The organism is Streptomyces sp. NPDC041968 (assembly GCF_055589025.1).
In genome coordinates this window covers 1-47045 of record NZ_JBVJCB010000021.1, presented here as the reverse complement: position 1 = coordinate 47045, position 47045 = coordinate 1, and the positions used below count along the sequence as shown (strand labels likewise).

General features: G+C 75.2%; 9 protein-coding genes. All 9 read left to right on the top strand.

What is annotated here, in order from left to right; all coding sequences use genetic code 11:
- Positions 1-13 precede the first annotated feature (13 nt).
- Positions 14-16714, top strand: a complete 16701-nt coding sequence (locus ACZ6EG_RS33725) for a type I polyketide synthase (protein ID WP_469610394.1) — start codon at positions 14-16, stop codon at positions 16712-16714.
- Between the two features lie 118 nt (positions 16715-16832).
- Positions 16833-17372: a sugar 3,4-ketoisomerase gene (locus tag ACZ6EG_RS33720; RefSeq protein ID WP_366768824.1), complete on the top strand. Its 540-nt coding sequence runs from the start codon at positions 16833-16835 to the stop codon at positions 17370-17372.
- Entirely contained in the window at positions 17369-18103 is a 735-nt protein-coding gene (locus ACZ6EG_RS33715; RefSeq protein WP_391972970.1) for a class I SAM-dependent methyltransferase, read from the top strand. Before ACZ6EG_RS33720 ends, ACZ6EG_RS33715 begins: the two co-directional genes overlap by 4 nt.
- Positions 18104-18256: 153 nt before the next feature.
- Entirely contained in the window at positions 18257-19159 is a 903-nt protein-coding gene (locus ACZ6EG_RS33710) for an ABC transporter ATP-binding protein (RefSeq protein ID WP_391972969.1), read from the top strand.
- A complete protein-coding gene (locus ACZ6EG_RS33705) occupies positions 19156-19941 on the top strand; it encodes an ABC transporter permease (RefSeq protein WP_391972968.1) in 786 nt (261 codons plus the stop codon). Before ACZ6EG_RS33710 ends, ACZ6EG_RS33705 begins: the two co-directional genes overlap by 4 nt.
- 26 nt (positions 19942-19967) lie before the next feature.
- Complete coding sequence (locus ACZ6EG_RS33700; RefSeq protein WP_391972967.1) at positions 19968-21266, top strand: sensor histidine kinase; 1299 nt, start codon at positions 19968-19970, stop codon at positions 21264-21266.
- Complete coding sequence (locus ACZ6EG_RS33695) at positions 21256-21909, top strand: response regulator transcription factor (RefSeq protein WP_356612458.1); 654 nt, start codon at positions 21256-21258, stop codon at positions 21907-21909. The genes ACZ6EG_RS33700 and ACZ6EG_RS33695 overlap by 11 nt, the downstream gene beginning before the upstream one ends.
- A 231-nt stretch (positions 21910-22140) precedes the next feature.
- Positions 22141-39351, top strand: a complete 17211-nt coding sequence (locus ACZ6EG_RS33690; RefSeq protein WP_469610387.1) for a type I polyketide synthase — start codon at positions 22141-22143, stop codon at positions 39349-39351.
- Positions 39352-39372: 21 nt separating this feature from the next.
- Positions 39373-47045 (top strand): SDR family NAD(P)-dependent oxidoreductase (locus ACZ6EG_RS33685; protein ID WP_469610397.1); only part of this gene is annotated, 7673 nt, incomplete at its 3' end.

Genomic DNA, 47045 nt, shown 5'->3' with positions numbered 1-47045 from the left:
TGAGGCGGGTGCGGTGGAGGGGTTGCTGGCGCACTGCGAGGTGGAGGGGATCAGGGCGCGGCGGGTTCCGGTGGACTACGCGTCGCACTGTGCGCAGGTGGAGGGGATCCGTGAGCGGCTGCTGGAGGATCTGGGCCCGGTCGCTCCGGTGTCCTCCGCGGTGCCGTTCTATTCGACGGTGACCGGTGTGCGGGTGGACACGGCTGGGCTGGATGCGGAGTACTGGTACGGCAATCTGCGCAGCACCGTGCGGTTCGAGGAGGTCACGCGTGCCCTGCTGACCGAAGGACGCACCCTGTTCCTGGAGATCAGCCCGCACCCCGGCCTCAGCCTGGGCATCGGCGAGAGCGTCGAGGCCCTCGGGCTGCGCGCCTCCGTACTGTGCACCCTGCGCCGAGGCGAGGGCGGGGTCCGGCGCTGGCTCACCGCGGTCTCCGAGGCCCACGTGCACGGCGTACGCGTCGACTGGGCCGCGGTGTACGCCGGCCACGGCGGCACCCGCGTCGAACTGCCCACCTACGCCTTCCAGCGTCGCCGCTACTGGCTGGACACCGTCGAACTCGAAGCGCCCGCCGCGGACCGCCCGCAGGACTGGTTCTGGTCCGCCGTCGAGCAGGAGGACCTGCCCGCCCTCCAGCGCATGCTCGACGTGAGTGGCCGGACCCCGCTCGAAGAGGCGCTGACCGCTCTCTCCGCATGGCACCGGCGAGACCGCGAACGCAGCCGGACCGAAAGCTGGCGCTACCGGACCGCCTGGACACCCGCCGCGCTCCCCGCCGGGCGGCTCGACGGCCGCTGGGTCGTGGCCGTACCGCCGGACCACCCCGCACACCCGCTGGTCACCGCCGTCTCCGCGGCCCTGGCGGAGGCCGGCGCCGCCCCCGAACCCCTGCCCGTCTCCCCCCACGACGAGCGCGGCGCCCTCGCCGAGCGGCTGCGTGGCGCGAGCGGCGTGCTGTCGCTGCTCTTCCTCACCGAGGGCCCCGTCCCCGAACACCCCGCCACCCCGGCCGCCTTCGCCGCCGCCCTCACCCTGCTGCACGCCGTGCACGACACGGGTGAACCGCTCCGCCTGTGGTGCGCCACCTCCGGCGCCGTCGCCGCCGCGCCGGGGGACACGGTCACTCACCCGGACCACGCTCTGGTATGGGGGCTCGGCCGGGTCGCCGCCCACGAGTACACCCAGTGGGGCGGCCTCGTCGACCTGCCCGCCGAACCCGAACCGCGCGCCCTCGCCCGGCTCGCCACCGTCCTCGCCGGCACCGACGAGGACCAGGCGGCGATACGCGCCACCGGGATCTTCGTACCCCGTCTGCGCCGCGCCGAGCCCGCCCCGCCCCGCCAGGTGTGGCAGCCGTCCGGCACCGTGCTCGTCACCGGCGGCACCGGTGGCATCGGCGCACACGTCGCCCGGTGGCTCGCGGCCTCCGGCGCGGAGCACCTGCTGCTGCTCAGCCGGCGCGGTCCCGAGGCCCCCGGCGCGACGGAACTCGTCGCCGAGCTGCGGGAGTCGGGCACCGACGTCACCGTGGCCGCGGTGGACGCGGCCGACCACGACGCGCTGGCCGCCGTCCTCGCGGACCTGCCCGCCGCCCAACCGCTGACCGCCGTCTTCCACGCCGCCGGGATCGTCGACTCGAGCATCCTGGACTCGCTCACCCCGGACCGCGTCGAGACGGTGCTGCGGGCCAAGGTCGCCGGCGCCCTCACCCTGCACCGGGCCACCGCGCACCTGGATCTGTCGGCCTTCGTCCTCTTCTCGTCGCTCGCCGGCGTCTTCGGTTCGGCCGGCGAGGGCAACTACGCCCCCGGCAACGCCTTCCTGGACGCCTTCGCGCAGTACCGGCGTTCCCAGGGCCTGGTCGCGACCTCGGTCGCCTGGGGCTCGTGGGCGGGCGCCGGTATGGCGGAGGGCGACTTCGGCGACGTCCTGGAGCGCCACGGCATCCACCGGATGGAGCCCGAGCACGCCCTGGCGGCGCTGCGTACCGCGCTGGAGGGCGACGAGACCACGCTCGCCCTCGCCGACATCCGCTGGGAGGTCTTCTCCTGGTTCTTCACCGCCACACACCCCAGCCGCCTGCTCGACGAACTCCCGGACGTGCGCAAGCTCCGGCAGACCGCACAGCAGGACCCTGCCCGGGGCAGCGCCACCGACCAGGAGAGCCTCTCGCCGGCCCAGCGGCTGGCGGGGGCCTCGGAGGCGGAGCGCAACCGGTTCCTGCTCGACCTGGTCCGGGACCAGGTGGCGCTGGTACTCGGCTACGAGTCGGGGTCGGAGGTGGAGCCGGGCCGGGCGCTCGGTGAACTCGGCCTCACCTCGGCGGGCGCCGTCGAGCTGCGCAACCGCCTCACCTTCACCACCGGACTGCGCATCTCCGCGACGGTCGTCTTCGACCACCCCAGCCCGCTGGCCCTCGCCCGCTTCCTGGCCACCGAGATCACCGGCGGGAGCGAGGACGGTGTCGCCGAGGCCGCCGCCGCGGCGGTGTCCGGGCGCGACGGCACCCCCGTCGTGGACGACCCGATCGTCATCGTCGGCATGGCCTGCCGCTTCCCCGGCGGCGTCCGCTCCCCGGAAGACCTGTGGAGGCTGGTCGAGTCCGGCACCGACGCGATGGGGCCCTTCCCGGCCGATCGCGGCTGGGACCTCGACGCGCTCGGCGGCGACTACCCGCGGACGGGCGGTTTCCTCCCCGACGCGACCGACTTCGACGCCGAGCTGTTCGGCATCTCGCCGCGCGAGGCGCTGGCCATGGACCCGCAGCAGCGACTGCTCCTCGAAGCCTCCTGGGAGGCGCTGGAGCACGCGGGCATCCACCCCCGGTCGCTGGCCGGTTCACGCACGGCGGTGTACGCCGGCACCGGCGGCCAGGACTACCTGGCCGTGCTGGCGGGCGACCCCGTGGCCGGCGAAGGCTACCTGGTCACCGGCGGTTCCCCCAGCGTCCTGTCCGGACGGGTCGCCTACGCCTTCGGGCTGGAGGGCCCGGCGGTCACCGTGGACACCGCCTGCTCGTCGTCCCTGGTCGCTCTGCACCTGGCCTGCCAGTCGCTGCGGCACCAGGAGAGCGACCTCGCCCTGGTCGGCGGAGTCAACGTGATCTCCCTGCCGTCCGTCTTCGCCGAGTTCAGCAAGCAGCGCGGCCAGGCCGCCGACGGCCGCTGCAAGGCCTTCGCCGCCTCCGCGGACGGCGCCGGATGGGGAGAGGGCGTCGGCGTACTGCTGGTCGAGCGGCTCTCGGACGCCCGCCGGCGCGGACACGAGGTGCTGGCCGTGGTCCGGGGCAGCGCCGTCAACTCCGACGGCGCCTCGAACGGCCTGACGGCGCCGAACGGGCCCGCGCAGCAGCGGGTGATCCGCGCGGCGCTGGCCTCCGCCGGACTGGAGGCGACCGACGTCGATCTGGTGGAGGCGCACGGTACGGGTACACGGCTCGGTGATCCGATCGAGGCGGAGGCACTGCTGGCGACGTACGGCAGGGACCGCTCGGAACCCCTCTACCTGGGGTCCGTGAAGTCCAACATCGGGCACACCCAGGCCGCCGCCGGCGTCGTGGGCGTGATCAAGGCCGTCATGGCGTTGCGGCACGGGGTCCTGCCGGCGACGCTGCACGTGGACGAGCCGACCCCGGAGGTGGACTGGTCGTCCGGCACGGTGGAACTGCTCACCGAGAACCGCACCTGGCCGGAGGCGGGCCGTCCGCGCCGGGCCGGGGTCTCCTCGTTCGGGATCAGCGGCACCAACGCCCACACCATCCTGGAAGAGGCGCCGGAAACGCGCCGGGGACCCGTCGACGGGCGCGGCGAACGTCCCGACCTCCCGTTGCCCGTCGCGCTGTCCGGCGCCACGCCGGACGCACTCGCCCGGCAAGCCGCCCTGCTCGCCGGGCTGGACGCGGACACCGCCGACGTGGCGCACTCCCTGGCCACCACGCGGGCCGAACTGGCGCACCGCGCCGTGGTCCTCGGCTCCCACACGTCCGCCCTGACGGCCCTCGCCACGGGCGAGCACACCCAGGACGCGGTGAGGGACAAGGTCGTGCACGGCGGCCTGGCGCTGCTGTTCTCGGGTCAGGGTTCGCAGCGGTTGGGGATGGGCCGGGAGCTGTACGAGGCGTTCCCGGTGTTCGCGGATGCCTTCGACGCGGTGTGTGCGCGGGTGGATCTCGAACGTCCGTTGCGTGAGGTGGTGTTCGGCGAGGACGCGGGGCTGCTGGAGCGGACGGTCTACGCGCAGGCGGGGCTGTTCGCGCTGGAAGTGGCGTTGTTCCGGTTGCTGGAGTCGTGGGGTGTGACCCCGGATGTGCTGGTGGGGCACTCGATCGGCGAGTTGGCCGCCGCGCAGGTGGCCGGGGTGTTGTCGCTGGACGATGCCTGCGTGTTGGTGTCGGCGCGGGGGCGGTTGATGGACGCGTTGCCGGGCGGTGGGGCGATGCTGGCCGTGGAGGTGGCGGAGTCCGAGTTGCCGTTGCCGGACGGGGTGGACTTGGCGGCGGTCAACGGGCCGACGTCGGTGACGGTGTCCGGTGAGGTGGCAGCGATCGCGGAACTGGAGGAGCGACTCCGGGCGCGGGAGATCCGCGTCAAGCGCCTCGCGGTCTCGCACGCGTTCCACTCCCGCCTGATGGAGCCGATGCTGGCCGACTTCGCGGCCGTGGCGCGGTCGTTGACCTACCAGGCCCCGCAGATCCCGGTCCTCACCACCGCCCCCGGTGACCTGGCCACCCCCGAGTACTGGGTGGGCCAGGTGCGCGAGCCGGTCCGCTTCGCCGACGCGCTCGGCCGGCTCACCGGGGTGCGGACGGCGCTGGAGCTGGGCCCCGCCGGGGTGCTCTCCGCCCTGGTGCAGGAGCAGGACGACACCCTGGTCCCCGTTCCCGCGCTGCGCCCGGACCGTCCCGAGGCCGCCACCCTCGTCCGCGCCGTCGCCCGCCTGTACACCCGGGGCGTCCCCGTGGACTGGTCCAGCTACCTCGCCCCCTTCGAGGGCGCCCGCATCGCGCTGCCCACCTACCCCTTCGCCCGTCAGCGGTACTGGCCCGAACCGGTGGCCGCCCCCCGCCCCGTCGCCGGGGAGAACCCGGCCGAGCGCGACTTCTGGGCGGCCGTGGACTCGACCGACGCCGATGCCGTCGCCGGTGCGCTCTGCCTGGACGACGAGCAGCGCGACGGCCTCGGCGCCGTCCTGCCCGCGCTCGCCGCCTGGCGGGAGCAGAGCCGCCACAAGGCCACCACCGACGCCTGGCGCTACCGCGTCGGCTGGAGCCCGGTCACCGACCGCCAGGCACGGCTGACCGGCACCTGGCTCCTGGTCACTGGGGGCGAGGTGCCCGGCGGGCTCGTCGACGGCCTGCGTGGCGCGGGTGCCGACCTCGTCGAGCTGACGGAACCCGGCACCGACCGTGCGGAGTGCGCGGAGGCGCTGGCCCGTGTGGCCTCGGCCGCCGCCGAGCGCGGCCGTCCCGTCGCCGGGCTGCTCGCCCGCGTGGACACCGCCGCCGACCTGCTGCGGCTCGTCCAGGCCCAGGGCGACGCCGGACTCGCCGCACCACTGTGGTGCCTCACCTCCGGCGCGGTCGCGGTCGCACCCGGTGACGTGTGCGACCCGTCAGCCGCCCAGCTGTGGGGCCTCGGCCGCGTCGCCGCACTCGAACACCCCGACCGCTGGGGCGGCCTGGTCGACGTACCGGCCCACCTCGACCGGCGAGCGGCCGACCGGCTGGTCCAGCTGCTGGCCGGAGAGTCGGGCGAGGACCAGGCGGCCGTCCGGCCGACGGGCCTGCACGCCCGCCGTCTGCGGCGCGCCCCCACCGGCGCGCCCGGGCAGCCGCGGCCCGCCGAGTGGCACGCCGACGGTCCGGTCCTGCTCACCGGGGGCACCGGTGCGCTCGGCGCCAAGGTCGCCCGGCTGCTGGCCGAGCGCGGCGCCACCCGCGTGGTCGTGGCGAGCCGGCGCGGCCCCGCCGCACCCGGCGCGTCCGACCTCGTCGCGGACCTCGCGGAGCGTGGCTGCGACGCCGTCGTCGTCCCCTGCGACCTGAGTGACCGCGGCGCGGTGGCCGAGTTGCTGGAGCGCCACCCCGTGACCGCGGTCGTCCACGCCGCGGGGATCGTCGACGACGGTGTGCTCGACGCGCTGACCCCGGAGCGGCTCGCCGCCGTACTCGACGCCAAGGCCCACTCCGCCGACGCACTGGACGAGCTCACCGGCGAACTGACCGACTTCGTCGTCTTCTCCTCGGTCGCGGGCGTCATCGGCAGCGCCGGACAGGGCCCCTACGCGGCCGCCAACGCGCACCTCGACGCCCTGGTGGAACGCCGCCGCGCCCGGGGTCTGCCCGGCACCGCCCTCGCCTGGGGCGCCTGGGCCGGGGCCGGCATGGCCGCCGACCCGGCCGCCGCCGCCCGCCTGGCGCGCGGCGGACTGCCCGGCATGGAGGAGAGCCGGGCCCTGGAGGCCCTGGCCACCGCCCTCACCGAGAGGGACGGCGCGCTGGTCGTCGCCGACATCGACTGGGAACGCTTCGTGCCGGGCTTCACCGCGGTACGGCGGAGCAGGCTGTTCGCCGAACTCCCCGAGGCCGTCCCGGTCGTCCGCGGAGTCCAGGCCACCGTCCCGGTCACCCCCACCGCGCCGGGCGCGGACGCCGCCGAGCAGGCCCGCCACGTGGAACACCTCGTCCTGGAGGCCGTCGCGGGCGTCCTCGGTCACGGTTCGCCGGCCGACGTCGACCGCGAACGCGCCTTCCACGACATGGGCTTCGACTCCCTCACCGCCCTGGAGCTGCGCAACCTCCTGGCGGCCCGGACCGGACTCACCCTGCACGCCGGCCTCGTCTTCGACTTCCCGACCCCCGGAGCCCTCGCCGAACACCTGCTCACCTCGCTGTCCGGCGGAGCGGCCGCCTCCGACACCCCCCGGGCCGGGGACGAGGGCCGGGCGGCCGCCGACGAACCCATCGCCATCATCGGCATGTCCTGCCGCTTCCCCGGCGGAGTCGACTCGCCCGAGGCGCTGTGGCGCCTGGTGCGGGACGGCGTCGACGCGATGGGTGACTTCCCCGCCGACCGGGGCTGGGACCTCGACACCCTGCTCGGCCACGACGGCCCCTCGCACACCCGCTCGGGCGGCTTCCTCGACGACATCGCCGCCTTCGACGCGGGCCTGTTCGGCATCTCCCCGCACGAGGCGCTCGCCATGGACCCGCAGCAGCGGATGCTGCTGGAGAGCGCCTGGGAGGCGTTCGAACGCGCGGGCATCGACCCCACCTCCGTGCGCCGGAGCGACACCGGAGTGTTCGCGGGCACCAACGGCCAGGACTACCTGGCGCTGCTGCTCGGCTCCGCGGCCGCCACCGAGGGCCACCTGGGCACCGGCAACTCCGCCAGCGTCCTCTCCGGCCGGATCTCGTACACCTTCGGTCTGCGCGGACCCGCCCTCAGCGTGGACACCGCCTGCTCCTCGTCCCTGGTCGCGCTCCACCTCGCCGCCCGGTCCCTGCGGGCGGGGGAGTGCTCGATGGCCCTGGCCGGCGGCGTCACCGCGATGCCGCTGCCCGGCACCTTCATCGAGTTCAGCACCCAGGGCGCGCTCTCCCCCGACGGCCGCTGCAAGGCCTTCTCCGCCGACGCCGACGGCACCGGCTGGGGAGAAGGCGTCGGTCTGCTCCTGCTGGAGCGGCTCTCGGACGCGGAACGCAACGGACACCGCGTGCTGGCGGTGGTGCGGGGCAGCGCGGTCAACCAGGACGGCGCCTCCAACGGTCTGACCGCGCCGAACGGCCCGTCGCAGGAACGGGTGATCCGGGCGGCGCTGGCCGACGCACGGCTGACCGCCGCCGAGGTGGACGCCGTGGAGGCGCACGGTACGGGCACGAAGCTGGGCGATCCGATCGAGGCGCAGGCGCTGCTGGCGACGTACGGGCAGGGGCGCGAAGAGCCCCTGTACCTGGGGTCGGTGAAGTCGAACATCGGGCACACGCAGGCGGCCGCCGGTGTCGCGGGCGTCATCAAGATGGTGGAGGCGCTGCGGCACGGCATGCTGCCCGCCACTCTGCACGCGCGGGAGCCCTCCGCACAGGTGGACTGGTCGGCGGGGGCCGTGGAACTGCTGACCGAGGCGCGGCGGTGGCCGGAGACGGACCGGCCGCGCCGGGCGGGTGTGTCCTCGTTCGGGATGAGCGGCACCAACGCGCACGTGATCCTGGAGAGCGCGCCACAGGCCCACGACGCGACCGGCGCCGTGGCCGAGGAGAATCCGTCGGCCGCCGGCGCGGTGGTGCCGTGGCTGCTGTCGGCGCGGAGCGGGGAAGCGCTGCGCGCGCAGGCGGAGCGGATGCTGACCGCCGGTGAAACCGATCCCGCGGACGTGGCCTGGTCGTTGGCCACCGGGCGCGCGGTGCTGGATCAGCGTGCCGTGCTGCTGGGCCCCGACCACGCGACCCAGCTGCGGGCACTGGTGGCCGCCGAGGAGACGGCCGGAGTGGTGCGCGGCGGCGCGGTCCGGGGCGGCACGGTGTTCGTGTTCCCGGGACAGGGATCCCAGTGGGCGGGCATGGCGGCCGGACTGCTCGACGCGGAGCCGGTGTTCGCCGCGCGGATGGAGCAGTGCCGGCGGGCGCTGGAGCCCTTCACCGACTTCTGCCTGCTGGAAGTGGTCAGGGGCGAGGGGGCCGCCCTGGAGCGGGTCGAGGTCGTGCAACCGGTGCTGTGGGCGGTGATGGTGTCGCTGGCCGAGCTGTGGGCTTCGGCGGGTGTCGCCCCGTCCGCGGTGGTGGGGCATTCGCAAGGAGAGATCGCGGCCGCGGTGGTGGCGGGAGCGCTGTCGGTGGACGACGGGGCGCGGGTGGTGGCGCTGCGGGCGCGTGCCATCGCCGACGAGCTGGCCGGGTTCGGCGGGATGGTGTCGCTGGCCGTCTCGCGCGAGGTGGCACAGGAGTTGACCGACCGCTGGGAGGGACTCTCGGTCGCGGCGGTCAACGGCCCCGGTTCGACGGTCGTCTCGGGGAACGTGGCGGGGCTGGAGGCACTGGTCGCCCACTGCGCCGCCGCCGGGATCCGCGCCCGCCGCCTGCCGGTGGACTACGCGTCGCACTCCGCGCACGTCGAGCGGCTGAGGACCCGTCTCCTGGCCGACCTCCGCGACGTGGACCCGGCGCCCTCCTCCGTGCCCTTCTACTCGGCACTCACCGGCGGACGGATCGACACGTCCACGCTGGGCGCCGAGTACTGGTACGACAACCTGCGCGCCACCGTCCGCTTCGAGGACGCCACCCGCGCCCTGCTGGACGACGGGAACCGGCTGCTGATCGAGGTCAGCCCCCACCCCGTGCTCACCGTGGGCCTGCGGGAGACCCTGGACGACACGGACCTCCCCGGCGCCGTCCTGAGCACCCTGCGACGCGGCGAGGGCGGCCGCGAACGCTGGCTCACCGCGCTCGCCGAGGCCCACGTACGCGGAGTCGGGATCGACTGGCAGCGCCTCCTCCCCGAGGGACGGCCGGTCGATCTGCCCACCTACGCCTTCGACCGCGACCGCTACTGGCCCGACCCCGTCGAGCACTCCGCCGGCGGGCCGGCCGGCTCGCCTCCCGGAGGAACGGACCAGGCGGAGCAGGCGTTCTGGAACGACGTCGAACGCGGCGACACCACCGCTGTCGCCAGGACCCTTGGCCTCGACGCACCGGGCCTCGACCAGGTGCTGCCCGCCCTCGCCTCCTGGCGGCGGGCCCGCCGCCAGGAGGCGTCCGTGGACTCCCGGCGCTACGAGGTGACCTGGCGCCCTCTGGTCGGCCTGCCGACCACCACGCCGACAGGACGATGGCTGCTCGCCCTCCCGCCGGCCGGCGCCGAGGCGGAGACGGAGACCGTACGCACCGCCCTGGCCCACGCCGAGGTCACCGAGGTCCGCGTCCCCGCCGACACCGAACGGAGCGAACTGGCGCGGACACTGAGCCAGTTGTTCGCACCGGGCGACTTCACGGGGGTCGTCTCCCTGCTGGCGCTCGCCGACCGGCCGCTCCCCGGGGACGAGGTCCTCGCCCCCGGAACCGGCGACACCGTCACCCTGCTTCAGGCGCTGGGCGACACCGGGATCGGCGCACCCCTGTGGTGCCTCACCCGCGGCGCGGTCGCCGTGGGCCGCTTCGACACGGCGGCCGACCGCGACCGGGCCATGCTGTGGGGCCTGGGCCGGGTGGCCGCGCTGGAGCACCCCGAGCGCTGGGGCGGACTCATCGACCTGTGCGAGACCGCGGACGCCCGCTCCGCCGCCCGGCTCGGCACACTCCTGGCGGGTGCCGCCGAGGACGAGGATCAGCTGGCGGTACGACCCTCCGGGGTGTTCTCCCGCCGGGTACGGCGTGCCGCGCCGGAACCCGTCACGGCCCCGTGGACCCCCGGCGGCCCGGTCCTGGTCACCGGCGGGACCGGGGCGCTCGGCCGCGAGGTCGCCCGCTGGCTCGCCCGACGCGGCGTCACCGAGCTGCTCCTCGTCAGCCGGAGGGGACCGGAGGCCCCCGGTACCGGCGAACTGGTCGCCGAACTGGCCGGGATCGGAGCCACCGCGGTCGTCGCCGCCTGCGACGTCAGCGACCGGGCGGCCCTCGCCGCCCTGCTGGAACGCCACCCGGTCACCGGCGTCGTCCACACCGCGGGCATCTCGACCACCGCGCCCCTGGCCACCACCTCACCGGCCGAGATCGCCGACGACGTCCGCGCCAAGGTGCTCGGCGCGGTCCACCTGGACGCCCTGCTGGGCGACCGGGCCGACCTCTTCGTGCTGTTCTCCTCGATCGCCGGTGTCTGGGGCGGGGGAGGGCAGGCCGCGTACGCCGCCGCCAACGCCCACCTCGACGCGCTCGCCGAACACCGCAGGGCCCACGGTCGGGCGGCCACCGCCGTCGCGTGGGGAGCCTGGGACGGCAGCGGCATGGTCGCCGACCGGGACGCCGGCGACTACCTGCGGGAGCGGGGCATCACCCCCATGCCGCCACAGCTGTGCCTGGCCGCCCTGGCCTCCGCCGTCGACTCCGGCCGCGCCACCGGCGTGTTCGCCGACGTCGACTGGGACCGCTTCGTCCCCACGTTCACCGCCCGCCGTCCCAGCCCCCTGGTGAGCGACCTGCCGGAGGCGACCACCGGCCGGGCCGACGCGTCCGGGGCCACGGCCGGGGCCGACGACAGCGCGGAGGGCCGCGCGCTGCGTACGAGGCTCGAGGCGGCCGGCGCCGCCGACCGCCACCGCCTCCTGCTCGACCTGGTGCGCACCGTGGTCGCCACCGTGCTCGGCCACCCCGGCCCCCGGGCCGTCGACCCCGACCGCGTCTTCACCGAACTCGGCATCGACTCGCTCACCGCGCTCCGGGTCCGCGACGGCCTGGCCGGGGCCACCGGTCTCCGGCTCCCGGCCACCCTGGTCTTCGACCACCCCACCGCCCGCGTGGCCGCCACCGAACTGCTCTCCCTGCTGGGCGCCGCGGAGCCGGCCCCCACGCAGGCGCCCGCACGCCCCGCCGAGCGGGCCGAGGCGGACGACCCGGTCGTCATCGTCTCCATGAGCTGCCGCTACCCGGGCGGCGCCGACTCCCCGGAGAACCTCTGGGAGGTGGTCGCGGCCGGGACCGACGCCATGTCGCCGTTCCCCGTGGACCGCGGCTGGGACCTGCCCGACGCGGGCGACTTCACCGCCGAGGGCGGATTCCTGCACGACGCCGCGGAGTTCGACGCCGACCTGTTCGGCATCTCACCCCGCGAGGCCGTCGCCATGGACCCGCACCAGCGGCTGCTCCTGGAGAGCGCCTGGGAACTGCTGGAGCGCGGGGGCATCGCGCCGACCGCCGTTCGGGGCACCCGCACCGGCGTCTTCGTCGGCGCCTCCGCCGGCGGCTACGCCATGGCCGGCGTCCTGCCGGAGGGCTCCGAGAGCCACGCCATGACCGGCGCCTCGGGCAGTGTGCTGTCCGGCCGCGTCTCCTACACCTTCGGCCTGGAGGGCCCCGCGGTCACCGTGGACACGGCCTGCTCGTCGTCCCTGGTGGCCCTGCACCTGGCGGCGCAGTCGCTGCGCAACGGCGAGTGCTCCATGGCGCTCGCGGGCGGCGTCACCGTGATGCACTCGCCGGTCGTGTTCGCCGAGTTCGGCCGCCAGGGCGGCCTCGCCTCCGACGGCCGCTGCCGTTCATTCGCCGCCTCCGCGGACGGCACCGGCTGGGGCGAGGGCGTGGGCCTGGTGCTGCTGGAGCGGCTCTCGGACGCGCGCCGCAACGGGCACCGGGTGCTCGGCGTGGTGCGGGGCAGCGCGGTCAACCAGGACGGTGCCTCCAACGGTCTGACGGCGCCGAACGGCCCCGCGCAGCAGCGGGTCATCCGCGCCGCGCTGGCCGCCGCCGGCCTGGAGGCCGCCGAGGTGGACGCGGTGGAGGCGCACGGTACCGGCACGAAGCTCGGCGACCCGATCGAGGCGCAGGCGCTGCTGGCCACCTACGGCCAGGACCGCGAGGTACCCCTCTACCTGGGGTCGGTGAAGTCCAACATCGGTCACACCCAGGCCGCTTCGGGCATCGCGGGCGTCATCAAGACCGTCGAGGCGATCCGCCGGGGCGTGCTGCCCAGGACACTGCACGTGGACGAGCCGACCCCGGAGGTCGACTGGTCGGCCGGCGCCGTCGAACTCCTCACCGACGACCGGCCCTGGCCGCAGACGGGCCGTGCCCGCAGAGCCGGCGTGTCCTCGTTCGGGATCAGCGGCACCAACGCCCACGTCCTCATCGAGGAGGCTCCGCCGGAGCCCGGGACGGCACCGTCGCCGGTCGGCGGACCGGACACCGCCGTCCCGCTCCTGCTCTGGCCGGTCTCCGGCCGGTCCGAGGCCGCACTGCGGGCCCAGGCCGACCGGCTGCGCTCGCACGTCGACCGCACCGGCGCCACGCTCGACCTGCGCGCCGCCGCCCATCACCTGGCCACCGCCAGGGCCGCCCTGGAACACCGCGCCGTCGTGCTGGCGCCGGACGCCGAAGGGCTCCGTCGCGGACTCGCCGGGCTCGCCGGGGCGGCCGGCACCGCGGCCGGGACCGTCCGTGGCGAGGCCGGGCGCGGGGATCTCGCCTTCGTCTTCTCCGGCCAGGGCGCGCAGCGCGTCGGCATGGGCCGCGAACTGTACGAGACGTACCCGGTGTTCGCCGACGCCTTCGACGCGGTCTGCGCCCACCTCGACCCGCATCTGGACCGCCCGCTGCGCGAGGTCGTCCTGCACGACGCCGACGCGCTGGGCCGCACCGTCTGGACCCAGCTCGGCCTCTTCGCCTTCGAGGTCGCGCTCTTCCGGCTGCTGGAGTCCTGGAGCGTGACCCCCGCTCGGCTGGCCGGGCACTCCGTGGGCGAGGTCGCCGCCGCGCACGCCGCCGGCGTCCTCTCGCTCGCCGACGCCTGCACCCTGGTGGCCGCCAGGGGACGGCTCATGGGGGCGCTGCCCGAGGGGGGCGCGATGATGTCCGTGCGGATGACCGAGGCCGAGGCGCTCGCCGCGCTGAGCGGGTACGGGGCCCGGGCGGCGGTCGCCGCCGTCAACAGCCGGGACGACGTCGTCCTCTCCGGCGACGCCGACGCCCTGGCGGAGCTGGCCGAGGAGGCCGGGCGGACCGGCCGCACCCTGCGTTTCCTGGACGTCTCGCACGCCTTCCACTCCCCGCGCGTGGACCCCGTGCTGGACGACTTCGCCGCCGTGGCCGCTTCCCTGGAGTACCACCCGGCCCGCATCCCGCTGGTCTCGACGGTCACGGGCCTCCCCGACGACGGCGCGATGTCCGCTCCGGAGTACTGGGTCCGCCAGATACGCGCCACCGTTCGCTTCTCCGACGCCGTCGGCACCCTGCTGGACCAGGGCGTGACCCGCTTCGCCGAGATCGGACCCGGTGCCGCGCTCACCGTCCCGCTGGAGCGGAACCTGGAGCGCGCCCGCTCCCTCGACGACACCACCGACACCCTCTGCGTGGCGCTCCAGCGCTCCGGCGGGGAGGAACCCGCCGCGTTGCTCACCGCCGTCGCCCGGCTGCACACGGCCGGCGTCCCCGTCGGCTGGGACGCGCTCCTCGGACCCGTCACCGGGCCCCGCCCCGACCTGCCGACGTACGCCTTCCAGCGACGCCGCTACTGGCCCGAGCCGCACCCCACCGCGGCACCGCCCCCCGCGCGTACCGGCCGCTACCAGGTGGCCTGGCGCCCCCTGCTTGAACCGGAGCGGGTGGTGCCGCACGGCACCTGGCTCGCGGTGACCCCGGGGGACCGGAGCGCCACCGAGCTGCTCTCGCTGCTGCGCGAGCAGGGCATGCGCGTGACCGAGGTCCCCGGTGCCGGCGGCGACCGGGAGGCCCGTGCCGAGGCCCTGCGGCGCGCCTACGACGACGGGCCGGCGGTCACCGGAGTCCTCGGCCTGGTGGCGGAACCCGGTGACCTCCTCGCCCTCGCCCAGGCACTCGGCGACATCGCGGCGGACGCGCCCCTGTGGTGCCTGACCACGGGCGCCGTCGCCACCGGACCGGCCGACCCGCCCGCCGACCCCGCCCGCGCCGCCGTCTGGGGACTGGGCCGCACCCTGGATCTGGAGGCCCCGCACCGCTGGGGCGGCCTGGTGGACCTGCCCGCGCACCCCGACCCGCGGACCGCGGCGCGGCTGGCCGCGCTGCTCGCCGCCGGTGGTGCGGGCGAGGACCAGATCGCGCTGCGCGCCACTCCCATGGCCCGCCGGATCGTCACCGCCCCGCCGGCCGCCACCGCCCCCTGGCAGCCCTCGGGCACCGTGCTGGTCACCGGCGGAACCGGCCGCCGGGGCCGGGCGCTCGCCACGGCACTCGCCGCGAACGGAGTCGCACACCTGGTGCTGCTCGGTCGCCGGGGTGCCGAGGCGCCGGGCGCCCGCGCGTTCGCCGAGAGCCTGCCCGTCGCGGTCACCTTCGCCGCCGCGGACGTCACCGACCGGGCCGCCGTCACCGAGGTGCTGGCGGCGATCCCCGCCGACCGTCCCCTCACCGCCGTGGTCCACGCGGTCGGGGCGGGCCAGGACACCCCCTGGACGGAGCTGAGCCCCGGCGACCTGCGCGCGACGGCCGCGGCCGACGGCGCCCAGGTGCTGCACGACGTGACCCGCGCACTGGCCCCCGAACTGGAGGCCTTCGTCCTGGTCTCCTCGGTGACCGGCGTCTGGGGCGGCACCGGAGCAGCCGTACGGGCCGCCGCGTCAGCCCGGATGGACGCCCTCGCCGCGCACCGGCACTCCCTCGGTCTGCCCGCGACCTCCGTCTCCTGGGGGCCGTGGACGACGGGAGAGGAGAACGCGGCCGCGCGGCGACACGGTCTGCGCCCCCTGGACCCCGGCACCGTCTGGTCCTCCCTGAGCGAGGCCGTGGCAGGCCCGGCACCCTGCGCCGTCGTCGCCGACGTGGACTGGGGACACTTCCACCGCGCCTACACCCTGGCCCGGCACCGCCCGCTCCTCGACGAACTCCCCGAGGTCCGGGCCCTGTCCGCCGCCGTGCGCGACACGGCAACGGAACCGGGCACGGTCCACGGCCTCGCCGGTCCGGACCGGCCCGGGGCGGCGCTCGACCTCGTCCGCGGCACGGCCGCCACGGTGCTCGGGCACACCGACGCCGCATCCGTCGCCCCCGACCGGCAGTTCCTGGAACTCGGCGTCGACTCGCTCGCCGCGCTGGAGATCCGGGGCACCCTGGAGCGGGCGACGGGCCTGTCGCTGCCGGCCACCGTCGTCTTCGACCACCCCACACCCGCCGCCCTCGCCCGCCACCTCGCCGCCGCCACGGCCGCCGACGGCGGGGCCCAGGGCAGCACGGTGCCCGCCGTGACGCTCGGCATCTCGCCCACCGACCGGAACCCGGTCGGCCTGCTGGACTCCCTCTACCGGGAGGCCGTGAGCACCGGGCGCATCACGGAGTTCCTCGAACTGGTCGGCGAGACCGCGAAGTTCCGGCCGATGGCCGACGACGTGACCGAGGCGGGCGGACCGGCGCCGCTCACCACCCTGGCCGACGGCCCGGCATCCGAGCTGCTGGTCTGCGTCAGCGGACTGACGGCCGGGGGCGGTCCCCAGGAGTTCGTCCGACTGGCCGCGCCCCTGCGCGGCGCACGGCGCGTGGCCGCGGTACCCGTCCTCGGCTACGGCCGCGGCGAGTTGCTGCCCGCGACCCCCGACGTCGCCCTCGACTGGCAGGCCCACGGCATCCTCGCCCACGCCCAGGACACGCCGTTCGTACTCTTCGGGCACTCCGGTGGCGCGATCCTCGCCCACCGCCTCGCCGTGCGCCTCGCCGAACTCGGCGCACCTCCGGCCGGGCTGGTGCTGGCGGACGTCTACCGGCTGGACGACCCCCTGATGGCCGACTGGAGCGCCGAACTCTCCGAAGGGGTCTTCGACCGGGCGGAGCAGTTCGTGCCCATGGACGACAGCCGTCTTACTGCGATGACCTGGTACGGCAACCTGTTCTGGGAGAACCCGCGCCCCGACACCCGCGTTCCCACGCTCCTGCTGCGTGCCTCGGAGCCCCTGCGCGAGCCCGCCGACGGCCGCGACTGGCGCAGCTCGTGGAAGGCGGCCCGCGACATCGTCGACGTACCCGGCAACCACTTCACGATGATGGCCGAGCACGCCGGCACCACGGCCCGCGCCGTCCACCGGTGGATCGGGGAGCTGCCCCGATGACCGCGCCGGAGCCACCCCACCGGCACTCCGGCCGGCCTCGCCCCTGGGCCGGCGTCCGGGCCCAGCAGCCCGCCCGGGTGCCCGGACAGCTCACATCCCACACCTGAGGAAGGCCCCCATGGTCACAGACCAGAGCCCCGAGGCGCCCCTGAAGACGGTGCGCGGCTGCCGTCTCGTCACGCTCCCGGACAACACCGACCCGCGAGGCTCCCTCACCGTGATCGAGCGGGGACAGCACGTCGACTTCCCCGTGGAGCGGGTCTTCTTCGTGCACGGAGTACCGCCGCAGGCGGTCAGGGGGCTGCACGTGCACCGGGAACTGCACGAGCTGATCGTGGCCGCCGCCGGATCCTTCGAGGTCGTCGTCGACGACGGCTTCTCGCGCGCCACGGTGCGCCTGGACCGTCCGGACCAGGCGCTCCACGTGGAACCCGGCGTGTGGACCGAGTTCGCCGGCTTCTCGCCCGACGCGCTCTGCCTGGTGCTCGCCTCGGCCCCGTACGAACTGGACGACTACCTCTACGACTACGACGAGTTCGTGCGGACCGCACGCCTTCCCCGTGCCGGAGCCGTCGCCGGCCTGGTGGGGACGGACGGGCCGGGCGACCGGCACCTGGACACACAGACGACCGAACGACCCCTGGGAGCAGACGCGTGACGACCGACCGGCACCAGACCATCTACGAACGCGGCGAGATGTACGAGGCCTTCTACCGGGGCAGGGGCAAGGACTACACGGGCGAGGCCGACCTGGTGACGTCCCTGGTACGGGAACGGCTGCCGGAGGCCGACTCGCTACTGGACGTCGGCTGCGGCTCGGGCGACCACCTCGCGCGCTTCGCCGCCTCCTTCGGCCACGTCGAGGGCCTCGACCTGTCCGAGGACATGGTGCAGCTGGCCCGGAAGAACACCGGGGCCCCCGTCCACCGGGGCGACATGCGCGACTTCACCCTCGACCGCACCTTCGGCGCGGTGGTCAGCCTGTTCAGCGGGGTGGCGTACTGCGCCGACCCCGACGAACTCACCGCCACCCTCCGTAGCTTCGCCCGCCACCTCGTGCCGGGCGGCGTCATCGTCATCGAACCCTTCTGGCTCCCGGAGGACTTCCTGGAGGGCTACGTGGGCACCGACACGGTCGAGTCGGGCGGGCGTACCTACGTCCGCGTGTCCCACTCCGTCCGCGACGGCGGGGTCAGCCACATGGAGGTGCACTACCTGGTGGCGTCCGCGGAGGACGGTGTCACCCACTTCTCCGACGTGCACCGCACCACGCTGTTCACCCGTGAGGAGTACGAGAGCGCCTTCGTCCGCGCGGGGTGCGAGGTCGAGTACGTGAAACGCCCGCTCGCACCGCGTGGCCTGTTCGTCGGGACCGCCCCCGCGGCCTGACCGGCGGCCAAGCCCCCGAGGAACCCCGAGGCGACGTCAGGGTCGTAGGGGTCGTCCCGTAGGGGGCGTAAGGGGGATCAACCGATCGGCTGATCCCCCTGACGAGCGTGATGGGCGATGTGCCGACCGGGCCCGGCCCGGCACGGTGGAGGCATGACACTCATCGAAGTGAGCGACCTGCGCAAGAGCTACGGCGGACGTCCCGTCGTGGACGGCGTCTCCCTCGCGGTGGAGGAGGGTGAGATCTTCGGGGTCCTCGGACCCAACGGCGCCGGCAAGACCACCACCGTCGAGTCCATCCTCGGACTGCGCGTTCCGGACAGCGGCACGATCCGCGTGTGCGGGCTGGACCCGGTCGCCGACCGTGAGAAGACGACCCTCATCGTGGGCGCGCAGCTGCAGGAGAGCGAGCTGCAGGGAAAGCTCACCGTCACCGAGGCACTCCAGCTCTACGCCGGCTGCTACCCCCGCCCCGCCGACTGGCGCACCCTGGCCGCGCGCCTCGGCCTGGAGGAGAAGCTCGACACCCGTTTCGCGCAGCTGTCCGGCGGCCAGAAGCAGCGGCTGGCCATCGCGCTCGCCCTGGTCGGCAGCCCCCGGGTCGTCATCCTGGACGAGCTGACGACCGGCCTGGACCCGGCGGCGCGCCGCGAGGTGTGGTCGCTGATCGAGGAGGTCCGGGCGAGCGGCGTCACCATCCTCCTCGTCACGCACTTCATGGAGGAGGCGCAGCGGCTGTGCGACCGGGTCGCGATCTTCGACCGGGGGCGGGTCGCCGCACTGGACACCCCCTCCGGCCTGGTGGCGCAGTCCGCGAGCGGCACCGTCATCTCCTTCACCCCCTCCCGCCCGCTGGACGAGGACGTCCTCGCGGCCCTGCCGGGCCTCGCCTCCGTCTCCCACCATGAAGGACGGATCACCCTCGCCGGAACCGACGAGACCGTGAACGCGGTGATCACCCTGCTCGCCCGCAACCGGGTCAGCGCCCACCAGCTGCGTGTCACCGACTCCACCCTCGACGACGCCTTCCTCAACCTGACGGGAGCCGACGCATGAGCGCCGCCACCGCACCCCCGGTACCCTCCACCACCGTCACACCCCGCCCCGGGCGGGCCGTGCTCCGCGCCGAACTGCTCCTGTTCTTCCGCGAGCCCGGCTCGGTCTTCTGGGTCATGGCCTTCCCCACGCTGCTGCTGGTGGTCCTCGGCTTCATCCCCTCCATGACGGAGCCCATGGACGAACTCGGCGGTCTCACCACCGTCGAGGCCTACGTGCCCGTCGCCGTGCTCCTCTCCATGATCATGGCCGGTCTGATGGCCATGCCCCCGGTGATCACCGGCTACCGCGAGCGCGGCATCCTGCGCCGGATGTCCACCACCCCGGTGCGCCCCACCGCCGTTCTCGGTGCCCAGGTGGGACTGCACGCCGTCGCCTCGCTGATCTCCGCCGTGCTCACCCTCGCGGTGGGGCGCGTCGTCTCCGACGTCGGCCTGCCGGGCGAGGTCCTGGGCTACGCGCTGACCCTGCTGCTGGCGGTGGTGTGCCTGATGGCGCTCGGCGCGCTGATCTCCGCGCTGTCCCCCACCGCGAAGATCGCCCAGGCGGTCAGCCTGACGGTGTTCTTCCCCGCGATGCTCGCGGCCGGCGTCTACATGCCCGTCCAGCAGATGCCCGACCTGATGGCCTCCATCGTGGAGGCGCTGCCCTTCGGCGCCGCCGCCCAGGCCCTCAACCAGGCCACCGCCGGCGACTGGCCGGACTGGATCCACCTCGGCGTGCTGGCCCTGTGGACGCTGGTGCTGTCCGCGTCCGCCACGCGCTGGTTCCGCTGGGAGTGACGAAGGTGTCACGCGCGCCGGGTGCCATGGCCGACACTGAGGGCGTGGCACCCGACGCGACCCTCCCCGTCCCCGAGCCGCAGGCCGCGCCCCCCGCGCAGCCCCGGCTGCTCCTGCGCTTGAGCCCCCCCGTCCTCCTCGGCGTCGGCCTGGTGCTCGCCGCGGCGACCTCGTCCCTGGTCGGCATGGACGGCACCGAGTGGACGGCGGCCGGGATACTCGCCGCCGCGGCGCTCGCCCTGCAACTGTGGTGGGACCGCGCGGCACGCGGCCGCCCCGGCCCCGGCCCGGCCGGCGCCCTGTACTACGCGCTGCGCTCCGTCCTGGCGTTCGGCCTGGCCTGGATCAACCCGTTCTGCGCCTTCTACGCCGCGGTCGGATGCTTCGACACCGAGCGCCTGGTGCCCCGCCGCTGGGTTCCCCTCGGCCTGCTGGCCACCGCCGCGACGATCGCCGGCGCGCAGATCGGGGGCCTGCCCCCCGACGACACGGCGAGCTGGGTGTTCTACGGCATGCTGGTCGCCGTCAACACGGGCATCTTCCTGACCGTCCAGCAGGACACGGAGAAGGAGGAGGACCGCGCCCGCGAACGGGTGGAGACCATCCGCGAGCTGGAGCACGCCAACATCGCGCTGGAGCGGGCCCTGGTGGAGAACGCCGCCCTGCACGACCAGCTGATGCTCCAGGCGAGGGAGGCAGGGATCGCCGACGAGCGCCGCCGGCTCGCCGCGGAGATCCACGACACCGTCGCCCAGGACCTGACCGGCGTCATCACCCAGCTCCAGGTCGTCACCGACACCCAGGAACAGGGCCCGGCCCGTGTCCACGCCGAACGCGCCCTGCACCTGGCCCGCCACAGCCTCGGCGAGGCACGCCGGGCCGTCGCCAACCTCGCGCCCGTCGCACTGGCCGAGGACGACCTGCCCGAGGCGCTGAAGAAGACCGTCGTCCGCTGGTCCGAACGCACTGGGGTACAGGCCGAGTTCGCCCTCACCGGCTCCGACGAACCGCTGCACGAGGAAGTACAGGGGACGCTGCTGCGCATCGCGGCGGAGGCCCTGTCCAACACGGCACGCCACGCCGAGGCCACCCGGGTCGGCGTGACCCTCTCGTACATGGGCGAGGAGGTCGTGCTCGACGTGCGCGACGACGGCCGGGGCTTCGACCCGTCCGCCCTGCCCGAGCGCGACACCGCGTCCGGGTTCGGTCTCAAGGGCATGCGGGCCCGCGCGGAGCGGTTGGCGGGGGAGCTGACCGTGGAGTCCGAGCCGGGCCTGGGCACCGCCGTGTCCGCACGCGTACCGTCGGTGCCCTATGGACGCTGAGAACAACGGGACGATCACCCTGCTGATCGCCGACGACCACCCGGTGGTGCGCGACGGCCTGCGCGGCATGCTGGAGCCCGCGGACGGCTTCACCGTGCTCGGAGAGGCGTCCGGCGGCACGGAGGCGGTGGAGATGACGCTGCGCATGGACCCGGACGTCGTCCTGATGGACCTGCGCATGCCGGCCGGCAGTGGCGTGGAGGCCATCGCCGAGCTGTCCCGGCGGGGCGCCCGGGCCCGCGTGCTGGTGCTCACCACCTACGACACCGACTCCGACACCCTTCCCGCGATCGAGGCCGGGGCGACGGGATACCTGTTGAAGGACGCGCTGCGCGACGAGCTGTTCGCGGCCATCCGGGCGGCGGCGGAGGGCCGCACCGTGCTGTCCCCGGCGGTCGCCTCACGCCTCGTCACGGCGGTGCGCGGCCCCGCCCGGCGGCCTGTCGACGACACGCTCTCCGCACGGGAACTGCAAGTGCTGGAGCACGTGGCGCGCGGCACGTCCAACAGGGAGATCGCCCGTGAGCTGTTCATCAGCGAGGCGACCGTCAAGACGCACCTGACCCACATCTACGACAAGCTGGACGCGAGGGACCGGGCCGCCGCGGTGGCGGTCGCCTACCGTCGCGGCCTCCTGGGCTGACCACGCCCCGCACCCCCCTGGGCCGGACCGCGCCGCCGCCCCCTAGTCACCTGGTCAGGGGCGGCGCCGCGCAGGCTAGGGGTTGGCCGCTCGTCGGGCCCCTGGCTAGCGTCGGAGTGCTTCAGCCGAGGAAGAGCGGCCGGACCACGGTGGGCGCGTAACCGTCTGCCCTGGCAGCCGGCCGGATTCGGGTCCGGCGATTTCGCGCCGTCAAGTGATTTCGGGGCATTCATGTCGGATACGTACACCGGTGGTTCCGAGGCCTTCGCGATCATCGGGTACGCGTGCAGGCTGCCCGGCGCGCCCGGACCGGCACCGCTGTGGGACCTGCTCGCCACGGGGACCGACGCGATCACCGACATCCCCTCCGACCGCGCGCGCGTTCCCTCGGTCACACGCGGCGGGTTCATCGAACGGGCCGCGGACTTCGACGCCGGCTTCTTCGGCATGTCCCCGCGCGAGGCCGCCGCCACCGACCCGCAGCAGCGCCTCGCCCTCGAACTCGCCTGGGAGGCGCTGGAGGACGCCCGGCACCTCCCCGCCGGCCTGAGCGGCAGCCGCACCGGCGTCTTCCTCGGCGCCATCTGGGACGACTACGCCGCACTCCTGCACCGTGCGGGGGACGCGGGCATCGACCGGCACTCCATGCCGGGACTGCAGCGCGGCCTCATCGCCAACCGCCTGTCCTACACCCTCGGGCTGCACGGCCCCAGCCTCACCGTGGACGCCGGCCAGTCCTCCTCCCTGGTCTCCGTCCACCTCGCCTGCGAGAGCCTGGCGCGCGGCGAGTCCGAGCTGGCCCTCGCCGGTGGTGTCAACCTCGTCCTGGCCCCCGACAGCACCGTCTCCGCGCTGCGCTTCGGCGGACTCTCCCCGGACGGCCGCTGCTTCACCTTCGACGCACGCGCCAACGGGTTCGTACGCGGTGAGGGCGGTGGGGTCGTCGTCCTCAAGCCGCTGGCCCGGGCCCTCACCGACGGCGACCGGATCCACGCGGTCGTCCACGGCAGCGCCGTCAACAACGACGGCGGCGGGCCCAGCCTCACCACCCCCAGCGCCGCCGCCCAGGAGGCCGTCCTGCGCGCAGCACACGCCCGCGCCGGGATCGCCCCGGACGCGATCGGCTACGTCGAACTGCACGGCACCGGCACCCCGGTCGGCGACCCCGTCGAGGCCGCCGCCCTCGGCGCCGCCCTCGGCACCGCACGCACCGCGCCGCTGCCGGTCGGCTCGGTGAAGACCAACATCGGGCACCTCGAGGGCGCGGCCGGCGTCGCGGGCCTGCTGAAGGCCACGCTCGTCGTCGAGCGGGGCGTCGTCCCCCCGAGCCTCAACTTCGCCTCCCCGCCCGCCGGTATCCCGTTGGAACGGCTGAACCTGCGGGTGCAGACCGGGACGAGCCCGTTGGGCGGCGAGGGATTCGTCGGGGTCAGCTCCTTCGGCATGGGAGGGACCAACTGCCACCTGGTGCTGGGCCCCGCACCCGACCCGGTGGCCCGGCCGGCCACCGAGCCGCCGGCTCCAACAGCCGACGGGACCACTCCTCCCGTGCCCGTGCTGGTCTCCGGCCACACCGCGCAGGCGCTGCGCGCCCAGGCCGCCCGGCTGAAGGACGCGGTGGAGGGAGCGGACCTGGCCGTGGCGGACGTGGCGCACTCGCTGGCCACCACCCGCACCCGCTTCGCCCGGCGCGCCGTGCTCCTCGCCGAGGACCGGGAGCAGCTGCTCGCCCAGCTCTCCGCGGTGGCCGCCGGACTGCCGGCGACGGGCGTCAGCGAGGGCGCCGCGCGCACCGGACGGCTGGCCATGATCTTCTCCGGGCAGGGTTCGCAGTGGCCCGCCATGGCCACCGGACTCCTCGACACCGACGAGGTGTTCACCGGTGCGATCCACGCCTGCGCGGAGGCGCTCGCCCCGCACACCGACTTCTCGCTGACGGACGTCCTGCGCGGTGCCGAGGGCGCGCCCACGCTGGAGCGGGTCGACGTCGTGCAGCCCGCGCTCTTCGCCGTGATGGTGGCGCTGGCGGAGACCTGGCGGTCACTGGGTGTCGTCCCCGACGCCGTCGCCGGACACTCCCAGGGCGAGATCGCCGCGGCCTGCGTGGCGGGCGCGCTGTCGCTGCCGGACGCGGCCAAGGTGGTCGCCCTGCGCAGCCGCGCCATCGGCGCCCTGGCCGGACAGGGCGGGATGCTGTCCGTGCAGGCCGGGGCGGCACAGGTCCGCCCGTGGCTGGAGACCGCGCCCGCCCTCTCGATCGCCGCCGACAACGGACCCAGCGCGGCCGTGGTCTCCGGACCGGTCGACGCCCTCGACGACTTCGCGGCACGGTGCGCGACGTACGGCGTCGAGACCAGGCGCGTACCGGTGGACTACGCCTCGCACTCCTCGCACGTCGAGCTGGTCCGGGACGAGCTGCTGACCGCGCTCGCGGACATCGCACCGCGGACCTCCGAGGTGCCGTTCCTCTCCACCGTCACCGGCGAGTGGACCGACACGGCCGGCCTGGACGCCGCCTACTGGTACCGGAACCTGCGGTCCACCGTCGAGTTCGCCACCGCCGTCCGGCGGCTCGCCGACGAGGACTTCCGCTTCATCGTCGAAACCACCCCGCACCCGGTGCTGGTGGCCGCCGTACGCGACACCCTGGCCGAGCTGGACGCGCCCGACACCGCGGTGGTCGGCTCGCTGCGGCGCGGCGACGGGGGGCGCGCGCGGCTGCTCGCCTCCGCCGCCGAACTGCTCGCCCACGGCCGCGACGTCCGGCTGCCCGCCCCGCCGGGCACGGTCGTGGACCTGCCCACGTACGCCTTCCAGCGAGAGCGCCACTGGCGGCCCGGCGAGGCCGCCGCGCTCTGGAACGGCACCGGCGAATCCGTCCGGGACGCCGCCGACCCGGCCACCGGCGCCGATCCGGACACGGCCACCACCCCGGACGACTCACTGCGCGACCGGCTGCGCGCCCTCTCGCCGCAGTCCGCCCGCAGTACGGTGCGCGAGCTGATCCGGTCCCACGCCGCCGTCGTCGGCGGGTTCGCCGCAGCCGGGGACGTGGACCCGGAACAGACCTTCAAGGCCCTCGGGATCGCCTCCCTGACCCTGGTCGAGCTGCGGACGCGGCTCGCCGCGGCCACCGGGCTCACCCTGCCGCCCACCTTCCTCTTCGACCACCCCACCCCGGCCGCGGCCGCCCGCCACCTGTGCGACGCGCTGCGCGGTGAGGACGCCGCCCGCCCCTCCCGCGCCACGCCCGCCCCGCAGCCCGCCGACGCCGACGACCCCGTCGTCATCGTCTCCATGGCCTGCCGCTTCCCCGGCGGCATCGACTCGCCCGCGGCGCTGTGGGATGCGCTGAGCGAGGGCCGCGAGGTACTGACCGGCCTTCCCGAGGACCGGGGCTGGCAGCCTGCCCTGGCCGCCCTGGACACCGCACTTCCCACGGCCGGCGGGTTCCTGGACGACATCGCGGGCTTCGACGCCGGGCTCTTCGGCATCTCGCCGCGCGAGGCCGTCGCCATGGACCCGCAGCAGCGGTTGCTCCTCGAGGTCACGTGGGAGGCGCTGGAGCGGCTCGGCACCGACCCGGCCGACGTGCGCGGCAGCCGCACCGGCGTCTTCGTCGGGGCCACCGCGCAGGACTACGGCCCCCGGATGCACGAGCCCGCCGAGAGTTCCGAGGGCTACCTGCTGACCGGTACGACCGCGAGCGTCGCCTCCGGCCGGATCGCCTACGCCTTCGCGTTCGACGGTCCGGCGGTGACCGTGGACACCGCGTGTTCGTCGTCGCTGGTGGCGCTGCACCTGGCGGCGCAGTCGCTGCGCGCGGGGGAGTGCTCCACGGCCCTGGCGGGTGGCGTCACCCTGATGGCGACGCCCGGTGTCCTCGTCGAGTTCGCGCGGCAGGACGGCCTCTCCCCGGACGGCCGCTGCAAGGCGTTCGGAGCACGGGCCGACGGCACCGGGTGGTCCGAGGGCGCGGGCATGCTCGTCCTGCGCCGCCGGTCCGACGCGCTGGCCGACGGGCAGCAGGTGCTGGCCGTGCTGCGGGGCTCCGCCGTCAACTCCGACGGGGCCTCCAACGGGCTGACCGCACCCAACGGCCTGGCCCAGCGGCGGGTCATCCGGGCGGCCCTCGACGCGGCCGGCCTGGAACCCTCCGACGTCGACGTGGTGGAGGCGCACGGCACCGGGACACGGCTGGGCGACCCGATCGAGGCGCAGGCGCTGCTGGCCACCTACGGGCAGGACCGGGACGCGGAACGCCCGCTGTGGCTGGGGTCGTTGAAGTCCAACATCGGGCACACCCAGTCCGCCGCCGGTGTCGCCGGCGTCATCAAGACGGTCCTGGCGCTGCGGCACGGCGTGCTGCCCCGCACCCTGCACGCCGACGAGCCGACGCCGCACGTGGACTGGTCGGCGGGCGCCGTGCGGCTGCTCACCGAGCACGTGACCCTGCCTCCCGCGGACCGGCCGTACCGGGCGGGTGTCTCCTCGTTCGGCATCAGCGGCACCAACGCTCACGCGGTCATCGAGGCGGCACCCGAACCGGCCGTCCCGGACGAGGAAGAACCCGAGCCCCGCCTCGCGCTGCCCGTACTCCTCTCCGGGCACGGGGCCGCCGCCCTGCGCGCCCAGGCGGCCCGGCTGCGCGCCTTCCTGGACGCCGAACCGTCCGTACCGACGACCGCGATCGCCCGGTCGTTGGCGACCACCCGCTTCCCCCTGGACCACCGCGCGGCCCTCTTCGCGGCCGACCGCGAGGAACTCGCGTCCCGCCTGGACGCGGTGACGGAGGGCCACGACGCGACCGGTGTGCTGCACGGGGTCGCGTCACCCGGGCGCACGGGGTTCCTGTTCACCGGTCAGGGTTCGCAGCGGTTGGGGATGGGCCGGGAGCTGTACGGGGCGTTTCCGGTGTTCGCGGATGCCTTCGACGCGGTCTGTGCGGGCGTCGATCTCGAGCGTCCGTTGCGGGAGGTGGTGTTCGGCGAGGACGCGGGGCTGCTGGAGCGGACGGTTTACGCGCAGGCGGGGCTGTTCGCGCTGGAGGTCGCGTTGTTCCGGCTGGCGGAGTCCTGGGGCGTCGTCCCGGATGTGCTGGTGGGCCATTCGATCGGTGAGCTGGCGGCGGTGCACTGCGCGGGAGTGCTGTCGCTCGACGATGCCTGCGCGTTGGTGTCCGCTCGGGGGCGGTTGATGGACGCGTTGCCCGAGGGCGGGGCGATGCTGGCCGTGGAGGTGGCCGAGAAGGGTCTGGAGCTGCCTGACGGGGTGGACCTGGCGGCGGTCAACGGACCCACGTCGGTGACGGTCTCGGGCGGGGCGGAGGCGATCGCGGAGCTGGAGGAGCGGCTGCGGGCCCAGGAGATACGCGTCAAACGGCTGTCGGTCTCGCACGCCTTCCACTCCCGCCTGATGGAGCCCATGCTGGCCGACTTCGCCGCCGTCGCGGAGTCGCTGACCTACCACGCCCCCCGGATCCCGGTCCGCACCACCGCCCCGGGTGCGATCGACACCCCGGAGTACTGGGTGGGGCAGATACGCGAGCCCGTCCGATTCGCCGACGCACTCGCCTCGCTCCCCGAGGTGCGGACCTTCCTGGAACTCGGCCCCGACGGTGTCCTGTCCGCCCTCGTCCCGGTCCTCCTGGAGGAGGCCGTCGCCGTGCCGCTGCTGCGTCGCGGCCAGGACGGCACCGGGCCCGCCCACGCCGCCGCGGTGCTGTGGACCCGCGGCGTGCCACTGGACTGGGCGGCCGTCGCCGGTGCGGGCGCCTCCCGCGTCGTGGAACTACCCTCCTACGCCTTCCAGCGCACCCGCTACTGGACCTCCCGGACCGCCTCCACCACCGCACTCGCCGCCGCGGGCGTGGACACGGCCGGCCATCCGCTGCTGGGCGCCGTCGTGCCCCTGGCGGGCGACGGCGGGCTGGTCTGGACCGGCGTCGTCGGACTCGCCACCCACCCCTGGCTGGCCGACCACGTGGTCCACGGCCGGGTCGTGCTGCCCGGAACCGCCCTCGTCGATCTCGCCCTCCACGCGGGAGCCGGCGCGGGGCTGCCGGGACTCGCCGAGCTGACCCTGCGCGAGCCCCTGGTCCTGCCCGAGCAGGGCGCCGTCCAGCTCCAGATGACGGTGGCCGAGCGGACCGTCGAGATCCACAGCCGTCCCGACGGCGATGCCGGTGCGCTCTGGACCACCCACGCCGCCGGCGTCCTGGAGCCGGTCCGCCCGCTCGTGGACGCCACCGGGACACGCGACCCCTGGCACCCCACGGGTACGGCCACCGCACCCGGTTACGACGCGCTCACGGCCGCCGGCCTCTCCTACGGCCCCGCCTTCCGGGGCCTGCGCGCCGCCTGGCGCGACGGGGACACGGTGTACGCGGAGGTCGAGCTGCCCGAAGGGCCGCAGGCCCCGCTGTACGACGCCGCGCTCCACGCGCTCGGTGCCACCGGCCTGCTCCGCGAGGACGGCGCGACCCTGCTGCCGTTCGCCTGGTCCGGCGTGACCCGGCACGCCCTCGACGCCACCGCGCTGCGCGTCACCCTGACCCGGCGCGGTGCCGACGAGTACGCGGTCCGCCTCGCCGACCCGGCGGGCGCGCCCGTGCTGACGGTGCGGTCGCTCGCCCTCCGGCCCGTGACCGCCGACCGGCTGGGCGACACGGCCTCCGGGGTGCTCCACGGCGTCGACTGGACCCCCGCAGGCGACGGGGACCGCGAAGTGCCGTACGCGGCCGTACCGGTGGGCCCCACCGACCTCCTCGACACGGTCACCGCGGCGGGCTCCTTCCCCGGCCCGGCCACCCTGGCGGACGTGGCGGCCGTGCCCGGCACGGTGCTCGCCTGCGTGGGCGCCGGCCCGGAGCCGTCCGCGACCGGCGCGGCCCTCGCACGGCGCACACACGACACGGTCACCGCCGTACTCGGCCTGGTGCGCGACTGGGTGGACGACGAGCGCCGCTCCGGCAGCCGGCTGCTGGTCGTCACCCGGAACGCCGTCGCCACGGCCGACGGTGAGAGCGTCGATCCCGCCGCCGCCGCGGTCTGGGGCCTGCTGCGGTCCGCGCAGGCCGAACACCCGGGCCGGTTCGGCCTCGCGGACCTGGACGGCACGGCCGCTTCGGCCGCCGCCCTCGCCGCCGGTCTGCCCGCCGACACACCCCAGGCCGCCCTCCGTGCCGGCACCCCGCTGACCCCGCTCGCGTCCCGGCTGCGGGCCGGAGCCAACCCGCCGTGGGGCCCGCACGACACCGTTCTGATCACCGGCGGCACCGGGGCGCTCGGCGCCCGCGTCGCCCGCCACCTGGTCTCCGCGCACCAGGTCGCGGGTCTGGTGCTGCTCAGCCGGCGCGGCCCGGAGGCGCCGGGTGCCGCCGCCCTCGCTGCCGAACTGACCGCGCGGGGCGCCACCGTCGTGGTCGTCGCCGGTGACGCCGCCGACCGGGGCGACCTCGACCAGGTGCTCGCCGACCACCCAGTCACCGCCGTCGTCCACACCGCGGGCGTCCTCGACGACGGCCTGCTCACCTCGCTGACACCCGAACGCGCTGCCGCGGTGCTGCGCCCCAAGGCCGAGGCGGCCGCCCTCCTCGACGAGGCGACCCGCGGTCTCGGCCTCACCTCCTTCGTCCTGTTCTCGTCCGTGGCCGCTGCCTTCGGCACCGCCGGCCAGGCGTCGTACGCGGCGGCCAACGCCTTCCTCGACGGGCTCGCCGCCCGCCGCCGCGCCGAGCACCTGCCCGCCGTCGCGGTGGGCTGGGGGCTGTGGGGCGGAACCGAGGGCATGGCCGCCGGACTCGGCACGACGGACCGCGCGCGCTTCGCCGCGCTGGGCGGCGCGCTCGACCCGGACCGGGGCGTGCGGCTGCTCGACGCGGCCGTGACCGCCGGGCCCGCCCACGTCCTGGCCACGGCCGCCGAACCCGCCCCCGGCGACGGTTACGTACCGCCGCTGCTGCGACACCTGGCGCGCCCCGTGCTCCGTTCGGCCGCCGCCCGGTCGTCCGCGGGCACCGACGGCCTCGCCGCACTGCCCGAGCCCGAGCGGACGCGCGCCGTCGAGGAACTGGTACGGACGACCGTCGCGGCCGTGCTGGGACACTCCTCCGGTACCGGAGTGGACACCGGCCGCACCTTCAAGGACCTCGGTTTCGACTCCCTCACCGGCGTCGAACTGCGCAACCGGCTGGCCGCCGCCACCGGACTGCGGTTGGCCGCCACCCTGGTCTTCTCCCACCCCAGCCCCGCCGCGCTGACCGCCCACCTCCGCGAGGAGCTGAGCGGTACCACCGCGGACCCGGCCGTACCGCGCTCGCGGAACGCCGCCGGTGCGGACGAGCCGATCGCCGTCGTCGCGATGAGCTGCCGCTACCCGGGCGGTGTGGACGGCCCCGAGGAACTCTGGCGGATGGTCCGGGAGGGCCGCGACGGCATCACCGGCTTTCCCACCGACCGCGGCTGGGACCTCGCGCGCCTCCACGATCCCGACCCGTCCAGCCCCGGCACCACCTACGCACGACACGGCGGCTTCCTGCACGATGCCGCCGACTTCGACGCGGAGCTGTTCGGCATCTCGCCGCGCGAGGCGCTGGCGATGGACCCCCAGCAGCGGCTTCTGCTGGAGCTGTCCTGGGAGGCCTTCGAGCGGGCCGGCATCGACCCGACCGGCCTGCGCGGCAGCGACACCGGTGTCTTCGCCGGCGTCATGTACCACGACTACGCGCATGCCGCCGAGGCCCTTCCCGAGACCGAGGGCTACCGGGCCACCGGGGGCGCCGGCAGCGTGGTGTCCGGTCGGATCGCCTACACGTACGGGCTGGAGGGCCCGGCCGTGACCGTGGACACGGCGTGTTCGTCGTCCCTGGTGGCGCTGCACCTGGCCGCGAGGTCACTGCGTGCGGGCGAGTGCTCGATGGCCGTCGTCGGCGGCGTCACCGTGATGTCCGCACCCGGCGTGTTCGTGGACTTCAGCAAGCAGCGGGGACTCGCGCCCGACGGCCGCTGCAAGTCCTTCTCGGCCGACGCGGACGGCACCGGCTGGTCGGAGGGCGCCGGGGTGCTGCTGGTGGAGCGGCTGTCCGACGCGCGACGCCACGGGCACACCGTCCTCGCGGTGGTGCGCGGCTCGGCCGTCAACCAGGACGGCGCGTCCAACGGTCTCACGGCCCCTAACGGCCCCTCGCAGCAGCGGGTCATCCGCGCCGCTCTCGCCGACGCCGGCCTGGCGCCCGGCGACGTGGACATGGTGGAGGCGCACGGTACGGGCACGAAGCTGGGCGACCCGGTCGAGGCGGAGGCGCTGCTGGCCACGTACGGGCAGGGCCGGGACGCGGAACGACCGCTGTGGCTCGGGTCGTTGAAGTCCAACATCGGGCACACCCAGGCGGCGGCGGGTGTCGGCGGCATCATCAAGACGATCCTGGCGCTGCGCCACGGCGTGCTGCCCCGCACCCTGCACGCCGACGAACCCTCGTCGCACGTGGACTGGTCGGCGGGAGCGGTGGAACTGCTCACCGAGGAGCGGGAGTGGCCGTCGGCCGGGCGACCCCGCCGCGCGGCGGTCTCGTCGTTCGGGATCAGCGGCACCAACGCACACACCGTGATCGAACAGGCACCGGACGAGGGCGAACCCGTCCCCCGCCGGGACACCCGAGTGCCGGACACGCTCGTGCCCTGGGTGCTGAGCGGTGCCTCGCCGGAGGGACTGCGCGCCCAGGCGGCCCGGCTGCGCGAAGCGGCCGCGGCCGAGGAGCCGGCCGACATCGGGCTCTCCCTGGCGACCCGGCGCGCGGCACTGGAGCACCGGGCGGTGGTGCTGGGGACGGGCCGCGAGGAACTGCTGCGCGCACTGGACGCGCTGGCGGCCGGACGCGGCAACGCGCCGGCCGGAGTCGCCTCGCCCGGGCGCACGGGGTTCCTCTTCACTGGTCAGGGTTCGCAGCGGTCGGGGATGGGGCGGGAGCTGTACGGGGCGTTTCCGGTGTTCGCGGAGGCTTTCGACGCGGTGTGTGCGCGGGTGGATGTGGGGTGTCCGTTGCGGGAGGTGGTGTTCGGCGAGGACGCCGGGTTGTTGGAGCGGACGGTGTTCGCGCAGGCGGGGTTGTTCGCGTTGGAGGTGGCGCTGTTCCGGCTGGTGGAGTCGTGGGGTGTGGTGCCGGATGTGCTGGTGGGTCACTCGGTGGGGGAGATAGCCGCGGCGCACTGCGCGGGAGTGTTGTCGCTCGACGATGCCTGCGTGCTGGTGTCGGCGCGGGGGCGGTTGATGGACGCGCTGCCCGAGGGTGGGGCGATGCTGGCCGTGGAGGTGGCCGAGGGCGAGTTGCAGTTGCCTGACGGTGTGGAGCTGGCGGCGGTGAACGGGCCCATGTCGGTGACGGTGTCGGGGGAGGCGGAGGCGGTCGCAGGGCTGGAGGAGCGGCTTCGGGTGCAGGGCGTGCGGGTGAAACGGCTGGCGGTCTCGCACGCCTTCCACTCCCGCCTGATGGAGCCGATGCTGGCGGACTTCGCCGCCGTGGCCCAGTCGTTGACCTACCAGGCCCCGCAGATCCCGGTGGACACCACCGCCCCCGGCGACCTGGCCACGCCCGGGTACTGGGTGGGGCAGGTACGCGAGCCCGTCCGTTTCGCCGACGCGGTGCGCCGTGCTCACGAGGCCGGCGCCACCCGTTTCCTGGAACTCGGCCCCGACGGCCCCCTGTCCGCCCTCGTCGCGCACCTCACCGAGGATGTCACCGCCGTCCCCGCCCTGCGCTCCGGCCACGACGAGCACACCACGCTGCTGCGCGGCGTCGCCGAGATGTACGTACACGGCGCCGACATCGCCTGGGACAGGTACTTCGCGCCGCTCGGGGGCCACGCCGTCGAGTTGCCGACCTATGCCTTCCAGCGCCGGCGCTACTGGCCCGACACCGCGGCCGACGGCGGCGGCACGGCCCCCCGGGAACGGGCCGAGGCCGGATTCTGGACGGCCGTCGCCGGGCGCGAGGTAGACCGGCTCGCCGACACCCTGGGCCTGCCCGACGACGAAGCACGGCGCGGACTGGCCGACCTGATGCCGCACCTCGCGTCCTGGCACGACCGCCGGCGCACCGAGGCGGCCGTCGGTTCCTGGTACTACCGGGCGGTCTGGCGGCCCGTCGCTCCGGCGCCCACCGTGCTCGACGGCGTCTGGCTCGTCGTCGGCCCGGACAGCCCGGTCAACGCTGACACCCCGGTCGGCGCGGACGCCCCGGACGCCCTGGACGCGCAGGTCGCCGACGCGCTGCGCCGCAGCGGCGCCACCGTGCTCGCCCTCCCGGACCCTCGCGTCGACCGGACCGCCCTCGCCGACCGGTTGCGCTCCTGCGGCGAACTCGCGGGCGTCGTCTCGCTGCTGGGGACCGACACCGGCGTCTCGCGCACGGGGGCGGCCCTCGGCCGGGGGCTGGCCGCCACCCTGACGCTCACCCAGGCCTGCGCAGACACCGATGTCCCGCTGTGGACCGTCACCCGGGGCGCGGTCTCGACCGGCCGCTCCGACGGCCCACCCGACCCCGCCCAAGCCCAGATCTGGGGATTCGGCCGGGGAGCCGCCCTCGAACTCCCGCACGTCTGGGGCGGGTTGGTCGACCTGCCCGAGATCCTGGATGCCCGTGCGGGGAACCGGCTCTGCGCCGTACTCGCTGCCGGCGGCGCACGTGCCGGCGACGGAGAGGACCAAGTGGCGATCCGGGCCGAAGGCGTCTTCGCCCGCCGCCTCGTCGCTGCCGCACCGATCTCCCCGACCGCGGCCCCCGTACCCCGCACCGGCGGCACCGTGCTGGTCACCGGCGGAACCGGCGCGCTCGGTGCCCAGGTGGCCCGCCTGCTCGCCGCGCGCGGCCACAGCCGGCTGCTGCTCGTCAGCAGGCGCGGCCCCGAGGCGCCCGGCGTCGCGGAGCTGGCCGCCGAACTGGCGGCAGCGGGCACCACGGCGACGGCCGTGGCCTGCGACGCAGCCGACCACGACGCGCTCGCCGCCCTGCTCGCCGAGATACCGGAGGAGCACCGGCTCACCGCCGTCGTGCACGCGGCCGGTGTGCTGGACGACGGCGTACTCGACAGCCTGACACCCGAACGTTTCGAACAGGTGCTCCGGGCCAAGACCCTGGCCGCCGAGAACCTCGACACCCTCACCCGTGACCTCCCGCTCGACGCCTTCGTCCTCTTCTCGTCCTTCACCGGCGCCGTCGGCACGGCGGGCCAGGCCAACTACGCCGCCGCCAACGCCCACCTCGACGCACTCGCCGAGCGCCGCCGCGCCCAGGGGCTGCCCGCCACGTCGATCGGCTGGGGGCCGTGGGCGGAGACCGGCATGGCCGAGGACGAGGCGCTCACCCAGCGGCTGCGTCGTTCCGGACTGACCCCCCTTCCACCGGACCTCGCCGTCACCGTCCTCGGCCGGATGCTCGACGCCGCGGACGGCGACGGGACGGCCGACGCCGCCGCCGCCGTCGTCGTCGCGGACGTCAACTGGAGGCGGTTCGCCACCGGCTTCACCGCGGCACGCCCCAGCCCGCTGCTGCGCGAACTCGTCCCCGCCGCCACACCGGACGGTGCCGACGACTCCGGCGACGCTACCGGCCTCGCGGCGCGCCTCGCCGCCGCCGGTGAGGGCGAGCGACGCCGGATCACCGAGGAACTGGTACGCACCCTGGCGGCCTTCGTGCTGGGCCACGGTACGGCGGCCACCGTCGCGCCCGACAAGGCCTTCCGCGACCTGGGCTTCGACTCACTCACCGCCGTCGAGCTGCGCAACGCCCTGCGCGCCGCCACCGGGCTCCCGCTCCCGGCGGGCCTGATCTTCGACCACCCCACACCGGCCGCCCTCGCCACCCGGCTGCGCGCCGAACTGACCGGCGGCACCGGGACCGCCGCCACCGCGACCCCTGGCCTCCCCGCGCCCGCCGCGCCCCAGGACCCCGTCGCCATCGTCGCGATGGGTTGCCGGTTCCCCGGCGCGGCCACCCCGGAGGAGTTCTGGGATCTGCTCTCCCGAGGTCTCGACCTGGTGGGCGACTTCCCCGTCGACCGGGGCTGGGACCTGCGCGACGCCCCCGACTTCGCGCGTCGCGGTGGCTTCCTGCCCGACGCGGCCGGCTTCGACGCGGACCTGTTCGGCGTCTCCCCCCGCGAGGCGCAGGCCATGGACCCGCAGCAGCGGCTGATGCTGGAGATCTCCTGGGAGACCTTCGAGCGGGCCGGCCTGGACCCCGCCTCCCTCCAGGGCAGCCGTGTCGGCGTCTTCGTGGGCACGAACGGCCAGGACTACGCCGGGCTGTTCCCCGCCACCGGATCAGGGCTGGAGGGCCATGTGGCCACCGGCAGCGCGGCCAGCGTGCTGTCCGGCCGGATCTCCTACACGTACGGGCTGGAGGGCCCGGCCGTCACGGTGGACACCGCCTGCTCGTCGTCCCTGGTCGCCCTGCACCTGGCGGCGCAGTCACTGCGGTCGGGGGAGTGCTCGATGGCGCTCGCCGGCGGTGTCACGGTCATGGCCGCGCCCACCGCGTTCCTGGAGTTCGCCCACCAGCGCGGCCTTGCGGCCGACGGGCGCTGCAAGGCCTTCTCGGCCGACGCGGACGGCACCGGTTGGGGTGAGGGCGCCGGGCTGGTGCTGCTGGAGCGGCTCTCGGACGCCCGGGCCCAGGGCCACCGCGTGCTCGGGCTGCTGCGGGGCAGCGCGGTCAACCAGGACGGCGCGTCCAACGGCCTGACCGCGCCGAACGGCCCCGCGCAGCAGCGGGTGATCCGCGCCGCGCTGAACTCGGCCGGGCTGTGGCCCTCGGAGGTCGACGCGGTGGAGGCACACGGCACCGGTACGAGGCTCGGCGACCCGATCGAGGCGGAGGCGCTGCTCGCGACGTACGGCAAGGACCGCTCGGAACCCCTCCACCTGGGGTCGGTGAAGTCGAACATCGGCCACACCCAGGCGGCCGCGGGCATCGCCGGCGTCATCAAGATGCTGCTGGCGATGGACCACGGCGAGCTGCCCCGCACCCTGCACGCGGCGGAACCGTCACCGTCGGTCGACTGGGACTCGGGCAGCCTGAGCCTCCTCACCGAGACCACTCCGTGGACGCCCAGGCCCGACCGGCCGCGCCGGGCGGCCGTCTCCTCGTTCGGGATCAGCGGCACGAACGCCCATGTCGTCCTGGAACAGGCCGATGTCGCCGTACCCTCGGCGCCGGCCCAGGACTCCGTACTGCCGTGGGCCTTCTCGGCCCACTCCGGCGCGGCGCTGAACGCGCGGGCGAAGGGGCTCCTGACGCTGTGCGACGACCCCGGCGTCTCCGGTGTCGCGGTGGGCCGGGCACTCGCCACGACGAGCCTCGGCCTGGCACACCGCGCCGTCGTGCTCGCCGAGGACATCGCGGGGTACGCCGAGGGCCTGACGGCGCTGACGACGGACGAGCCGTCCGCCAGGGCCGTCCGAGGAACAGCCCGTGAGGGATCCACGGCGCTGCTGTTCTCGGGTCAGGGTTCGCAGCGGTTGGGGATGGGCCGGGAGCTGTACGGGGCTTTCCCGGTGTTCGCGGATGCCTTCGACGCGGTGTGTGCGCGGGTGGATCTCGAGCGTCCGTTGCGTGAGGTGGTGTTCGGCGAGGACGCGGGGCTGCTGGAGCGGACGGTCTACGCGCAGGCGGGGCTGTTCGCGCTGGAAGTGGCGTTGTTCCGGTTGCTGGAGTCGTGGGGTGTGACCCCGGATGTGCTGGTGGGGCATTCGATCGGTGAGCTGGCCGCCGCGCACTGCGCGGGAGTGCTGTCGCTCGACGATGCCTGCGTGCTGGTGTCGGCGCGGGGGCGGTTGATGGACGCGCTGTCCGAGGGTGGGGCGATGCTGGCCGTGGAGGTGGCGGAGTCCGAGTTGCCGTTGCCGGACGGGGTGGACTTGGCGGCGGTCAACGGGCCGACGTCGGTGACGGTGTCCGGTGAGGCGGCAGCGATCGCGGAACTGGAGGAGCGACTCCGGGCGCGGGAGATCCGCGTCAAGCGCCTCGCGGTCTCGCACGCGTTCCACTCCCGCCTGATGGAGCCGATGCTGGCCGACTTCGCGGCCGTGGCGCGGTCGTTGACCTACCAGGCCCCGCAGATCCCGGTCCTCACCACCGCCCCCGGTGACCTGGCCACCCCCGAGTACTGGGTGGGCCAGGTGCGCGAGCCGGTCCGCTTCGCCGACGCGCTCGGCCGTGCTCACGAGGCCGGCGCCACCCGCTTCCTGGAACTCGGCCCCGACGGCGTCCTCAGCGGCCTCGCCCCCGGTGCGGTGCCCGCGATGCGCCGGCGCCGTCCGGAGGTGGAGTCCCTGTTCGCGGCCGTCGCGCGGCTGTGGGTCGGGGGGATGGCGGTGGACCTGGCGGCGGTGTTCCCCGAGGCCCCGCCCGTCACTCTGCCGCCCTACCCCTTCCAGCACACCCGCTTCTGGCCCGAAGCCGTTCCGGCCGGGCACCGCACCGCTTCCGGAGAGGGGCGGTACGAGGTCCGCTGGGTGCCGGTGACCGAAGAAGCCGCCCGGCCGACCGGCACGTGGTTCCTGGTCACGCCGCCCGGCGAGGACGGCGGCGCCGATGCCGGCGCCGACGACATCAGCCGCGCGCTGCACCGCGCCGGCGCACGTACCCTCGTCATCCCCGGAGGCACCGACCGCGCCAGTCTCGCGACCCGGCTCCGCGCCGCGACGGCGGAGACCACCCCGGCCGGTGTGCTGGCTCTGCCACCCGCCACGGGCTCCGACGCCCTGCCCTCCGTGGTCGCCCTCGTGCAGGCGCTCGACGACGCGGCCGTGACGGGCCCGCTGTGGTGCGCCACCCGGGGCGCGGTGCGGGTCTCCACGGACGACCCGGGGCCCGACCCCGACCAGGCGGCCGTCTGGGGCTTCGGCAGGGTCGCGGCCCTGGAGATGCCCCGCGGCTGGGGCGGCCTGGTCGATCTCCCCGCCGACTGGGACGACCGGGCCGGCGTACGGCTGGCCGCGCTGCTCGGCGCCGACGGCCCCGAGGACCAGGTGGCGATCCGCCGGACCGGTGTACTCGGCAGGCGCCTCGTCGAGAGCGCCCCCGGCGACGGGGACCGTACGCCCGTCGAGTGGCGGCCGGCCGGCACCGTGCTGGTCACCGGAGGTACCGGCGCACTCGGCGCGCACACCGCCCGGCTGCTCGCCCGGCAGGGCGTGGCGCACCTGGTGCTCGTCGGGCGCCGGGGCCCGGACGCGCCCGGTGCCGGTGAACTCGCCGCCGAACTGACCGCCCTCGGCAGCCGCGTCACCCTCGCCGCCTGCGAGGTCACCGACCGCGCCGCGCTCGCCGGGGTACTCGCCGGCATACCCGAGGAACTGCCGCTCACCGGCGTCGTGCACGCGGCGGGGACGGTGGACGACGGAGTGATCGGCTCGCTCACCCCGGGCCGGGTCGGGGACGCGGTGCACGCACGCCTGGCGGCCGTCCGCCACCTCGACGAACTGACCGCGGACCATGAGCTGGACGCGTTCGTGCTGTACACCTCCTTCGCCGGGGTCGTCGGCAACCTCGGCCAGGCCGCCTACGCCGCGGGCAACGCCGCGCTGGACGCCTTCGCCGAGCGGCGCCGAGCGGCCGGGCGCACCGCCACGGCGCTCGCGTGGGGACCCTGGGCCGGAGCGGGCGTGGGCGCGGGCACGGCCGCGGGCGAGCAGCAGCAGCGCACCGGCGTCACACCGCTGCCGCCCGAGCAGGCCCTCCTGTCGCTGGCGGCGGCGCTCGCCGAGCAGCGGACGACGCTCTGCGTGGCCGGCATCGACTGGAGCCGCTTCGGCCCGGTCCTGGAAGCGGGGCGCGGCGGGCGCCTGCTCGAGCTGCTGCCCGCCGCGGTCAGGCCCGCGCCGCCCGCCCCCGACCGGCAGGGGCCGGGCCTGGCCGAACGGCTGGCCGGGGCGCCGCGGGCGGAGCAGGAACGCATCCTGGTCGACCTGGTGGTCTCCCGGACCGCCGCGGTACTCGGCCACGGCACCCCGGCCGCCATCGACCCGGACCGGCACTTCCGCGACCTGGGCACCGACTCGGTGATGGCCGTCGAACTGCGCAACCTGCTCGACGTCGCCACCGGGCAGACCCTGCCCGCGACCCTGGTGTTCGACCACCCGACCCCCGCCGCCCTCGCCACGCACCTGCGCGGCCTCCTCGTGAGCGGCCCGGCCGCCCCGGCGGGCGGCGAGAACGCGGTCGCCCGGCTGGACCAGCTCGAGGCGGCGCTCGCCGAGACCCCCCTCGACGGCACGGAGACGGCGGTCCTGCTCGCCCGCCTGCGCGACCTCACCGACCGGCTCGGCGCCGCGGCGACCGTGCCACCCGCCCGCTCCGAGCCCAAGACCGCGGACCTCGACCTGGCCGCGGCGAGCGCCGACGACCTCTTCGACCTCATCCACAACGAATTCGGCAAGTCCTGACGCCATGTACGGTCCTGCCCGCTGGGAGTCGCTCTGATGACGAACGAAGAGAAGCTGCTCGACCACCTGAAGTTCGTCACGGGTGAGCTGCGGCAGGCGCACCAGGAGCTGCGCGCACAGCGGGAGCGGGACTCCGAGCCCATCGCCATCGTGTCCATGGCCTGCCGCTTCCCCGGCGGCGTCCGCACCCCGGAACAGCTGTGGCAGCTGGTCACCGAGGGTCGCGACGCGGTCGGCCCCTTCCCCACCGACCGCGGCTGGGACCTGGACGCACTGCTCGACCCGGACCCCGAGCGGCCCGGAAGCAGCTACGGTCACGAGGGCGGATTCCTCCACGAGGCCGCCGAGTTCGACGCCGGGCTCTTCGAGATATCGCCGCGCGAGGCCGTCGCCATGGACCCGCAGCAGCGGCTGCTCCTGGAGACCTCGTGGGAGGTCTTCGAGCGGGCCGGCATCGACCCGAAATCGGTGCGCGGCGGCCGGATCGGCGTGTTCGCCGCCACCAACGGCCAGGACTACGCCACCGCGCTCGCCGCCGACCCGCAGGCGGCCGAGGGCTATCTCGCCACCGGCGCCGTCGCGAGCGTGCTGTCCGGACGGCTCTCGTACGTCTTCGGGCTGGAAGGCCCCGCTCTCACCGTGGACACCGCGTGCTCGGCGTCCCTGGTGGCGCTGCACCTGGCCGTGCAGTCGCTGCGCAGGGGCGAGTGCACCATGGCTCTCGCGGGCGGCGTCACGGTCATGGCCACGCCTGCCGCGTTCGTCGAGTTCTCCCGTCAGCGGGGGCTGGCGGCCGACGGCCGGTGCAAGGCCTTCGGGGACGGCGCGGACGGCACCGGCTGGGGCGAGGGCGTCGGGATGCTGTTGGTGGAGCGGCTCTCGGACGCCGTACGCAACGGCCACGAGGTGCTGGCGGTGGTCCGCGGTTCGGCCGTCAACCAGGACGGCGCCTCCAACGGGCTCACCGCGCCGAACGGCCCCTCGCAGCAGCGGGTCATCCGTGACGCGCTGGCCTCGGCGGGCCTGGCGCCCTCCGACGTGGACCTGGTCGAGGCGCACGGCACCGGCACGAGGCTCGGCGACCCGATCGAGGCGCAGGCGCTGCTGGCCGCCTACGGCCGGGGCCGCCCCGCCGACCGCCCGCTGTGGCTCGGCTCGGTGAAGTCCAACATCGCCCACACCCAGGCCGCCGCCGGTGTCGCCGGCGTCATCAAGACGGTCATGGCGCTGCGGCACGGGGTGCTGCCCCGTACCCTGCACGCCGACGAGCCCACCCGGCAGGTGGACTGGTCGACCGGCGCCGTACGGCTCCTCACCGAGAACCGCCCCTGGCCCGGCCCCGACCGGACCAGACGCGCCGCCGTCTCCTCCTTCGGGGTGAGCGGCACCAATGCGCACACGGTGCTGGAGCAGGCGCCCGAACCCGACCCCGAGACCGGGGAGAGCCCGGCCGGGCCGCCGCCCACGGCCCCCGAACCGCCGCTGATCCCGCTCCCGCTCTCCGCCGGCACCCAGCGCGCTCTGCGCCGGCAGGCGGTGGCACTCCACGCGCACCTGGCCGAGCGGCCCGAGGCACGCCTGGCCGACCTCGGCCACTCGCTGGCCACCACCCGCGCGTCGCTGGCCGCGCGGACCGTCGTACTGGCGGCGGGGCGCGACGACGCGCTGCGGGCGCTCGCGGACCTCGGCGAGGGCACGGTCCCGCCGGAGGCGGAGTCCGGCACGGCGGCACCCGGGCGCACGGCGTTCCTGTTCTCGGGGCAGGGCGCGCAGCGGGTGGGGATGGGACGGGGGCTGTACGAGGCCTTCCCCGTGTTCGCCGAAGCGCTCGACGCGGTCTGTGCACAGGTCCAACTCCCGCGGCCCTTGAAGGACGTGCTGTTCGGGGAGGACGCGGAGCTTCTGGCACGCACCGCGTACACGCAGCCCGCTCTGTTCGCCGTCGAGGTGGCGTTGTTCCGGTCGGTGGAGTCCTGGGGGCTGGCCCCGGACATGCTGGTGGGCCACTCGATCGGTGAACTCGCCGCCGCGCACCTCGCCGGGGTGCTCTCGTTGGAGGACGCGTGCGCCCTGGTGTCGGCGCGCGCCCGGCTGATGGACGCGTTGCCGCGGGGCGGCGCGATGCTCGCCGTCGAAGCGGCCGAGGACGGGCTGGAACTGCCCGACGGGATCGACGTGGCGGCGGTCAACGGGCCCACCTCGGTCACCGTCTCCGGGCACGCCGACGCGATCGGCGCCCTGGAGGAGCGGTTCCGGACACGGGGTGTGCGGGTGAAACGGCTGGCGGTCTCGCACGCGTTCCACTCGCGCCTGATGGAGCCGATGCTCGACGAGTTCGCCGCCGTCGCCCGGTCGTTGACGTACCGTGCCCCGACGCTCCCCGTCGTCACCACCGCCCCCGGGGACCCGGCCACCCCCGAGTACTGGGTCGGGCAGATCGTCGCACCCGTCCGTTTCGCGGACGCCGTGCGCCGGGCCCACGGGTTCGGCGCCACCCGCTTCCTCGAACTCGGCCCGGACCGGTCCCTGTCCGCCCTCGTGCCGTACCTCGTCGAGGACGCGACCGCCGTGCCCACCCTGGGCTCCGGCCCTGACGAGGCCGCCTCGCTGCTGCACGGCATCGCGCGGATCCACGTGCACGGCGCCCCCGTCGACTGGGCGCCGCTCGGCACGGCGGGAGCCCGACGCGTGGAACTCCCCACGTACCCGTTCGAACGACAGGCGTACTGGCCCGACGTCCGGCTGAGTGCCGGGGACCTGACCTCCGCAGGCCTCGGCGCGACGGGGCACCCGCTGCTGGGCGCCGCCGTGTGGCCGGCCGTCGGGGGAGGGGTGCTGCTCACCGGTCGGCTCTCCGCCGCCACGCACGGCTGGCTCACCGACCACACGATCCTCGGCGGTGTCCTCGTCCCGGGTACCGCGTTCGTCGAACTCGCCTGGCAGGCCGGGGAACACGTCGGCTGCGGGACCGTGGACGACCTCACCCTCACCGCGCCGCTCGTGCTGCCCGCGCGCGGCGGTGTGCAGATCCAGGTCAGCGCCGGAGCTGAGCGCGAGGACGGCACTCGCCCTCTGGAGATCCACTCGCGTCCCGACGGCGAGGAGGAATGGACCGGCCACGCCGTCGGACAGCTCGCCGCCGCTCCGACCGCCACTCCGGCCGGCACCGTGCGGACCTGGCCCCCGGAGGCCGAGCCGGTGGACCTCGACGGCTTCTACGAGCGGGCCACGGGGGCCGGTTTCGCGTACGGTCCCGTCTTCCAGGGGCTGAAGGCCGCCTGGCGGGCGGGCGATGAGCTGTACGCCGAGGTGGAGCTGCCCGAGTCCGCCCACCGCGAGGCGGGCCGCTGCGGACTGCACCCGGCCCTGTTCGACGCCGCGCTGCACCTCACCGGCCTCGACCCGGACCGGGCCGGGCTGCCCTTCGCCTGGCAAGGCGCCACCCTGCACGCGACCGGCGCCACCCGGGCCCGCGTCCACCTCGCCCCCGTCGGCGCGGACGCCTGGACGCTGCGGATCAGCGACCCCGAGGGCACCCCCGTCGCCACCGTCGAGTCGCTCACCCTGCGGGCCGCGACCGCCGTCGGCCCGCGCCACGACGACTCGCTGTTCCTCCTCGACTGGACGCCGGTGCCCGTGCCCGGGCCGTCCCGGCGGGCATCGCTCGCCCTGGCCACCGACGGACTCGGCGCCTTCCTGGACGGGTTCTCCGGTGCCGCACCCGACCTCGTCGCCTGGCCCGTGGCGGAAGCGGACACCGAGGGCGCCGTCACCGAGGTCCTGGCCGGCATCCAGGCGTGGCTGGCCGACGAGCGGTTCGCCGCATCCCGGCTGGTGCTGATCACCCGCCGTGCCGTGGCCGCGGTACCCGGTGACGACGTCACCGGCCTGTCCGGGGCGGCCGTCGGCGGTCTCGTACGCTCCGCGCAGGCCGAGCACCCCGACCGGTTCGTCCTGCTGGACAGCGACAGCGACAGCGACACCGACTCCGGCAGCGGGACCGAAACCGAGACCGGGACCGGCACCGACATCCACACCGACGCCGACCTGCTCGCCGTGCTCACGGACGGCGACGAACCCTGGCTCGCCCGGCGCGGCGGCACCCTGCTCGCCCCCAGGCTGGCCCGCGCCTCGGCGTCCGGCGCACTCGCCGTGCCCGACACGGAGGGCTGGCGACTCACCGCCGACCACGCCTCCGGCTCCCTCCGCGACCTGGCCCTGGCGCCCGCCGCCGAGGCGACCGCGGAGCTGGCGCCGGGCGAGGTACGGGTCGAGGTGCGTGCGGCGGGGGTGAACTTCCGCGACGTGCTGATCGCGCTCGGGCAGTACCCGGACCCCACGGCCCTCATGGGGTCGGAGGCCGCGGGAGTCGTGGTCGAGGTCGGCCCCGGTGTCGGGGACCTCGCACCGGGCGACCGCGTCTTCGGCCTGTTCCAGGGGGGCTTCGGGCCGCTGGCGGTGGTGGACCGGCGGATGGTGGCGCCGGTCCCGCCGGAGTGGACCTTCTCGGACGCGGCCTCGGTGCCGATGGCCTTCCTGACGTCCTACTACGCGCTGGTCGACCTGGCAGGGCTGACCGCCGGCGAGTCGGTGCTGGTCCACGCCGCCGCCGGTGGCGTGGGGATGGCCGCCGTACAGGTCGCACGGCACCTGGGCGCCGAGGTGTACGGGACGGCCTCACCGGCGAAGTGGGCGGCGACCGGACTGGACCCGGCCCACCTCGCCTCCTCGCGCGACCTGGGCTTCGAGCGGGCCTTCGCACAGCGCACCGACGGGCGCGGCGTGGACGTCGTCCTCAACGCGCTGGCAGGCGAGTTCGTCGACGCCTCGGCGCGGTTGCTGGCCCCCGGCGGCCGCTTCGTGGAGATGGGCAAGGCGGACCTGCGCGACCCGGACTCGTTCGGCGACCGCCGCTACCGCTCCTTCGACCTCGGCGAGGCAGGGCCGGACCGGTTGCAGGAGATGCTGCGGGAGATCCTGGAGCTGTTCCGCGCCGGCCGGTTCACCTTGCTGCCCGCGCGGGCGTGGGACGTCCGGCAGGCGCCGGAGGTCTTCCGGCACGTCGCCTCGGGCGGCCACGTCGGCAAGAACGTCCTGATGCTGCCGCGGGCCCTCGACCCGGAGGGCACGGTCCTGATCACCGGTGGCACCGGCACCCTCGGATCGCTGCTGGCCCGGCACCTGGTCGAGCACCGGGGCGTACGACACCTGGTCCTCACGAGCCGGAGCGGTCCCGCCGCGCCCGGCGCGCGGGAGCTGGCGGAGCGACTCGGCGCGCTCGGCGCCCAGGTGCGGGTGGCCGCCTGCGACGCCACCGACCGGGAGGCCCTGGCCGGACTGCTGGCCGGCCTCCCCGCCGAACACCCGCTCACCGGGGTCGTGCACGCGGCCGGTGTCGCCGACGACGGTGTCATCGAGGCGCTGACGCCCGAGCGGGTCACCGGCGTGCTGCGCCCCAAGGTCCAGGCCGCGCTCGCCCTGCACGAACTGACCGCGGGCCACGACCTGGCCCTGTTCACCGTCTACGCGTCCGCGTCCTCCGCCTTCGGCTCCCCGGGCCAGGCCAACTACGCCGCCGCCAACGCCTTCCTGGAGGCGCTGGCCCAGCACCGCCGGACCCGGGGACTCGCCGCGACCGCGCTCGGCTGGGGCCTGTGGGCCGAGGAGAGCGCCATCAGCGGCGGCCTCGGTACCACCGGTCTCGCCCGCGCCACCCGCGTCGGCGGCGCGCTCTCCGCCGACGAAGGACTCGCCCTCTTCGACGCCGCCCACACCACCGGTCTGCCGTACCTGCTCCCGCTGCGCTTCGACGCGTCCGTCGCCCGGACCCTGCGGCCCGTGCCCGCGCTCCTGCGCGGCCTGGTACGCGCCCCCGCGCGCCGCGCCGCCGGTACCGTCACCGGCGGTTCGGGTCTCGCCGAACGCCTCGCCGCGCTCCCCGCCGCCGAACAGCGCCGCCTGCTCACCGGACTGGTGTGCGCCGAGGCCGCGACCGTCCTCGGTCACACGGGCGCGGACGCGGTCGCCCCGGACCGGGTGTTCAAGGAACTCGGATTCGACTCGCTGACCTCCGTCGAACTGCGCAACCGCATCAACGCGGCCACCGGCCTGCGCCTGCCCGCGACGCTGCTGTTCGACCATCCCACCCCGGCCGCGCTCGCCGACCACCTCGGCACCGAACTGGTCGGCGAGGTCGGGCCGGCGCACCGGGCCACCACCGGCTCCGCCACCGACCACGGCGAGCCGATCGCGATCATCGGCATGTCGTGCCGGTTGCCCGGCGGTGTCCGGTCGCCCGCGGACCTGTGGCGGCTCGTGCACGCCGGAGAGGACGCCATCACCGCCTTCCCGACCGACCGAGGCTGGGACATCGACACCACGGACCTGCCGTACGCGCCGCTCGGCGGGTTCCTCGACGACGTGGCCGGGTTCGACGCCGGGCTGTTCGGGATCTCGCCGCGCGAGGCGATGGTGATGGACCCCCAGCAGCGCCTGCTGCTGGAGACGGCATGGGAGGCGTTCGAGGCAGCGGGGCTCGACCCCCTCGCGGTCGCCGGTGAGCCGATCGGCGTGTTCGCGGGCGCCACTTCCTCCTACTACGGCCTCGACAAGCCCCTCCCGGAGGACGTCGCCGGCTACCAGCTCACCGGCGGCGCCACCAGTGTCCTCTCCGGCCGGGTGGCGTACTCGTTCGGCCTGGAAGGGCCCGCCGTCACAGTGGACACGGCGTGCTCGTCGTCCCTGGTGGCGTTGCACCTCGCGGTGCAGGCGCTGCGGGGCGGTGAGTGCGACATGGCCCTGGCCGGTGGAGTGACGGTGATGGCCGGCTTCGGGGTGTTCAGCGAGTTCAGCCGCCTGGACGGACTGGCCGAGGACGCGCGGTGCAAGGCGTTCGCGGAGGCCGCGGACGGCACGGGCTGGTCCGAAGGCGTCGGCCTGCTGCTGGTGGAGCGGTTGTCCGACGCGGTGCGCCGGGGACACGAGGTGCTGGCGGTGGTGCGGGGGAGTGCCGTCAACCAGGACGGTGCGTCGAACGGTCTGACGGCGCCCAATGGCCCCTCGCAGGAGCGGGTGATCCGGCAGGCGTTGGCCAACGCGCGTCTTGAGGCGTCGGACGTGGACGTGGTGGAGGCGCACGGGACCGGGACCAGGCTGGGCGACCCGATCGAGGCGCAGGCGCTGCTCGCGACGTACGGACAGGGCCGGGACGAGGACCGTCCGGTCTGGCTGGGTTCGGTCAAGTCGAACATCGGGCACACGCAGTCGGCCGCGGGTGTGGCGGGCGTCATCAAGATGGTGCAGGCGCTGCGCTCCGGAGTGGTCCCCGCGACCTTGCACGTGGAGGAACCGACATCGCATGTCGACTGGTCGGCCGGCGGAATCCGGCTGGCGGTCGAGTCGCGGGCGTGGCCCGAGACGGGACGCGCGCGTCGGGCGGGTGTGTCGTCGTTCGGGATGAGCGGCACCAACGCGCACGTGATCCTCGAACAGGCCGGGCCGGTGGCGATCGAGGTGCCGGAGTCCGGGGTGGCTCGCGGCGGGGTGGTGCCCTTGGTCGTGTCGGCGCGGTCGGCGGGCGCGCTGTCGGGCCAGGCGGATCGGTTGCGGGAGCTGGTCTCCGGTGCGTCCGGACCCGACCTGGTGGACGTGGGCTGGTCGCTGTTGTCGCGGGCGGGGTTGGAGCAGCGCGCGGT

Bases quoted from the DNA above. Each gene is read 5' to 3' on its own strand.
- ACZ6EG_RS33695 (WP_356612458.1), top strand. From the start codon at position 21,256: ATGGACGCTGAGAACAACGGGACGATCACCCTGCTGATCGCCGACGAC.
- ACZ6EG_RS33710 (WP_391972969.1), top strand. From the start codon at position 18,257: ATGACACTCATCGAAGTGAGCGACCTGCGCAAGAGCTACGGCGGACGT.
- ACZ6EG_RS33705 (WP_391972968.1), top strand. From the start codon at position 19,156: ATGAGCGCCGCCACCGCACCCCCGGTACCCTCCACCACCGTCACACCC.
- ACZ6EG_RS33700 (WP_391972967.1), top strand. From the start codon at position 19,968: ATGGCCGACACTGAGGGCGTGGCACCCGACGCGACCCTCCCCGTCCCC.
- ACZ6EG_RS33690 (WP_469610387.1), top strand. From the start codon at position 22,141: ATGTCGGATACGTACACCGGTGGTTCCGAGGCCTTCGCGATCATCGGG.
- ACZ6EG_RS33720 (WP_366768824.1), top strand. From the start codon at position 16,833: ATGGTCACAGACCAGAGCCCCGAGGCGCCCCTGAAGACGGTGCGCGGC.